The following is a 57,194-nucleotide window of genomic DNA, read 5'->3' on the forward strand; positions in this document are numbered from 1 at the left end:
TCTTCATCCAGCCAGCGCTGAATCGGCGCGGCCACGCCGCCCATCAGCGCCACCGGCCCGCTGCTCAGGGCGATCAGGCGTCGCACCATCAGGCCGATATCGGCGGCGGTCTGTTGCAGCAGCTCCTGAGCATGGCAGTCACCCGCGTCGGCGGCTGCAAAAATCTGTGGCACCACGCGGGCCCAGTCAGCAGGCACCGCCGTGCGCGTCCAGAGCAGCATGGTTTCCGGGCTGTCGCCGAACTGCGCCATCAGCTGGCGGGTCAGGGAGCCGTGCGGAATGATCGACTCATGCGCCAGCAGCGCCAGACGCAGCGCGCGACGGCCCAGCTCCGCCCCCGATCCCTGATCGGAGAGGGCAAAGCCCCAGCCGCCAAGCAGCGTAAAGCGTTCGCCATCCCAGGCGGCGCCCTGACTGCCGGTGCCGATGATAAAGACCGCCCCAGGCTCGCCACCGTGCGCGCCCGCGCAGGCGATCTCCACATCGCTGACCACCTGCAACGCCGCGCAGGCGGGCTGCCAGCTGGCGAGGCGCGCCTGCACTGAGGCGACGTTAGCGCCCGCCAGGCCCGCCACCAGCGCGGTCTGCGCCAGCGCCTCTGCGGTGAGTCCCGCCTGGGTAAATACCTGTTCAGTCAGCTGCCCGACGCAGGTCAGGGCCGCATCATAATCTGACCAGACGTTAGCAGGTCCCCCGGTGCTTTCTGCCAGCAGGCGGCCCTGCCGATCGGTTAAGCGCGCGCGACACTGCGTTCCGCCGCCATCGATGCCAAGAAGATAGTGTGGTTGCACGCGCTTCCTTCCCTGATTAAGGGTTATAGCCATAATGAGCGAACGATAGGATAAAAAAACTTAAATCGCAATAACAAATAAATATGGTAAAAACATCCTGACTATTTTTCCTTAATTTACATAAATATAACAAAAACCCACCCCGCAAAACGTGCAGCGCGATGTTGACATTACTTTTTCTGCCGTAATAAGTTGGTGGTCAGATTATCAGCAGCCGCGCCCGACCGCTGGCGGGCTTTGCATCATCCGATCTCAGGAGCAGGGGTTTACCATGAAAGTAGGCATTATCGGTCTCGGCTTTCGTCTGTCCCACGTCATGAAAGAGTTCAGCAAGGCTGACGACAGCTTTTCCGTCGTGGGCTATTACGATCCGGCCCCCGCCGGATTGCCGAATCTGCACAGCTTTGGTATTGCGCCCGGCCAGGCTTTTGCGTCTGTGGACGAACTGCTGGCTCACGGCGGAATGGATGTGGTGCTGGTGGGTTCACCCAACTTTCTGCATCTGGAGCATGTGGGTCAGGCGCTGGCGGCAGGCTATACCGTCTTTACCGAAAAGCCGGTGGTAATTAATGAAGAGCAGACCATGGCGATGGCAAAGCTGGTGCGTCAGTATGGCGAGGCGCGCATTCTGGTCGGGCTGGTGCTGCGCTATTCACCGCTTTATCACGATCTGCTGGCTGCGCGCGATGCGGGCCAGCTGGGCGAAATCACCTCGATTGAGGCAACCGAACACATCAAGCCTTATCACGGTGCCTTCTTCCAGCGCGACTGGCGACGGCTGGAGAAGTATGCCGGTCCCTATATTCTGGAGAAGTGCTGCCACGACATCGATCTCTATCAGGGCCTGCTGCAGCGGCGTCCGACTTACGTCGCCAGCTTTGGTGGCCGGAAATCCTTTACCCCGGCTCACGCCCCGCAGGGGGCGATCACCCCTGAGTCGGAGCTTTACCACGTCAAACCCAGCGGCTGGTCCAGCACAGATGCGGTATTCGACAGCGATGCCGACATTGTCGACTACCAGACCGCGCTGATTGAGTATGAGGGGGGAGCCACCCTCGCCTTCCACGCCAACCTGAACGTGCCGGATGAGTTCCGCCGTTTCTGCGTCATGGGCACTGACGGCATGGCGGAAGGCGACTTTGTGCGTAACTACTTCCGGGTGCACAACGCCCGCAGCGGTGAGAAAGAGGTCGATACCGCCTACAGCGGCAACGCTTATGATGGCCATTATGGCGCGGATGCGCTGATGGCTGAAGAGATCGTCAAACATATTAAACAGGGAACACCGCTGAAAGTCTCAGTGGTGGACGCGCTGGAAGCGGGCCTTACCGCCATCAAAATCGATGAGGCACGCAAAACCCGCAGCGTAGTGGACATGCGTGAAAGCTGGCTGACATTTGACGCCAACCTGGGAAAATCCGGGGCCTGACGGCCCCAGCCTCAGGGGCGGCCTCCCCCGCCGTCCCCGGCTTGTTACTGGCACTCTGACTGGTACTCTGCTGAACTGGCCTTCGGGCCAGTTACTTCTCAGGTGACAGGCATTATTCACCTTCAGGCCTGTCGCCTTATGTCAGCAACAGACGCAAGAAAACGCCTTTAAACGACCTCTTCCGGTATGAGAATAATCGACAGGGTGTTGCTCACGCAGTCTACAGAGCAACGATTTAATCCATGTTGACGCGCGGTAGTCGCTGCTGTCTGCTGGTCAGGCGTTTTGCGTGGCCTATTTCCGATCTTCTTTAGATGAAATCATCCAGGCTAACCCGTAAAGAACCAGTCCAGCGAGAAAAACGAGCAAGGGGGCGAGTACGCGCATAATCCCTTCATTCGCAAAGATGGCAATGAACATGCCCAGCACTACGGCGCTGATCACAACCGCCCCTGATAACTCAGAAATGACTTTTCTGATGACTCTAAAGATTCTCGATTGCACTCAGAAATTGCTCCGTTTTCAGAGGGTTTTTACGAAGAGTCTCACCAAGCTCAATGTAATTAGCTAAAGGTTCTTCAAAAAGGAAGTAAAGCATTTCAAAATCAAGTATGTAAAGCTTTGACCATAGCGCAGGATTTTTATGGCTCAATCGCCGGGAAGCTGCAGAAGCACGTGAAAGTACTCCCTGCAGAACTATGCCGCCCGCGAGGGTGCCCGTCCACAATCGTAGAGATAACCTCGTTATCACGCTGGCCATCATTCCTCCGATAACTTTTGAACCAAGATATCCTGTAATAGCCAGCTGCATTGACTGTCTTGAACCCAGGGAAGCCGCAGCTCCGATGAGTTTATCTGTGATTTTTTTGAGGGCTGGGTCTGGAAGATAGGACAGAGAATCTTTGATTATCATCTCCGCGATCTGCCCCAAAATGGCTCTGTTCCGAAAGAGCTTGTTTAAAGCCCGATACATCCTCTCATCATCACCGAAGTTACGGCGCTGAATGTTTCTTCCGCCATCTGTCAGGTTGAGGTCCTGAAAAGTTCTTTCTATACCCAGATAAAAATCCATCGGAAGAGAAGCAATACCATCAGCAACCGATACGGCAAGCGTTTTTGCGTCCATTCATTCTTCTACCGTCTGTGATATCAGCCTGAAAAATATCAGGCAAACCCACTTTTAGTAAACGAAAACTTATCTTTTAAGCACATGAAGCATTGTTTTTAGTGGACCTGATTTGTATTCATACCTATGGCAGCATAATGAATTTACGTTTGAAAAGGACAACTTTTTATGAACTCATTTTCACGGCACTACGACACTAAAAGATGTTCAAAATGGTGCCGTTCGTATCAGAAAGCAGCAAGAAAATCTCAGAGAGTACAGATAGGTTTAGGCACCTTATGCACTAAAAACGAAGGGATCAGATACCTGTAGCTAAGCATCGTAGGCCACGGACAAAAACGCCGGAAGCGTTTTAGCACAACGCAACGCCGTTGGCCCGTCTACGGGAGCACCTCATGGATGAGGTGCGTAATCGCCCGCGCTGAGCCTGCCAGGGAGGGCGTTTTTGCGTCTTTGCGGAGGACATATGCTCCCTGAAGCCTGCGCTCAATTTATCAGCGATAACCTTCCTGACATCACAAGCGCATACAGCTGCCCTGGGTCAGACCGCATCCCCCTCATTCTCCAGCTTCTGCCGCCGCCGCAGATGCGGAAACAACTTCATCCACAGGGCCACCACCACCAGCGTACCGATCCCGCCAATCGCCGCCGCCGGGGCTGCGCCCATCCATGCTGCCAGCATTCCCGACTCAAACTCACCCAGTTGATTCGACGTATTGATGAAAATGGCGTTCACTGCATTCACCCGCCCGCGCATCGCATCCGGCGTATCCAGCTGCACCAGCGCACCGCGAATCACCATACTGACCATATCGAAACCGCCCAGCGCACACAGCGCAAGCAGCGACAGCCACAGCTGCGTCGAGAGCGCGAACACCAGCGTGGCAACACCAAAGCCCGCCACCGAACCAAACATAATCATCCCGACGTGCTTATCCAGCTTATGCCGGCTCAGCCAGATGCCGACCAGCAGCGCCCCCACAGAGGGCGCGCCCCGCAGCATCCCCAATCCCCACGGCCCGGTATGCAGAATATCTTTGGCAAAAATGGGCAGCAGCGCGGTCGCGCCACCCAGCAGGACGGCAAAGAGGTCGAGCGAAATCACGCCCAGCACATCTTTGCGTTCGCGGATAAAGTGAATCCCGGCAAACAGATTCTTCATGTTCATCGGCAGGCGCGGCTGCAACGGGCGCTCATAGCGCAGCAGACTCACCAGCGTCAGCGAAATCAGATAAAACAGCGCAGACACGCCATACACCACATGCGGTCCCGCGACATAAAGCAGCCCGCCCAGCGTCGGTCCGACGATAACCGCCGCCTCGCCGCCCACCGAGTTCATCGCCATCGCCCGCGCCAGAATCGCGGGCGGCACCAGCGACGGCAGCATTGAGGACATCGAAGGCCACTCCAGCGCTTTCGCCACCGCAATCATAAATACCAGACCCCAGAGCGTAACCCGATCGGCGGTAGAGAATAAGGTAAGCACCACTAATGCCAGCAGCGCAGCAAATTCCACCAGCTGACCGAACAGCACGATACGCCGCCGGTCATACTGATCTGCCAGATGCCCTGCAGGCAGCGCCAGCAACACTGACGGCAGAAACTGCATTAAGCCGATCATCCCTAACGCCATCGCGCTGTCGGTCAGCGCATAGATCTGCCAGCTGATCGCCACCGAAAACATCTGAAAACCAAACGATGAACAGGTTCGTGCCAGCCAGAAGGCGACGAATGCCCGATGTCGCCACAGCGGCTCTTCCGCTGCCGATGCCATAAATCCCATGTCTTATCCCAAATTTGATGAGCCGTCCCGCGTCGTTGCGCGGTGTTATTTGTGCGGTCGATGAGGAACGTCAGATAACAGAGCGGATGAAGTATAATCGCGATGGTTTCCCCTCTGCTGCTCCCGGCGATAAATCGCCTTCCTGTCCATGCCGGGCCTGAAAAATCTCTCCTGATTATTACCAGCCTATTGGTCCCGACTATTGAATATATTCCACGTCATCATCAGACGCCAAAGGAATTATTGCTTCTGTGCCGAAGCGTTTATTTACGCTCCGCGACAATAAAAGGATGATTTGGATTAAGCAGATGATCTATATTTATTCACGCGTTTGGAAAATGCGACCGTTTATATGATTGATTATCAATAAATCCTTTTTTATTGCACGCCAAAGAGATAATGAAAAACAGTTTATATAACCCTTATGTTACTGAACCTATCCATCACGTTACGCGTAATGTCACGGGCATTTGCTATAGCGTGCCATATCTTCAGCAAAATCAGGACAGCCGCAATATACTTAATACGAACAACATTATTTCATTACACAATCAAATCGCTACTGAAGCAGCATTAATGATTGTTCCGGTAGAAGACTTTCGGCTGCAGGGAATGATTGCGGTTCCGGATGCTTATTCTCATTTACAGAATGGGCGAATCAGAATTGGTATTAATTATACCAGTTTAGCCGCACACCACGCCTCACTGCTTGAATTAACAGAGAAATTTGATTTCTGGCTTTATGATTTTGCTCCGCCCGGCGCAGACTGGCGACTGCTGGAATCCTTTCCTTTTTCCGGGATTGTTTTAACCGAAGCGTTCTTTAATGACAATTATGAAAAGTTTACCTTTCCTTTTTTCATGGCGACATTCCGTGAGAAAGGGGCCGAGGTGATCGTGCGAAGTCATACGCCGCCTTTAAGCGCTGAACAGTTTGCTGAGATAAATATTAGCGGCTGGCAACAGCAACGCTCGGACGGCGACCTGATTAGCTGCTGAACCACAAATCCTGCCCTCCGGCGTTAAGGGCACACGGCGGTGCGCTTAACGTCCATTAATCCCCCATAAAATGTCGCGTTACTTCATTTGTTAAGCGCTTTGAGCTAAAAAAATCAAACCTTGATCTAATTTTGCTATAACATTTAACACAAAGGGAGCGTCTGTCTTAGCGGAAGAGATTCTCAAGAACACCCTTAATCATTTGTACTTGATAACTGGAAACAGCCTATCTGGTTGTTTTCGTATGTTTTATGGCAACAAAACGAGGTCGATATCATGGGGAAAAACTCCTCATCGTTTAGCGTAATTCGTTTCCTGACGATACTGTTCGCAGTACTGACGGGCGCGTTTATGCTGATTGGCGGTGGCTGGTTAGCCGCTATTGGTGGTTCCTGGTATTACGTTTTCGGCGGTGTGGTTATGCTCATCACCGCTTATCTGCTTTCCCGCCGTAAAAGCACCGCGCTGGTTCTCTATGCGCTGCTGCTGATCGGCACCCTGATCTGGGGCGTGTGGGAAGTCGGGACGGACTTCTGGGCGCTGGCGCCACGCACCGATGTGCTGGTGATTTTTGGTGTCTGGCTGATCCTGCCGTTTGTCTATCGCAGTGTTAACGCCGGTAGTAAAGCAGCACTGGGTACCATGGCTGTGGCGCTGATTGCCAGTGCGGCCGTGCTGGCCTACGCGGTATTCAACGATCCGCAGGTCATTAACGGTTCTGTGCCGGAAACCGCTGACAATGCGCAGCAGGCTGCACCGCTGAGCAACATTCCGGATGCTGACTGGCCCGCTTATGCGCGCGATCAGCAGGGAACCCGTTTCTCGCCGCTGAAGCAGATTAACCACGAGAACGTGAAAGAGTTACAGGTTGCCTGGCAGTTCCAGACCGGCGACATGAAAACCCCTAACGATCCGGGCGAAATCACCGACGAAGTGACCCCGATTAAAATCCGCGACACCCTTTACCTCTGTTCGCCACACCAGATCCTGTTTGCGCTGGATGCGGCTACAGGTAAACAGAAGTGGAAGTTTGATCCGGCCATGAAGGTGAATCCGACCTTCCAGCACGTGACCTGCCGCGGCGTCTCCTACCACGAAGTGCCGGCAGCCGCTGATGCAGCAAACAGCCAGCCTGCGCTCTGCTCACGTCGTATCTATTTACCGGTTAACGATGGTCGTCTGTTTGCACTGGACGCCGAAACCGGCGAACGCTGCCCGACATTTGGCGTTAACGGCGAGCTGGATCTGCAGCACAAACAGCCCGTCACCACGCCGGGTCAGTATGAGCCGACCTCACCGCCGATCATTACCAACACCACCATCATCATGGCGGGTGCAGTCACCGATAACTACTCAACCCGCGAGCCTTCCGGCGTGATTCGTGGCTTTGATGTGAATACCGGTAAACTGCTGTGGGTATTTGATCCGGGTGCTAAAGATCCGAATGCCATTCCGGCTGATGAACACACCTTTACCCTGAATTCACCGAACTCATGGGCACCGGCGGTTTACGATCCGAAACTGGATACCGTTTACCTGCCAATGGGCGTGAGCACACCGGATATCTGGGGCGGTAACCGCACACCAGAGCAGGAGCGTTACGCGAGCAGCGTGCTGGCGCTGAACGCCACCACCGGTAAGCTGGTCTGGTCTTATCAGACGGTGCATCACGACCTGTGGGATATGGATCTGCCGTCGCAGCCGACCCTGGCTGACATCACCGATAAAGATGGCAACACCGTCCCGGTGATCTACGCACCGGCTAAAACCGGTAACATCTTCGTTCTGGATCGCCGCACCGGCAAGCCAGTGGTTCCGGCGCCAGAAACGCCAGTGCCACAGGGTGCCGCGAAAGGCGACCACGTTGCCGCCACGCAGCCCTACTCTGAGCTGACCTTCCGTCCGAAACAGAACCTCACGGACAAGGATATGTGGGGCGCGACGATGTTTGACCAGCTGGTATGCCGCGTTATCTTCAAGCGTCTGCGCTATGAAGGTCCGTTCACGCCGCCATCTGAACAGGGTACGCTGGTGTTCCCGGGCAACCTGGGTATGTTCGAATGGGGCGGTATCGCGGTCGATCCACATCGTCAGATTGCGATTGCTAACCCGATGGCGCTGCCGTTTGTCTCGAAACTGGTTCCACGCGGTCCGGGCAACCCGATTGAGCCGCCGAAAGGCGCAGAGGGTGGTTCAGGGACTGAAACCGGTATTCAGCCGCAGTATGGCGTGCCGTTTGGCGTCGAACTGAATCCGTTCCTCTCTCCGTTTGGTCTGCCATGCAAACAGCCAGCCTGGGGTTACATCTCCGCGGTGGATCTGAAGACCAACGACGTCGTGTGGAAACAGCGTATCGGTACCGTTCGTGACAGCTCACCGGTTCCGCTGCCGTTCAAAATGGGTATGCCGATGCTGGGTGGTCCAATCACCACCGCAGGTAAGGTATTCTTCATTGGTGCGACCGCCGATAACTACCTGCGCGCTTTCAGCACCGACACCGGCGAGCTGCTGTGGCAGGCACGTCTGCCTGCAGGCGGCCAGGCCACCCCGATGACCTATGAAGTGAATGGCAAGCAGTACGTTGTCATCGCAGCAGGCGGTCACGGTTCGTTTGGTACCAAGCTGGGCGACTATGTGATTGCCTACGCACTGCCAGACCAGAAGTAATTCCAGCTTCGGTCAGTAACAAAAGGCGGACTCCGGTCCGCCTTTTTTGATCGCGTTACTTTTTCATTCCGCGCCAGTTAAGCCATGCGCAGAAGAGCATCACCGCGCAGGTCGCCAGAAATACCGGCCGCATCCCGAACGTCCCGCCGACCACTCCACCGAACAGCGGGCCGCTGACCTGACCCACATATTGTGCCGAAGTGGAATAACCGAGCATCCGTCCGACCTGCGAGCCCGGTACGTTATGACGGATAATCGCCGTGATGCATGGCATCAGGCCGCCCAGCGCCATCCCCATCAGAAAGCGCAGCAGCACCAGCTGCCAGGCCGCCGTGATAAACGCCTGCGGGATCAGCAGCACGCCGCTCAGCAGTAATCCCCCTGTCAGAACCCGCCAGTGTCCGACGCGATCGGCCAGGCGACCGAGCCGCGGTGCTGCCAGCACCGTGCCCAGCGCGGCGGCGGACATCACGATCCCGGCCATCAGGGTGATCTGATGTTCACCCTGAACAAAGTCGCCGACGTAGAGCGTAATAATCGGTTCAATCGACATGCTGGCAAAAATCAGCAACATGCCGGAAAGCCACATCAGCCGCACCAGGCGGTGATTGACCGGCAGCTCTGCCGGCATCGGTGAAGGACGATCGCGGGCGGTGCCGCTGGCACGCGGCTGCTCTCTGAGTAAAAAGGTGGTGGCGAGGAAGGCGAGAAAAATCACCGCGCCGGTCAGCCAGAAGGTCTGCCGGATGCCAATCAGCGGCGGCAGCAGGCCACCCAGCAGCGGCCCAACCACGTTGCCAGCCATAATGCCGGAGGAGAGGACGCCCAGCGCCCAGCCTGTCTGCGCTTTGGGCGTCTGCGCCGCCACCAGAATGGTCGACCCCGACGCGTAGCCACCCAGCAGCCCCGCCAGCAGACGCAGCGCCACCAGCTGCCACGGCGCCGTCGCCATACCAATCAGCGACATCGCAATCGCCATGCCGAGGCTGGCCCGAATCAGCATCAGCTTGCGACCGTAACGATCAGCCAGCCGGCCCCACAGTGGTGCCGTCAGCGCGGCACTGAAAAAGGTCGCCCCATAGGCCAGGCCGGACCAGCGCGCAATGGCGGCGGGCTGCTCAACGCCAAGCTGCTGAACATAGAGCGGCAGAAAAGGCAGCAGCAGCGTCATCGCCACGATAGTGGTAAAAGATCCGACGACGCAGACCGCTAAATTACGTTTCCAGTGGTGAAACACTGCCGTTTCGGGTGAGTGTTGCATAGCCATATCCCTTTATTGATCAGGGATACAGGCTAACCAGGGCGGCGGGTTAACAACAGTAACGCCGCGATAGTTACTCTGTGGCGATGAGTGTTGTCAGCAGGCAACAATCAGCCTTTGCTCAGCGCCGCAACCAGCGCATCGCTCAGCAGCGTGACGGGCGACGCCGTTTCCGGGGTGTCGTGCAGCAGCAGATAGCTTTGCAGACGGTCCATCTGCCACTCCGGCAACAGCAGCTGAATATCACCCCGCCCGACCGCCTCCTGCGCCATGTAGGCGGGCAGATAGGCGATACCGCTGCCGGCCAGGGCCGCATTCAGCAGTGCCATGCTGTTATTGGCGCGAAAGCGACTGCGTACATCCAGCGCCAGCCGCTGCTTATCGCGGCGGAACGGCAGCGCAGCGGTGTGGGCCGGACCATGAAACAGCAGAAGGTCGTGACGCGGCAGCATCCCGGGGTGAGTGATGGCCGGTCGCTGTGCCAGATAAGCAGGCGCGGCATAGAGCCCCCAGTCGATATCACTCAGCAGCCGGAAATTGCCCTGACGCGGTGCCCGGGATCGGATCACAATCGCCAGATCATCCTGATCGTCCAGCTGATCCTGGCTGCGATCGGTGAGATCGAGATCGACGTTGATATGCAGATGGCGGCGCAGAAAGCGATTAACGACAGGCACTACGCACTGACAGCCGAACGTGACGGGCGCCTGCAGCCTGACATGACCGGCGGCCTGCTGATGCAGCTGCTGAACGAACGCCTCGGCGCGCTGTGCTTCCGCCAGCATCCGGACACAATAGGGGTAGTACGCCTGCCCCAGCTCGGTCAGCGCCAGCCGCCGGGTGGTGCGCTGCAGCAGCCGGATACCGAGCCTGAGTTCCAGCCGGGCGATCTCCCGGCTGACATGCGATTTGGACCAGCCCAGTGCGCGGGCGGCCTCGCTGAAACTCTGTAACTCCACCACCCGTGCGAATACCAGCATGGCGGTTAAATTCGCGCCATTTTCCATGTTTCCCGACTCCGACAGTAAGGGGATGCAGGCAACAAACTAGCACGTTCAGGCGGGGGGACTGTGGGGAGGAGGCAAAAAAAACAGGGCGATAGCAGGCGAAGCGAGGGTGGTGCGCGGAGTGACCTTTCCGTCTGCCTGCCGTGACGGAAAGGCCTTGTCAGGCATCAGCTGGCCATCGCCAGCGGGAACAGCAGTCGATCCGGCTCGACGCGACGCTGGCGGCGCAACTGGCCCGGCGTCACCATAAAATAATTTTTGAAGGTCCGGGTGTAGGCCTGCTGGGTATCAAAGCCGTAGTTCATCGCCACCTGCAGAATCGCTTCGTTGCTGCTCAGCAGCGTGAGCGCCGACTCCGTCAGGCGACGCTGACGGATATATTCTGCCAGGGAAAAGCCGGTGTGCTGGCGAAACAGGCGTTGCAGATGCCAGCGCGAATAGCCTGAGCGGCGCGCCACCTCATCCAGATGCAGATCGTGTCCTAAGTTGTTCTCTATCCAGTCCAGCAGACTCCGAATAAACTCGCGCTGATTCATGGTTCCTCCTGTTCAAGCTGATGTGCAGTGGAACCACTCTACCCGCTAAAATTTATCCCTTAATTAGCAGAAAATTAGCGCAGAATTAGCAAGGGTTGAAATGGAGGTGAGAGGGTGCGGCCAGCGGGGGCTGGCTTGCAAGGGACAGCAGACCCGGCGCAGAAAATGACGGTGAAGAGAAGCGCTATTTTCTCAGGCAGTCACTAATGAGGGGCCAGTAGTCTTATCCGGCTTCAATGCGTCTGAGGTATCGCTGATACTCCTTAGCCAGAAAATCCACTTTTCGAGGTAACTCCTCCCGATAAAATCCGGATGGCATGTCGTCGCCAGGCTCCTGTTGCAGTTCTGCCGCCAGTTGCTCAACAATCCGATATAAGGGGATTTTGTGCTGTGCCTGAAAACGTCTGAATGCTCTCTGCCAGATAAACGAGACAAAGTAGTCAACGTAATGCCTTCCCTGTCGGAAAGGAAGGGTTTGTAATTTCTCCAGCAAAAAGTTGAAAGCAGGCAGAGCCAGCACGCGTATTCGGTCAGCTTCAGTCAGCCTGTTTTTTCCGCCGGGAACGGTGGCATTTGAAAGGCGAGAACGGATACAGGCAATCGGATTCAGAACCCGAACATATTCATGGCTCATATCTGCACCATGTCGATCCGGCATAACCAGAAAGGGTTCTGTATTTAACATCAGTTTATCACCGTCAAAATCTCCAGCATCAAAGCCTGTGGGCCGATCGATAATATCCACAATATTCGCCTCATTTAGTTGCTCATTGAGGAACTGACCCTGGACATCCTCCTTGACCCTGCCTGTATCTTTATCAATAAGGGTGAGGAGTGCGATCGATGGCGGATTAAAAATGTCCTGAACCTGTGCTGAAACGTTGAAAATTTTTGCAATTACATCAACGCCTTCCTTTCGGGTCACATAGTCGACATCAATTGAAGTTATGGACGTGATGTCAGGCTGCTCAGGATAGAGATGCAGATACGTCAGATACCAGTACATAACAGCCTGACCACCAACGGTAATAACCGGGGATGGGAGCTGTTCCGCATTATCGATCAGATATCGATTGAGTTTAAGAAGTTGCTCTTCGGGAGGAATTGCCTGTGATGTCATAAAAAAACCCACCGGTATGATGGGCTTATTTTATCGCATGGCTGCGTTTAGCAGGGCATAACGTCAGAAAAATGCGAGGCTGCGTCCACCTTTTGCAGGCACAATACCCTGAGGTCGTTTTTCAAGTATGCGTCCCGGAGCCTGACCTTTTCGGACAGCTTCAACACGCTCCTGATACTCGCGCTGATGTCTGATTTTTACTTCCAGAGCTGACATACTGTCCACCGATGAAATGTCTGACATTGATCTGTTGCTCAAATATACGTCACCCTCTTTACGCATGCAATCACGGGTATCTCGATGAGTATAGTGAGGTACCCTGCCACCTCGATAACATATCAGTGACGGCGGTCTGCCAGAATCGTTCGTGCTGCAGGCAGGCGGTAAGTCGCAGCCAGCGCGGCGACAGCGGGAAGTGTGAAGGCGGATAATTCTGGCCTAACAATTGATGAGTAAACTCTCTCCCATCTTTGCAGAGGAGATCAGCCATGCGCGTGTTACTGGTTGAAGATGATGAAATGATCGGTGCAAACCTGCAGCAGGCACTGGAGGGCGCGGGCTGGTCGGTGGACTGGGTGCGCGATGGCGTCTTTGCCCACAATGCCTGGAGCGAAGGCGGCTACAGCTGCGTGCTGCTCGATCTCGGCTTACCCCGCGATGACGGGTTACAGGTGCTGCGCCGGGCGCGCGGGCGCGGCGACTCCACGCCCGTGCTGATTCTGACTGCCCGCGACACGGTGGCGCAGCGCATTCAGGGGCTCGACAGCGGCGCTGACGACTACCTGCTTAAACCGTTCGACCTCCAGGAAGTGATGGCCCGGATGCGCGCCATTACCCGACGCCGCCACGGCGCGGCAGATTCGGTGCTGGGCAGCGGGGATGTTCAGCTGGATATGATGACCCGCGAAGTGCTCTATAAGGGTCAGCGCGAGCAGCTGACCGCGCGCGAGTATGCCCTGCTCTACGCCCTGCTGGAGCGGCCCGGTGCCATTCTGTCGCGCGAGCAGCTGGAAAACCGCATCTATGGCTGGGGCGATGAAGTCAGCAGCAACGCGGTGGATGTCCTGATTCACGGCATGCGCCGCAAGCTGGATAATGACGTGATCCGCAACGTGCGTGGCCTGGGCTGGCGGGTTCCGGCCATATGAAACCCTTCACCTTTATGCGCTCGCTGCGTAATAAACTGCTCTCTACGCTGCTGATTATTCATCTGCTGATGATCGGTGGCGTCACCTGGTATTTCTTCAGCTGCTACGGCGATATGGTCGGCACGATGAAGGACGATCAGCTGGCAAAAATCGCGGACGCCTGGTCCACCAATAAGCAGATGCCCGCCCTGATGCCGATGCTGATTGCGCCGGATAAAGCGAAAAGCGCGTTTGTGGTTCAGCTGTGGGACGACCGCGGACAGCTGCGTGCCAGCTCCTGGCCGGAGCTGGCGGCCCCGTTACAGAACCAGCGGGGTTACCGCGACGTGCATGTCGGCCAGTGCGGCGACTGTGAATGGCGGATCTATACCCGGCCCGGTTTGCCCGGCAGCGCGATCAAAACCATTCAGGTCATGCACAACCTCAGCTACATGAAGTCCACGATGGTCAAGCGGGCGCTGGCGGCGATTATCCCGATGATCCTGATGATGCCGCTGTCGCTGCTGGTGATCTGGCTGGTGGTTCGCAAGATCACCCGCGATCTGCAGGTGGCTTCGCGTCAGATCGCGGCGCAGGAGACCCATCATCCGCACAACGTCTCGCCGGAGGGGCTGCCGGATGAGATTCTGCCGCTGGTGGCTGCCTATAATTCATTGCTGAGTAAACTGCGCGAGGCCTGGTCCTCTCAGCGTCAGTTCCTGGAGGACGCCGCCCATGAACTGCGCACCCCGGTAACGGCGGTGACCTTACAGCTGGAGAATCTGCGGCAGTATATCCAGCCGGGCGAAGCGAGCCGGCAGTTCAGCCAGCTGGAAGCGGGCGTCACGCGCACCCGTCATCTGGTCACACAGCTACTCAATGTGTCGCGCCAGGATGACCAGAGTGTGGTCGCCAGCGTCGAGCATATTGACCTGGAAGATCTGCTCAAGGAGAGCATTGAGCAGCTGATGGTGGTGGCAGACAAGCGCGGCATCGATATCGGCTTTAACGGCTCTGCCCAGTATCGTCTGCAGGCCAGTCGTTCTGAGCTGCGCAGCCTGTTTGACAACCTGATTGGTAACGCCATGTTGCACACGCCGGAAGGGAGTCTGGTCGATGTGCTGCTGCATCGGGTCGCGGGCAAAACGGTGGTCGATATTGTCGATAACGGGCCAGGCATGCCGGAATCCTTTATCGAGCGCGCGTTTGATCGTTTTACCCGCTCGCCTGACGTGAAAGCCCAGGGCAGCGGGCTGGGATTATCCATCGTGCGTAACGTCGCTCAGAAACATCAGATTCACGTCGCCCTTTCCAACTGTCTGACCCCACAGGGTGCGATCTGTGGTTTGCAGGTTCGCGTCACTTTTCCCTGATCCCGCCTTTTTGATCACGAACCAGACAACGTAAACGGTTGCCTGGTTCCGTTCGATCATGGTCTTAATTGTGAAGTGCATCACATTTTAGCTGAATTGTAATGCAACACTTTTTGACAAACGTGAGCAAAATCTATTTTCTATCGATCTGTTACAGGCACGCTACGCGGGCTGAACAACCGGCTGTTTTTTGCTGACATCCTCATTCCCTCCAGGGACCGATTTCTCTCTGACTGCGTCTGCTGTGCGGCGGTCAAAAGCATGTGGCTGATGATAATGAAATATAAAACGTTGATAGCAGGTGCCGTGCTGGCATGTTCACTGAGTGGTGCTGCGCAGGCCGCAGAAAGCGATCCGCAGTATCTCTCTGACTGGTGGCATCAGAGCGTTAACGTGGTAGGCAGCTACCACACCCGTTTCGGACCGCAGTTCAACAACGACGTCTATCTGGAATATGAAGCGTTTGCGAAAAAAGAGTGGTTCGACTTTTACGGCTATCTCGACGTATCTAATTTCTTCGGCGTGGGCAACAGCAACGCCAACGGCGTATTCGACCACGGTTCCCCGATGTTCATGGAAATTGAGCCGCGCTTCTCGATCGACAAGCTGACCGGCACCAGCCTGGCGTTTGGTCCGTTCAAAGAGTGGTATTTTGCTAACAACTACATCTACGATATGGGCCGCAACAGCGACAGCCGCCAGAACACCTGGTATATGGGTCTCGGTACCGATATCGATACGCACAGCGATGTCGGCCTGTCGCTGAACGTCTATGCCAAATATCAGTGGGAAAACTACGGTGCGGCGAACGAGAACAGCTGGGATGGCTATCGCTTCAAAGTGAAATACTTCGTCCCGATCACGACGCTGTGGGGCGGTAATCTGGGCTATGTCGGCTTCACTAACTTCGACTGGGGTTCCGATCTGCGCGATAAAGGCGGCGCATCACGCACCAGCAACTCCATCGCCTCCAGCCACATTCTGTCACTGGGCTACGATCACTGGCACTTCTCTGCGGTGGCGCGTTATTTCCACAACGGCGGACAGTGGGCAGATGGTCAGGAAGTGAACTTCGGCAACGGGCCGTTTGAGCTGAAATCGACCGGCTGGGGTTACTACCTGGTGGCGGGTTACAACTTCTGATGTAAAGCGGCGGCGCTTCATCGCGTCGCCGCCCTGTGTTTCTGCTGGTATGGCGTCGCGTCCTGCGACGTCCGTCAGCCGCTTAATCCTGCGACTTCTCCACATTGATGCGCCACGGAATGTTGAACTTATCGATAAACATGGCGAAGCCGTTCGACCAGAAAGTCTCCTGCCACTCCGTTGTCACCTTGCCGCCTGCCGACAGTTTTTCAAACCACGCTTTACCCTCTTCGACATCGGTGGTGGAAAGGCTGACCGCATAACCGGCATGTTCCGACGCCGGTGGCTGATCGGTGTTACCGTCGCTGAGCATCAGCTCGCCGTCGCCAATACGCAGTTGCGCATGCATGATCTTCTCGGGTGGCTGCGGCGCTGCGGACTGATCGCCAACCTGCTCTCCCTGATCCGGCATATCGCCAAACTTCATTTTCGCGAGCAACTCGCCCCCGGTCGCCTGCAGGTAAAAGTCGATAGCCTCTTCACAACGGCCATAGAGAAACAGATAAGGACTGACTTGCATCTTCACCTCTATATTGTCGGTTGGATTTTTACAGTACCTTAAGAGTGTAGACGATCGACTTTACTCGCTGATTTTACTGGCAATAACGGCGAAACAGCTGCGCCATATAGCTGCTCATGGGCGTCAGCGCGGTCTCCTTGCGCTGAATCAGATAAAAAATCGCTTTCGGCAGGGGTTCGTCAAGCGTCAGCGCCACCAGCGACCGTCCCAGAACCGGATCGTCAATCACATCGGCTGACAGAATGCTGATGAAATCGCTTTGCGCCACCAGGCTGGTGCAGGCCATAAAGGTTTCACAGGTCACCACAATTTTGGGTGCCATGCCGCGCTCGCCAAAGAGGTCGTGCAACAGGCGGTAATAGCTGCCTTTCGGCGTCGGCATGGTCCAGTCCGCCTGCTGCAACGCCGCCAGTGAACGGGCTTTTTCCAGCGGATGGCCTTTGCGAACCACCACCTTATATTCCCGCTCCATCACCCGCTCATACATCAGCTCCTGATCGAGATGACTCTGGTCATAAGTATTGATGGTGAAATCGAGCGTTCCCTGACGCAGCTCATGCACCATTGACACCAGCTGGCCTTCGACGATGCGCACCTTGACCAGCGGATATTCCCGATGAAACTGGTTGATCACCTGCGGCATAACGGTACGCGCCACGCTGCTGCCGATGCCGATATTCACCTGCCCCCCGCCCCGCCCCAGCCGCTGCTGGATATCCTCTTCGGCGACCCGCAGCTCCGCCAGCACCAGGCTGGCATGACGGAAAAAGTTATCACCGATATCGGTTAACACGACGCCCTGCTGGCGGCGGATAAACAGCTTTGCCCCCAGCTCACGCTCCAGTTCCTGAATCGCTTTGGTCAGCGCCGGTTGCGACAGCCCCGAAACACGGCTTGCCGCACGGATACTGCCCTGCCGCGCCACGTCAACAAACGCACGCAGTTGATGAAGTTTGAGATTAGCGGACATAACTTTTGTGATAACCGTTGTTTATCAGTCACAAGATATTCGCATCTTATGCCCGGCAATTCCATTGTGTAGATTCGAAGCAGTGCATAAAAAACCAACAACGAGGACAGAGCCGATGAAAACCCTTTCCGACCACGTCAGTGCAAGGCTGCCGCAGCTTCAGCAGTGGCGTCGTGACTTCCATCACTACGCCGAATCGGGCTGGCTGGAGTTTCGCACCGCCACGCTGGTCGCTGAAGAGCTGCATCAGCTCGGTTATCAGCTAAAGCTGGGGCGTCAGGTGATCGACGCAGAGGCGCGGATGGGCCTCCCGGACGCCGCCGTGCTGAAACAGCAGGAGGCGCGGGCGTTACAACAGGGCGCGCTGCCGCAGTGGATCAGCCACTTTTCCGGCGGATTCTGCGGCATCGTGGCGACGCTGGAAACCGGCCGTCCCGGCCCGGTGATGGGCTTCCGCGTGGATATGGACGCACTGGATCTCAATGAGAGCCAGGCCAGCGATCATCTGCCGCAGCGGGAAGGGTTCGCCTCCTGCAATGCGGGCATGATGCACGCCTGCGGGCATGATGGCCATACCACCATCGGGCTGGGGCTTGCCTCGGTGCTGATGGCGATGAAAGAGCGGCTCAGCGGCACTATCAAACTGATTTTTCAGCCTGCTGAAGAGGGTGTACGCGGCGCGAAAGCGATGGTAGCGGCGGGCGTGGTCGATGATGTGGATCGCTTCACGGCGATTCACATTGGCACCGGCGTGCCGGCGGGCGAAGTGGTGTGCGGCAGCGACAGCTTTCTCGCCACCACCAAGCTGGATGTCCACTTCACCGGCGTCGGTGCCCATGCGGGTGGCCGCCCGGAGGAGGGACGCAATGCCCTGCTGGCGGCGGCTCAGGCGACGCTGGCCCTGCATGGCCTGCCCAGCACAGCGGCGGCGTGGCGCGGGTGAATGTCGGCGTGCTGCAGGCCGGAACCGGCCGCAACGTGGTCGCCGACTGCGCCCTGCTGAAGGTCGAAACCCGCGGCATCACCAATCAGGTTAACGACGATATTTATCAGCAGGCGCTGCGGGTGATTGCCGGTGCGGCGGCGATGTATGGCGTTGAGCAGCAGGTGACGCTGATGGGTGCGGCGCGCAGCTGCACCCCGACGCAGCCGTGGGTCGACTTCATTCACCAGCAGGCAGACGCGCTCGGTATCTTTGATTCCGTGGTCGATCGCAAAGCGCAGGCGGCAGGATCAGAAGATGCGACCTATATGATGGAGCGGGTCAGGCAGCGTGGCGGCCAGGCCTCATACGTCATTTTCGGCTGTGACCTGGCGGCGGGCCACCATAATGCCCGATTCGACTTTGATGAGCAGGTCATGCCGGACGCCATCACGCTGCTGGCGACGCTGGCGCTCAATCAGGCGCAGTATGGTGAAACACGATGATGGAAGCCTTTATTGCCGACTATATCGACCGCCATCAGCACCGTTTCAGCACGCTCAGCGACGCCATCTGGGATACGCCGGAAACCCGCTTTGCCGAAACCCGCTCCTCGGCCCTGCTGGCCGACGCGCTGGCCGAAACCGGGTTCATCGTGGAGCGCGGCGTGGGCGGCATTGACACCGCCTTTATCGCCAGCGCCGGCAGCGGCAAACCGGTGATCGCCATCCTCGGGGAGTTTGATGCGCTGGCCGGTCTCAGCCAGCAGGCCGGATGCGCCCGGCCAGAACCGCTGGAGGTGAACGGCAACGGACACGGCTGCGGCCACAACCTGCTCGGCACCGCCGGCGTGGCGGCGGCCTGTGCGGTTAAAGCCTGGATGGAGCAGCATCACGCTGGCGGAACCGTGCGTTTTTATGGCTGCCCTGGCGAAGAAGGGGGATCGGGTAAGACCTTTATGGTGCGTGAGGGCCTGTTTGACGATGTGGATGCCGCCGTGACCTGGCATCCGGAAGGTTTCAGCGGCATGTTCAATTTGCGCACGCTCGCCAATATTCAGGCCGCGTTCAGCTTCAAAGGGGTCGCGGCTCATGCCGCTAACTCTCCCCATCTGGGCCGCAGCGCACTGGATGCCGTCACGCTGATGAATACCGGGGCCAACTTTCTGCGCGAGCACATCGAACAGGAGGCACGTCTGCACTACGCCATCACCAACAGCGGCGGCGTCTCGCCAAATGTGGTGCAGGCCGATGCGGAGGTGCTCTACCTGATCCGCGCGCCATCGCTGCCACAGGCGCAGGCGATCTATCAGCGGGTGATCAATATTGCCCGGGGTGCCGCCCTGATGACGGACACGACCCTGACCGTGCGTTTTGACAAAGCCTGCTCTGACTATGTGCCTAATCGCGCCCTGGAAGCGGTCATGGAGCGCTATTTGCATCACTTTGGTTTGCCGGACTATAGCGACGAAGAGCGCGCGTTCGCGGCTGAACTGCGTGCCACTCTGACCGATGACGATCTGCGTAATGCCCGCCTGAACGCCGCCCGTATCGGTGGCGAAGCCGGTCACGCCTGGGCTGAGCAACTGGGGGAGAGGCTGTTTATGGATCAGGTCGCGCCCTATGCCGTCACCCGCGACCTGCTCTATGGCTCCACCGATGTCGGCGATGTCAGCTGGGTCACGCCGACAGCACAGTGTTTTGCGCCCTGCTTTACCTTCGGCACGCCGCTGCACACCTGGCAACTGGTGGCGCAGGGCCGCACCACGATCGCGCATAAGGGCATGTTGCTGGCGGGCAAAGTGATGGCGGCGACGGTGACCACGCTGCTGCAGGATGAGCAGGCGCTGGCGGAGTGCCAGGCCGAATTTCAGAAGGTACGCGCCGGGCAGCCCTATCACTGCCCGATCCCTGCGGGGATCACACCCACAAAACTGGCCGGATGAGCCAGCGGCCGCGTCGCTGACGCGGACCAGAATAAAAAGAGTGCAAACACTTCCCTGATTCTGCGGGGCCGGAACTGAACTCACCGCCTGTCGCCTGTCGCGACCGGCGTCAGTCCGCGCCGCCATCGATAAGGGGGTCACAAGACGACAAGAAGAGAACCCATACCATGGAAGCAACCTCCGAGAACCGTAGTCCTGGCCGGCTCTTCAGCTGGATCGAACGCGCAGGCAATAAAGTGCCTAACCCGTTTTTACTGTTTGTCTATCTGATTGTGGTACTGATGGTCGCAACCGCCATTATCAGTGCGCTGGATCTGGCGGTGAAGAACCCCGGTAATGGCGAAATCGTCCGGGTCAATAACCTGCTGAGCGTCGCGGGTCTGCAGTGGATCCTGCCCAACATCATCAAAAACTTCAGCAGCTTTACACCGCTGGGGTCGATTCTGGCGCTGGTCATTGGTGCCGGGCTGGCGGAAAAGGTCGGCCTGCTGCAGTCGCTGATGGTTAAGATGGCGTCACGCGTCAGCCGCCGTTACGCCAGCTACATGGTGCTGTTCATCGCCTTTTTCAGCCATATCTCCTCGGACGCGGCGCTGGTGGTGATGCCGCCGCTGGGTGCGCTGATCTTTCTGGCGGTGGGCCGTCATCCGGTTGCGGGCCTGCTGGCCGCCATCGCCGGTGTCGCCTCGGGTTTTACCGCCAACCTGCTGATCGTCACCACCGATGTACTGCTTTCAGGTATCAGCACCGAAGCCGCTAAAGCGGTCAGCGATACGGTGCATGTCAGCGTCATCGATAACTGGTTCTTTATGGCCACCTCGGTGATTGTGCTGACGATTGTGGGTGCATTGCTGACCGACAAATTTGTTGAGCCGCGCCTGCCGCAGTGGCAGGGCAACGGCGAAAAGCTGGCGGCGCTGACGCCGCTGGAGAACCGCGGCCTGCGGGCCGCCGGGATCGCCGCGCTACTGTTCATCGCCGTGATGGCGCTGCTGGTCATGCCGGAACATGCGCCGCTGCGCAATCCCGCCAGCGGTGCCATTATCCCCTCGCCATTTATTCAGGGCATTGTGCCGATCATTATTCTGTTCTTCTTTGTGGTGGCGATTGCCTACGGTGTCGCCACCCGGCAGATCCGCCGTCCGGATGATATCCCGCAGTTGCTGGTCGATCCGATGAAAGGCATGGCGGGTTTTATCGTGATGGTCTTTCCGCTGTCGCAGTTCGTGGCGTTCTTTAACTGGAGCAACATGGGCAAATTCATGGCGATTGGACTGACCGACGTGCTGGAGAGCGCAGGCGTCAGCGGCGCGCCCGCATTTCTCGGCCTGATGTTTCTGTCGGCATTTCTCTGCATGTTTATCGCCAGCGGCTCAGCCATCTGGTCGATTCTGGCGCCGGTGTTCGTGCCGATGTTTATGTTGCTCGGCTTCCATCCCGCCTTTGCCCAGATGATTTTCCGCATCGCTGACTCGGCGGTACTGCCGCTGGCACCGATGTCGCCCTTTCTGCCGCTGTTCCTCGCCTTTTTGCAGCGATACCAGAAGGATGCGCAGCTCGGCACCTACTATGTGCTGATCTTCCCCTATCCGCTGGTGTTCTTTATCAGCTGGATCGCGCTGCTGGTCGCCTGGTACTGGCTGGGACTACCAATTGGGCCGGGTGTCTGGCCGCAACTGCCTTAAGGCACCGTGCCAGCGATACAGCCAAAACGCTGGCACGTTTTCTGCGGCACTGCAGTTATGTCAGTGCGCAGCCAGTTCCTGAAAGAAGGCGGGATTCTTCTGGATAGTCGCCAGCACTTTAGCTGCCAGTCCGGTCGGATTGCGGCGTCCGCTTTCCCAGCTCTTTATCGTATCAAGGCTGGTTCCCAGTGCCGCCGCCATTTCACTCTGGGAGACGTTAAGCTGCGCCCGGATAGCCTTCACATCTGCCAGCGCGTAATGGGTAACACGGGCGGGTTCTCTGACACCGTTTTTTATCTCCACCGCCTCTTCCAGCGATGCTTTCAGCTCATCAAAAAAACTCATGTCATATCTCCTCTTTCAGTCTTTGTGTCAGCTTTTTCAGCACGGATTTTTCCGCATCCGTGAGGTTCTCTTTGAGATTCTTTGGATAAGCCATGATCAGGTAAATCACGTCAGCGGTAGCCAGAAAGTAAATTACCCTTGCGCTGCTGCTTTTACCCTGATTGCCCGTCGCCATCCTGATTTTTCGCAGTCCGCCGGTTTTCTGAATAAGATCGCCTTTCTCCGGTGACTCGATAAGCTCCCTCTGAAGCTCCCGAAGCTCTTCATCCGTGGCGATTTGCTTTATCTGTCGGGTAAACATCGGGGTTTCGATAAACTCAATTGCCTGACTCATCGCTCACTCCTGCCTCTTCCATGAGGAGTACATAGTACACCCAGCCTGCTTCATGAAAAAGCCCACGGATGGCAAAACCTGCAACGTATGTTGCTAAATCGTCAGCAACGCCCCTCTCGGCAACGGCAGATGAATTGATTATTCTGCTATTTCTTCGCCTGCTAACGGTTGACGTTCTGCATAACCGCCTGCGGGTGTTTCCCACACTGCCTGAGGTTGACGCTGATATGACCACTCACTCCACCCGCCTGCCGCCGATGCACGCGTCATCGGCGGCCCGCAACAGCGTAGCCGGGCGCATTGATGCGCTGCCCGCGTCCGCTGGCTTATGGCGCTTTATCACCCTGCTGGCGCTGGGCGGCTTTTTTGAACTTTACGACCTGTTTGAAACCGGCTATATCAGCACCGGCCTGCTGGCGGCGGGCGTCTTTCACACCGGTGAGGCGGGCGTGCTCGGCTTCTCCGATCAGGCTGCGTTTGCGTCAGCCACCTTTCTCGGCCTCTTTTTCGGTGCCAGCCTGCTGGCCCCCTACGCTGACCGATTTGGCCGCCGCCTGACCTTTATGTGTGCGCTGCTCTGGTATGGGCTCTTTTCCCTGCTGATGGCCTTTCAGCAGAGCGCGGAGATGATCATTCTGTTCCGCTTTCTGGTGGGGATCGGGCTGGGCGTCGAGCTGGTGACCATTGATACCTATCTGTCGGAATGGGTGCCGAGCCACCTGCGCAGCCGGGCCTTTGCTTACGCCTTTTTCGTGCAGTTTTTATCGGTGCCTGCCGTCGCGCTGATGTCGTGGTGGCTGGTGCCGCAGACCGTGTTCGGTCTGGAAGGCTGGCGCTGGGTCGTGATCGCAGGCGCGCTCTGTTCACTGGTGATCTGGCTGGTGCGCAGAAATCTGCCGGAATCGGCACGCTGGCTTGCGCAGCAGGGGCACTATCAGACAGCACATGAGGTGTTATCGTTGATGGAGCAGCGCTGCGGCATTCCGGCCGGGCCCGCTATCCTGCCCGATGACGCGGCTGCCCAGCTGCCCAAACGCGGGCGCTTTCGTGAGATCTGGGCTCCCGCTTATCGCCAGCGCACCCTGATGCTGGTGGTGATGAACTTTTTCCAGGCGATCGGCTTTTTTGGCTTTGGTAACTGGCTGCCTGCGCTGCTGTCAGGCCGCGGTGCCACGGTGACACACAGCCTGCTCTATGCCTTCTTTATCACGCTGGCCTATCCGCTGGGATCGCTGATCTGCAGCCGCTATGCCGACAAGCTGGAGAATAAGTGGCAGATTGTTCTGTCATCGCTGATGACGGTGGTATTCGGCACGCTGTTCGCCTTCCAGACGCAGCCGGTTCTGCTCATCCTCTGCGGCTTCCTGATTACCTGGTCCAACGCCTGGCTGACTTTCAGCTTCCACGCCTATCAGACCGAGATTTTCCCGACCCACATCCGGGCGCGGGCAGTCGGCTTCTGCTACTCCTTCAGCCGCCTCTCTACGGTATTCAGCAGTATTTTAATCGGGGTGATCCTGCAATACGCCGGCACGCCGGGTGTGATTACGTTCATCGTGCTGAGCATGCTGATGGTGATGCTGTCGGTAGGGATTTACGGGCCGAAAACCCGTGGGATCGATCTGGAGAATATTTAAAAGAAAAGGCCGTCACCTGATGATGACGGCCTTTTTTACGGGTTATTTGCCTTCCAGCACCCGGATGTCTGCACTGCCCAGACGATCCTTCTCATCTTTACGCAGCGACGCGACCTGTTTCGCGGTCACCGGTTCTGACGCCTTATTGCCCCAGCTGTTACGCACGAAGTTCACCACATCGGCAACCTGCTGGTCGTTCAGCCGCCAGCCAAATGCCGGCATGGTAATGGTCGATGGCGCACCGTTCACGCCAGGCAGTTGCCCACCCACCAGCACGATGTGAATCAGCGAGGTCGGATCGTCGGCCAGTACCACCGGGTTGCCGCGCAGCGCCGGATAAAAACGCTTATAGCCGCTGCCATCGGTTTTATGGCATGCCGCACAGCTGTCGACATAGGCCGCCGCGCCGGTCTGGCTGTCATCGCCGCGCCAGAGTGCTTTGGCGGTGGCATCATCCACGCTGAAGGCCGCCTGATGCGGATCTTTCGCGCCCAGTGACTTCAGATAGCGCGCAATCGCGGTGATATCGGCTTCACTCAGGTGCTGCAGGCTGTGCTCCACCACGTCGGTCATCCCACCGAACGCGGCAGTCTGATCGTTACGGCCATAACGCAGGAACTGACGCAGGTCATCTTCGCTCCAGCGCCCCAGCCCATCGCGGTTATCACCACGCAGGTTGCTGGCCGTCCAGCCGTCAATCGGCGCGCTGCTGCCCGCCAGATAGTCGTTGCCTTCGGCGTTGGTCAGCACCTTCTCCTGCATGGTGAAACTGCGCGGCGTGTGACAGGCACCGCAGTGGCCCAGCCCCTCAACCAGATAGCGACCGCGCGCCAGCACCGGATCTTCCTGAGCGGCAGGCTGGAACGCTTTCACATCGGGCGCAAAAATTCCGCGCCAGATCGCCAGCGGCCAGCGCATCGACAGCGGCCACGGAATGTCGCTGTCGCGATTTGGCTGCTTCACCGCCGTCACGCCATGCATGAAGTAGGCGTAAAGCGCCTTCATATCCTCATCGCTGACGACCGCGTAAGAGGGATAAGGCATGGCGGGATAGAGGGTATCGCCATTTTTCGCCACACCATGACGCACCGCTTTCTGGAAGTCGTCGTAGCTGTACTCACCGATACCGGTCGTGCGATCGGGGGTGATGTTGGTGGAGTAGATGGTGCCAATCGGGGTGGCCATCGGCAGACCACCGGCAAAGGTCGCGCCCCCTTTGCTGGTGTGGCAGGCCACACAGTCACCGGCGCGCGCCAGATACTCTCCCCGCTTAACCAGATTGTCCTGGCTCTCATCCGCCAGCGCGGCAAAGGTCAGGGTGCCCAGAATCAGGGCCAGAATGCCATTTTTCATCGCCATATTCCTTATGCCTGCACCAGTGGGCCGGGGTTCTTCAGGTAGTTTTCGCGAATCGCTTTAGCTGACCAGTAGGTCAGCGCCGCCACCATGCCGGTCGGGTTGTAGCCCAGTCCCTGCGGGAAGGCAGAGGCACCTGGCACAAACACATTCGGCACGTCCCAGCTTTGCAGATAGCGGTTAACCGCACTGGTTTTCGGATCGTCGCCCATGATCGCACCGCCACTGATGTGGGTAGTCTGATACACCGTGGAGTCAAAATGGGTGCCCGGCTTTTTCGCGCCACCCAGAATCATCTTCGGATTCATCGCTTCAGCGATGTTGCGCATTTTTCCGACCATAAACTGCGCCATTTTGATGTCGTTCTCCTGCCAGTCAAAGGTCATGCGCAGCAGTGGCTGCCCATAAACATCTTTGTAGTTGGGATCGAGATCGAGATAGTTAGCGCGGTAGGACTGATGCGCGCCGTGCGCATCCATCGACAGGTGATGGGTATAAGTATCCGCCACCGCCGCTTTCCATTTGCTGCCCCAGTCTGGCGTACCGGCAGGCACTGGCATGCCGGAGATCGGCTTGGTCCCCGCCTGGTTGACCCAGAATGGCGACCCGCCCACAAAGCCCAGCGGTCCGTGGTCGAAGTTATCGGCGTTGAAATCATCAACCGCAACGCCCGCGCCACCTGCGCCGATAAACGGGTTAGTGGTGGTGTTTTTATCAAACAGCGCCTTCAGGGTAGAGAGGTTCTGATAGGCGAAGTTACGGCCGACGGTACCTTCGTTGGTAATCGGGTTGTAAGGCTTGCCGATGCCTGACAGCAGCATCAGATGCACATTATGGAACTGGAAGGCGGAGAGGATCACCAGGTCAGCAGGCTGCACCTGCTCGCGCCCCTGCCCGTCCACATAGGTCACGCCGGTTGCGCGCGTTTTGTCATCGCTGAGATTGACCCGCAGGACATACGAGTTGTTACGCAGTTCAAACTTTGGCTCCTGGCGCAGTGCAGGCAGGATGTTCACGTTAGGTGACGCTTTGGAATACATGTAGCAGGCGTAGCCGCTGCAGTATCCGCAGAAGTTACACGGCCCCATCTGCGCGCCATAGGTGTTGGTATAAGGCCCGGAGGTGTTGGCGGAAGGCAGATCGTAAGGATGATAGCCGACCGACTCCGCCGCCTGCGCAAACAGCTGCGCCGAGTAGGTACGCTTCTGGGCGGGCAGCGGGAAGTTATCTGAGCGATCGGGCGCAAACGGGTTACCGCCTTTATCTTTGCCGACCACCTTGCCCTTGATACTCCAGGCGCTGCCTGAGGTGCCAAAGACTTTTTCTGCCTTGTCGAAGAACGGCTCCAGCTCATCGTAACTGACGCCAAAATCCTGAATCGTCATGCCTTCCGGGATGAAATTCTTGCCGTAACGCTCTTCGTAATGGCTGCGCATCCGCAGTTCAATCGGATCCACGCGGAAGTGGACGCCTGACCAGTGCAGGCCCGCGCCGCCGGTGCCGGTGCCGGGCAGGAATGCCGCCAGCTGACGATAAGGCACCGCCGTCTGCGAAGCATCATGACGGATAGTCACGGTGCTTTTAGAGAGATCCTGAAACAGCTTTTTGCGGATGTTATAGGTCAGCTCATCAATGGACTGCGGGTAAGAGCCGTCGGGATAGGTGTCGCGATGCGGCCCACGCTCCAGCGCCAGCACATTCAGGCCCGCTTCGGTCAGCTCTTTCGCCATGATGGCACCGGCCCAGCCGAAGCCAACAATCACCGCATCCACTTTTTTCATTTCGTTTGCCATGCTTAACTTCTCTCCCCGCGAATCGATACTGACGGGAACGGATAACGTTCACCGCGCTCTACCCAGTTCATAAAGTCGGCGCGTGCGCCAGGGAAGTTGATCAGCTTCCAGCCGACCATCCCCTGATTTCCGCCGTGGACAGGATCGCTGAAGAAGCCTTCGCGGGTATTCTGCAGCAGAAAGGCAAAGAAGGTTTTAGCGGGCAGCTGGCTGAATTCGGCGCTGCCACTCTCCATCGCCTGCAATAGCGCATCCTGCTGCTCCGCGCTGAGCTGAGCGAACACCTTACCGTGCTGCTGTTTGCTGTAGTGGTCGGCATCGGCCAGACCGAGACGGTAGATCTGCTGCGGCACCAGCGGCAGCTGATAGCCCAGCTCTTTCGGCAGATCGGGATTAAACGGCCCCTGCATATACCAGTTCGATCCGGTGGCATAGGGCGTATTCATCTGGCGGTCGATGAACTCCGGCACGCCCGCTTCCACTGCGCCAGGCCCGCGTTCATCGCTGGGGATCAGGCGCGCCACGGCGGCGGTGATAAAGGCATACTCTTCGGCGGTAAACCAGGAGGGCTGATAATCACGCGCCTTCTGCGGTGCAGCCGGCGTTTCCGCCGCCTGTGCGGTCAGCGGCAGGGAGAGAGCACCCATCGCTGTGGACCCTACCGCCATTGCAGGCGCCAGGGTGATTGTCTTCAGCAAAAAATCCCTGCGTGAATGACCCTTTTTTTGTTCTGACATGACATTGCCTCATTCCCGCGCTGGATGGCGGTATGAAAAAATAGGTGGTTGCGTTGTAGTGGTTTTTATCAGCAGATACCGGCCCTGATGCCGGTTTGTTACCGGTAACAAGCCGCCATATTGTAACACTGCTATTCACAAAGATTTAGTTCCGCGAAACAAAACCGCACAATTTCATTAACATTCATCCCTGTCCTGTCATGAGCAGAAACAACAGACTACAGACAGCAAGCAACCAAAACGTTATAAAAGACCACACACAACAGCGGAGTGCCTATGTTTAAGTCTTTTTTTCCGCGGCCAGCGCTGTTTTTCAGCTCAGCGGCCGTCTGGAGTTTAGTCGCTATTTTTGCCTGGTTTGGTTTTGCTGAGCAGTTGCCCGGCATGTGGCCCATGTTCGAAACCGCCATCAAAGCGCCCCTGCCGACGACCGCAGCGCGTTTTATCGCGGCGAGTCAGATCTGGTTCTATCTCTATTACTGGATAATGGTCGCCATTTTTGCCGTGGCGTGGCGGGTGATCGACTCTCATCCGTGGCAACGCTGGTCAGTCTGGGGATCGGCACTGATCATTTTTGTCACCTGGTTTGGTGTCCAGGTCGGGGTCGCCATCAACGCCTGGTATGGCCCGTTTTACGATCTGATCCAGAAAGCGCTGACAAAAGCGGGATCGGTGCAGATTGCTGAGTTTTACCACCAGGTTGTGGCTTTTCTCGGCATCGCATTAATCGCGGTGGTGATTGGCGTACTCAATTCGTTCTTTATCAGCCACTGGGTTTTCCGCTGGCGTACCGCCATGAATAACTACTACATGCACAACTGGCAGCGGCTGCGACATGTTGAAGGTGCCGCACAGCGTGTGCAGGAAGACACCATGCGCTTTGCGACCACGCTGGAAAACTGGGGCGTCAGTTTTATTCAGGCGATCATGACGCTGGTGGCATTTTTGCCGGTACTGGTGGCGCTCTCCCATCACGTTAAAGATATCCCGTTCCTCGGTAATATCCCTTACGCGCTGGTGATTGCCGCGGTGCTCTGGTCGGTGTTTGGTACAGGTTTACTGGCGCTGGTCGGGATTAAACTGCCAGGGCTGGAGTTCCGCAACCAGCGGGTCGAAGCCGCCTACCGTAAAGAGCTGGTCTACGGCGAAGACAATGCCGATCGCGCCGGGCCACAAACGGTGCAGGAGCTGTTCAGTCGGGTGCGGGTTAACTACTTCCGTCTCTACTTTCACTATCTCTACTTCAACATCACCCGCATTCTCTATCTGCAGGTCGATAACGTGTTTGGTCTGTTCCTGCTGTTTCCTTCGATTGTGGCGGGCACCATTACGCTGGGCTTACTCAATCAGATCACCAACGTGTTTGATCAGGTGCGCGGCTCGTTCCAGTATCTGATCGCCTCCTGGTCGACGCTGATTGAACTGATGTCCATCTACAAACGTCTGCGCAGCTTCGAGCAGATTCTGGATGATGTGCCGCACGACGAGATGATGCGCGAAGCGTCAGAGGATGTGTAGCGCACAGGCGCTTTATTGAGGCGAAAAAGCCACTCTGACAAGTGGCTTTTTTTATTCAAAGGTCAAAAGCAATTCTTTTTCCTGTCGGCAGTCTGACATCAATACTTATCTCGCCTCCCAGAGCTGTAACGTAACGCTTCAGCGTAGAAAGGCGTGGATCGTTGTCAGCCTGCTCCATTCTGGCAATGGTTGGCTGCTTCACCCCCATGGCTCGCGCCATCTCTGTCTGGGATAGGTTAAGTTCTTCCCGCAACATGTTCAGGGCAATAACCTGTCGCATTTCGTCCACTTTTTCGGCAATACGCTCACGACTTTCCGGGCTTTGCTTTGCCATCAGCTCTTTTAAATTAGCCATTTTCCCCTCTTTTCAAGTGTTTGCGGAATTCAGCATCTGCCAGTTTGATCATCTCTTTATAGAATCTTTTTTCTTTAACCCCGGTTTTATCGCCAGCACATAACACAATGCCACGGCGAGCAGGATCAAACGCGAAGAAGGCTCGAATCGGATTGCCCTGATGCTGCACTCTTAATTCTTTCATATTTGGAAAGTCAGAGTCGTCTACCGTATCAGCGCCTTCCTGACTGAGGACCATACTCGGAAAGGATAATCATCGCGGCGAGCATATCCTCCTTCAGCGCCTCAGTCTGGGTCTCAAACCACTCGTCAAAGAGATGGGTTGTATCGATATCCCACATCGCAACATCCTTATAGCGGATAAGCTATAAATCATACTATAGCTTATTCGCTATAAGGGCAACTGTTGCCCCATAACCGCGACATGTCCTGGCCAAAAGCGTGCTTTTCAATACAAAAAGCCACCCGTGAGAGTGGCTTTTCCGGTGACACAGCGCGGCGGTAAAACCGTTTACCTCCCCGCGCAGAGAGCGTTCCTTACAGAGTAATGCGCATCACGCTATCAGGATTCGCTGGCGGCGCCTTGCGCGAGCCTGGCTGCTTTACGCTGACATAAAGCACGTTGCCATCCGCTGAGAGCGCCAGACTGTTCGGCAGGGCCGGCGTTTTTACGGTACGTTTAACCTGATAGGTGCGGGCGTCGATGATGCTGACCTCGCCCGCTTTGCGATGGGTGACATAGAGCTCATCGCGATCCGGATTGAACAGTACCGCCAGCGATTCCGGAACGGCAATCCGCTGTATGACCTGCTGACTACGCAGATCAACCACCAGCACCTGAGCCTGCTTTGAATCACTCAGGAAGGCACGCTGACCGCGCGTATCCAGCGCAATGTTCAGGAAGAAGTGCGCTTTATCGCCATCAATCTTCTGTTTTTTCTCAACGGCATTGGTGCGTGCATCAATGGTCACCAGCTCGCCATCCGCATTGGTGACGTACACCTTCTGCGCGGCTGAATCCACTGCCAGGCCTGTGCCCATTTTGCCGGTGTTCGGGATCGTGCTGATCAGTTTCAGCGAACTGCCATCCACGACCCAGACCACGCTCTGCGGCCCCAGCCCGGTGATATAGACGCGGTTAGTTTTCACATCCACGGCCACCTGACGCGGCTGCAACGGACGCACGGTTTCGCTGCGCTTGCGGCCATCCAGCACGCGCGTGTTGAGGACGTTGCCACTGCTGGCATCAATCGCGGTTACTGAACCGTCAAGCGTATTACCGATATAGAGCACGTTGGTTTGCGGGTTAAGGGCCGCGCCAAACGATTTCAGCGGCGTGGCGATCGACTTCTGCACCGCCAGCGTCGCGGGATCGAGACGAAACACGGTACCGCCCTCGCCGCTGCTGTTTTGTGCTGTCGCCACGAACAGCGCCTTCTCCTTCGGGCTGACGGCCAGTTCATAGACCCCTTTGCCCACCGCCTGATTCAGATCTTCTGCCTGCACGGCCAGCCATCCTGACGCAGAAAACAGGGCCGTAGCCAGTAACAGCGGACGCAGCGTCCGGCGCGTATTGGTATTCGCTTTCATAACTTCTCCAGAGTGAATTCACCGCAGACGCAGTGAAATGAAAGCCCGACATTGCAACCAGAAACAGCTGACCAGCAGCCTGAGAGAATCTTGTTTTTGAGAATAATAATTATTTCGGAAGGAAAGGGACAGGATTATTCGCGCAGAAACGCCGCCAGGACGCCCGGAGGCGTCCTGTCAGCATGGGAGGGCAGAGAGATTATTTCAGCAGTTCAGCGGTCATGTGCACGCCGTTGTTGGTGTAAGCTTCAGTGATTTTATATGAAGCACCAGCTTCCTGAGCCTGCGCAGCAATTTTCGCTTCAGCACCGTCCAGTGTAGAGTCGATGGCGGTCACAGATTGCGCGAAGCTGGCGAATGGCAGAACAGAAAGCGCGATAACAGCTGCAAAAGTTTTGATAGATTTCATGGTCAATTCCTCGGTTGATTTTTATCAGGTAAGACGTGCTGCCTTGTTGATAGAAATAATAGTCCGGAAGTTGATCAGGAAAAAGCGGAGGGTTTTGCTTATCTCTTTCAGAAAAACTGAACATAAAAAGCACGCATCGTACAGTTATCGCTCAAAAGGTTAATCACCCGCTCATGAAAGAAAAGGCAGCATAATCCGCTGCCTGCAGAAGATTAACCGTGGTGCCGGACCCGGCTGAAGATGGTCAGTGCAGCCAGCAGCATCAGTACCCCGCTGGCAACAAATACGCCGCCAGCGCCGCGCAGATCGAACATCCAGCCGCCCGCCGCCGCGCCGACAGTTATCGCCAGCTGAATCGTGGCGACCAGCAGACCACCGCCCGATTCTGCATCATCCGGCACCGCGCGCGAAATCCAGGTTGACCAGCCGGTTGGCATCGAACCAAACGCCATGCCCCAGATCGCCACGCCCGCTCCCACTATCCAGCTGACCCCGCCAAAAGTCACCAGCAGCAGCGCGGTCAGGCTCATCAGCAGCGCCATCCCGCTCAGCGTCAGCGACACGCTGCGGGTCACCAGAAAACCGGCCAGCGAGTTGCCAAAGAAGTTCGCCACACCAAAGGCCAGCAGCGCCAGCGACAGCTGATTAAGGTTGAACTGCGCCACACCTTCCAGGAAAGGGCGCAGATAGGTAAAGAAGGCGAAGTGGCCGGTGAACATCATGATCACGGCCAGCATGCCCCAGCGCATCACGCCGATCCGCAGCAGGGTCAGTACGCCGCCGCTGCGGGCTTTGTTCTCTGCCGGCATGGCGGGCAGGGTAAAGAACTGCCACAGCAGCGCCACCGCGCCCAGCCCGGCGGTCAGCATAAAGATGTTGCGCCAGCCCACCAGGCCACCGAGGTAGCTGCCAAGCGGCGTGGCGATAATCGTCGCCAGCGAGATCCCACTGAAGACGATGGAGAGCGCCCGCGGCACCTGATCGACGGGCACCAGACGCATGGTGATGGCGGTTGAGAGCGTCCAGAAGCCACCTATCGCCATCCCCAGCAACACGCGCGCCAGCAATATCACCGTCAGATCGCCGGCAAACGCCACCATCAGCGCCGAGGCGATCAGCAGCAGTGAGAACACCAGCATCACGATGCGGCGGTCGATACGCCGCGTGACGCTGCCGGTCACCAGGCTGGTAAACAGCGCCACCAGGGCGGTAATGGTGACGGTCTGTCCCGCCTGCCCTTCTGAAACGCCGAGGCTGTGCGCCATGGGCGTCAGCAGACTCACGGGTAAAAATTCGGCGGTAATCAGGCTGAACACCCCAAACGCCATAGCAAAAACTGCGCCCCACGCGGGGTGGGTCGGCGAGGAAACCTCATCAGCCACTTCGGTTGTCAGACTCATGCTGCTTCTCCGGAAGATAAAAAAGTGTGAGAGAGCATAGAGTGAGGCGTCAGGACGATCTATGATGCTTACACCTTCATTTTTGATAATTCGTCTGGAATCGCATGAGCCACTATGGAGACCTGACCAGCGAGCTGTTGATGGGGATGCGCCTTTATGGCGTCAACTATCAGCGTATCGCCGTAAGCGCACCGTTCGGGCTGCGCTTCGATAACGCACCGGGCCGGGCGCAGTTTCACTTTGTCGGCCGCGGCTCACTGCTGGTGCGCAGCGCCTCCGGTGAGGTGTTTCCGCTTCACAGCGGCGATGCGCTGCTGGTGCCGCACGGTAAACCGCACAGCCTGATCTCCGGCGAGGAGGTGGCCTGTCTGTGTGTGAAAAATATGACGAGCAAGCCGATCTGCGACAGCGTCTGCGCCATCGCCGCCCCGGAGGATGCCGGTGAGGATGAGCACAGCGTGCTGCTGTTCAGCGCCTGTATGGCATTTGAACTGGGCGGCATGCAGCCGCTGATCAATACCATGCCGGATGTGATGCTGGTGAGTACCCTGCTGTCGCAGTATCCGGAGATTCAGCCGATCCTGGCGGCGATGGAACGGGAGTCGCGCACCCGGCAGGCGGGATTTGCCGGTATTCTGTCGCGTCTGGCCGACGTGGTTGCCGCGCTGATTGTGCGCGGCTGGGTGGAGAACGGCTGCGGCCAGCAGAGCGGGCTGGTGCAGGCGATGCGCGATCCGCGGCTGAGTCAGGCGATTGCCGCCATGCACCGGGAGCCGGGCGAAAACTGGACGGTCGCACGGCTGGCCAGCGTGGCGGGCTGTTCGCGTTCGGTGTTTGCCGGCCGTTTTCTCAACGCCACCGGCATGACGCCGTTACGTTATCTGACCGAACTGCGGATGCGGCTGGCGGTGCAGCGGATTGTGAACAATGGCGAAGCGGTGGAAGCCGTGGCTTACCATCTCGGCTACGGTTCGATTGCAGCGTTCAGCCGCGCCTTTAAACGCATCGTCGGTCAGTCGCCAGGCGCGCTGCGGGCCGGACGCGAAGGCACGCAGGCGCTGACCGCCTCATCTGCCGCTTAGCGGAATACGCTGATCGCCTCCACCAGACGGTTTGCCTGATGGGTCATGCGGCCCGACGCCTCGGCGCTTTCCGATACGCGCGCGGCGTTCTGATGGGTAATGTCATCAAGATCTTCCACCGCTGAACTCACCTCACTGAGTGCGGTGGCCTGCTCGGCGGTGGCGGCACTGATCTGGGCAATCAGTGCCGTGACATTCTGCACCTGCGACACGATATCCTGCATGGTCCGGCCTGCCGCGCTGGCGTGTTCATTGCCCGATTTGACCCGGCCAGCGCTGGTTTCGACCAGCATTTTAATCTCACTGGCCGCTTTGGCGCTGCGCTGCGCCAGACTGCGCACCTCACCCGCCACCACCGCAAAGCCTTTACCCTGTTCACCGGCCCGTGCCGCTTCCACGGCCGCGTTCAGCGCCAGGATGTTGGTCTGGAAGGCAATACCGTCGATCACGCTGGTAATATTGGCGATTCGCTTCGAGCTGTCGGCGATTTCGCCCATCATCTCCATCATCTCGCTCATCACCTCGCCGCCTTTGCTCGCCGCACTGCTGGTGTCGGCGGAAAGGGTATTCACCTCATGCGCGGTTTCCGTATTGCTTTTCACCGTCGCGGTCATTTCGTTCATGGTGGCCGCCGTCTGCTGCACGTTGGCAGCCGCCTGCTCGGTGCGACGACTCAGTTCGTTATTGCTGCGGGCGATAGCGTCGCTGGCGCTTAAGACGTTGATCGCCTGGCCGCTGACATCATCCACCAGCCAGCGGAACATCAGGCCGAGCTGGCCGATGGCGCGCAGCGTCACGCCCACCTCATCCACGCGATCCATCTGCTCAACCTGATGGCTGGCTCCGGTCGCCACGCGCAGGGCCTGCTGACACATCCGCTCGATCGGGCGGGAGATCTGCTGCTCCAGCCACAGGCTGCTGAGTGTCAGCAGAGCGGCCATACCGGCAGCAAAACCGGCCAGGGCCGCCGGTGTCATACCCAGCGCCCAGGTACCCGCCACCGACAGGGGCAGCAGTGCCAGCAGGGTGCTGCGGATCCGCCAGCGCAGGGGCAGCGTCTTCAGCAATGAGGCGGGACGCCTCCAGCCGCTGCGCACCAGCAGGCCTTTGTGGAAACGTCGCCCTCTGGCGCGGCCTTCACGAAAATCCTGATAGAGCGCTTCGCTCTGACGCACCTCTTCCGGGGTGGGTTTAGTGCGCACTGACATATAACCCTGCACTTTGCCGTCACGCACCACCGGAATGGCATTGGCCCGCACCCAGTAGTGATCGCCATTTTTACGTCGGTTCTTGACCAGCGCGGTCCAGGGCTCGCCCTGCTTCAGCGTCGCCCACATGTCAGCAAAGGCTTCCGGCGGCATGTCGGGATGGCGCACCATATTGTGCGGCTGGCCGTTGATCTCGTCGGCGGTGAATCCGCTCGCTTCGATGAAGGCGTCGTTGGCGTAGGTGATGTGGCTGTTGAGATCGGTGGTGGACATCAGTGTCGCATGATCGTCGAACAGATATTCACGCTGAGAGACAGGCTGGTTGTTACGCATCAAAAATCCTTGAAGACCCGACCTTCTGCCCGTGACAGCTTAACTGTCAGCGGGAAAACGGCAGGCTGAGAGATAACGATTACCTTTTTTTATGTTTTCGGCATGCGTCTGTACTCTCTTTAGCGATTCCATTAAATTTCTGCCGCGAAAAAAGCCACTTTGCAGCGGCTTTCACATTTTTGGGCGATTATTCATCCGTTAGCCGGATTTCAGAATTCCGGCAGTCCGTCAGCTGAGGTCAACATTTCGGGTGCCGAACCACCAGGTCAGCAGAAACCCGCCGGTCCAGGCGACCATCAGCCCGGCCAGATAGACCGCCATCCCGGCGAAGATCCCCTGTCCGGACGTCATCAGCGGCAGCGTGACCAGACCGGATGGCCCGAATACCGTATTCATCCCCACCGGTAATCCCAGCCACGCCACCAGTCCGATAAAGAAACCGCCCAGCGCTCCGCCCCCACAGGCGGTGATGAAGGGCTTGAGGCGCGGCAGGGTGACGCCGTAGATCAGAGGTTCACCGACACCCAGCAGGCCCGGCACAATGGCACCTTTGATCTGCGCCCGCAGCAGCGCCCCCTTCTCCGCTCTACACCACAGCGCCAGTGCTGCACCGACCTGCCCGGCCCCCGCCATTGCCAGAATCGGAAACAGGGAGTTAAAGCCCTGGCTTTCCATCAGCGCAAAGTAGACCGGAATAAAGCCCTGATGGATGCCGAACATCACCGCAATCAGGAACAGCCCGGCCAGCAGAGCACAGCCAAAGGGATTATTGTTGAGATGGATGAACAGCCATGACATCCCTCTGAACAGTTCACCGCCCAGCGGCATGATGAGCAGATAGGTGATGGCGCCGGTGATCACCAGCGTAAACAGCGAAGTGAGGATCATATCGAGGTTATCGGGAATGATGCGGCGCAGCTGTTTCTCAATCCATGCCCCGATAATCGTCGCCATCAGCACCCCGATAATGTTGCCGCGCGGATCGATGCTGAGGCCAAAGAAGCTCTCCATGCCGCTGTAGTAACCCGTGGTGGCAGTGGGCACATAGCCAAGCACAAACAGCGAGGCGATGATGGCACCGTTGACGCCGCTGCCGCCAAAGGCTTTCTGCGCGTTGTAGCCAATCAGGATGCTGAGAAAGGTGAACAGCCCTTTGCCGAACACTTTCATGTACGCCACGGTGTGCAGCAGCCAGGGTGCATGGTCGCCGGGCGCATTAAGGTGCAGGCTTTGCTCAATGAGCGTGGCGAAGCCGAGCAGCAGGCCCGCCCCGATAAAGCCCGGAATCAGCGGGGTAAAAATGGTGGCAAAACGCGACAGAAACTGGTGAACGCCGTGGGTCTGTTTCGCCCTGAGCTGCTGCTTCTGCTCCGCCGCCCGCTGCGCCAGATCCGCCGTCTGCTGGCGCGGAGGTGGCGAGATATCCTCCTGTGACAGCAGGCGCTGCATCCCTTCCGCGGCGGTCTGCGCTTTCCCCGGACCGAGGACAATCTGAAGCTGCGCCTCGCTGTCGATGACGCCCAGCACGCCCGGCAGGCTTTTCAGGCGTGGCAGATCGGCCTGCCCGGCCTGATTGAGCGTCAGCCGCAGCCGCGTCATGCAGTGGCCGCAGGCAGCGATATTGCGCGCCCCGCCGACCGCCTGCAGGATATCGCGCAGCAGTGCTACGGTGATGCTGGCCATCAGCGTGCTCCCGCTGCCTGCAGAGCCTGACGGATAAAGCCCTGATGCTGGCTGAGCAGCGCTTTTGCCTCATCGGCGTCCAGTCCGGCCAGCACCATCAGGATGGCCGTTTTGCAGTGTCCGCCGCAGGCGGTGATCGCGGCGCGGGCCGTGGCGTCATCGCAATCCGTGGCCTGCATGACGATGTTGACCTGGCGCTGCACCAGCTTCTGATTCGTGGCTTCCACATCCACCATGAGATTGCCGTAGACCTTTCCGCTGCGGATCATCGCGCCGGTGGTAAGCATGTTGAGCACCAGTTTCTGCGCCGTGCCCGCTTTCATGCGGGAAGAGCCGGTGACAATCTCCGGGCCGACCACCGGAGTGAGCGCAATCGCGGCAACCTGTGCCATGGCGCTGTCCGGATTACAGGTGAGCGCCACGGTGGTCGCGCCAAGTTCGTTCGCGTAAGCCAGCGCGCCCAGCACATAGGGTGTACGACCGCTGGCGGCGATACCGACCAGCACATCGTGGCGGCTGAAGTGGATATCTTTCAGATCCTGCGCGCCCTGCTCCCGGTTATCTTCGGCGTTTTCAACCGCCTGCAGGATGGCGGTATGGCCACCGGCGATCAGGCCGATAACCTGTTCGCGGGGGGTGCCAAAGGTGGGCGGACATTCGCTGGCGTCCAGAATACCGAGCCGTCCGGAGGTGCCTGCGCCGCAGTAGATCAGTCGTCCACCGGCCCGGAAGGCGGCGCAGATGGCGTCAACGGCGTCAGCGATCTGCGGCAGGATAGCCTCAACTGCCAGCGCGACCTTTTTATCTTCGTCATTAATAACGCGCAGCATCGCTTCGGTGGAGAGTTCGTCAATGTTCTGGCTGGCCGGGTTGCGGCCTTCGGTAATCATCTGGCTAAGGTCGAGTTTCATGGCGGGCTCCGCAAAAGGAATAAATTATTCAAACTGGAAAACATTATAAAGAATGATTAATTCGCTGGGGGAGATCTTTTTTCACTGGATGTGAGTGACGTCGTTGTCAAACCGGAGCCGGTCAGAAAAGGTTCACCTGATCGTAAAGACGCATTCGTCATCCATGACGCTCGCCCCACGCCGTCCCTGGCGTGGGACGCTTTACTCGTCAGGTGAACATTTTCTTCCCTCAGGCTGTTTTACTGCTGTTTGAAAAGAAGTTTTAGCCGGACATCTGCCCTATCGACCCGGTATGAACTAAGCCACATAAAAAAGGGCCCAACTTTCGTTGAGCCCTTTCTGCGTGAACGAGGAGGATCAGCCTGCGGTCTGCGTCCGCAGCTGCAGCTCGTACGCCTTCGCCTGTTCTGCATCGAACTGGTTTTCCCAGCGGGAAATCACCAGCACCGCCAGCGCGTTACCGACCACGTTCAGCGCGGTACGCGCCATGTCCATGATGCGGTCAACACCAGCAATAAATGCCAGGCCTTCCAGCGGAATGCCGACGCTGCCCAGGGTGGCCAGCAGCACCACGAACGACACGCCCGGCACGCCGGCGATCCCTTTCGAGGTCACCATCAGCGTCAGCACCAGCACAATCTCGTCGGTCAGTGACAGGTCAATGCCATAGAGCTGCGCGATAAAGATGGCCGCGATGCTCTGATAAAGCGTTGAACCATCGAGATTAAATGAGTAGCCGGTCGGCACCACAAAGCTGGTGATCGCTTTCGGCGCGCCGTAGGCTTCCATCTTCTCCATGATGCGTGGCAGCACGGTTTCCGAACTGGAGGTGGAGTAAGAGAGGATCAGCTCATCTTTCAGGATACGCATCAGGGTGGTGATCCGCAGCTTGCAGAGACGCGCCACGCCGCCCAGTACCACGAAGGCGAAGAAGAGAATCGCCACGTAAACCAGCAGCACCAGCTTGGCCAGCGGCCAGAGCGAGGCAAAGCCGAAGTTGGCAATCGTCACCGCAATCAGCGCAAACACCCCTACCGGCGCATAGCGCATGATCATGTTCGTGACTTTAAACATCGTTTCAGAGATGCCACGGAACAGGTTCACCAGCGGATCGCGCTGTTCTGACGGCAGAGACGAGAGGCCTAAGCCAAACAGCACCGAGAAAAAGATAATCGGCAGCATGTCGCCCTTCACCATTGAGGCGAAGATGTTCTGCGGGATCAGCGACAGAATGGTGGCAACCAGGCTGTGCGGACCGCCCTGCACCTCTGCCGTTGTCGCTTCATATTTAGAGATGTCCACCGTTGCCAGCGTTGACATATCGATGCCGGTGCCGGGTTGAAATACGTTGGCCAGCGTAATACCGACCACAATGGCAAGGGTGGTGATCACTTCAAAGTAGAGAATCGTTTTGACGCCGATGCGTCCCAGCTTCTTTGCATCACCGACGCCGGCAATGCCGACCACCAGGGATGAAATCACAATCGGTACCACAATCATCTTGATGAGATGAATGAAGATATCGCCTGCCGGACTGAGAATGTTGGTGACTAACCATTCACGATTGTCTGGCTGATTATGCAACACAGCGCCCACAATGATACCAAGCACAAGGGCTGTCAGAATCTGCCAGGCCAGGCTGATTTTAAAACCTTTCATAACGTGTCATTTCCTCAGTCAAAACCCGTTTTTTCTCTGCTGCGAAGGTGCAGAAGACGATACACACAGGGAGTGAGCAAAAAGCCCGGTAAATTAGAGGGTGTCTTGAAACAGCGCCTCGTATGAAAATCTGACGATTCCCATACCCATTTTCAGACGCGGTCTGAGTTGATACCTGCAGAACAGGGGCGAGATAAGTACCATTTTCACTGTGGTAAATGCAACCCCTGGCGGATCCGATTAAAAGTTCACCACCTGAGTAGCATAAAGTGCTGCTGACGCTGAAAAACCCTAACCTGCTGTTATGAAAAGTATTACTTCGATGAATTTACGCATAGCTATGCAGGAGCGGTTAAAAAGGCTCCCGGCGCGTTTGCTTGCTTTTTATTCAGGGTGAGTGTCAAAAGGTCATGCCTGTCGCCCTTATCCCCTTCGGCTTATCCAGCAGAAATATCGGGATAGCCTCCCGCTCAGGCGGCGAAGAAATATCCCGTGATCTGTGGCGCAAAAAAGAAACAAAGGCTCAGGGCAGGCTTCAATTAACTATTGATTGACATATCATTAACATCTTCAAGGAGATCCGCCATGAGCCAAAACCACAAACATCCTGTTCCAGAGAACATTGCAGCGAATGCCCTGATCACAGCAGAACAGTATCAGGCGATGTATCAGCACTCTGTCGACGACCCGGACAGTTTCTGGGGCGAACAGGGCAAAATCCTTGACTGGATTAAGCCCTACAGCACCGTGAAAAACTGCTCGTTTGCACCGGGTAACATCAGCATTCGCTGGTACGAAGATGGCACGCTGAACCTGGCGGCAAACTGCCTTGACCGTCATCTCGCCACGCGCGGCGACCACCCGGCCATTATCTGGGAAGGCGACGACGCCAGCGAGAGCAAAACCCTGACCTTCCGCCAGCTGCATGCTGAAGTCTGTCGCTTCGCCAACGTGCTGGAGCTGCTGGAGGTGAAAAAAGGCGATGTGGTGGCGATCTATATGCCGATGGTGCCGGAAGCGGCTGTGGCGATGCTGGCCTGTGCGCGTATCGGGGCCGTTCACTCGGTGATCTTTGGCGGCTTCTCACCGGAGGCGGTGGCGGGCCGTATCGTCGACTCCAGTGCCTCGCTGGTGATCACCGCGGATGAAGGGATCCGCGCCGGCCGCAGTATCCCGCTGAAGAAAAATGTCGATGACGCATTAAAAAATCCTGCCGTCACCAGCGTGAAGAACGTGGTGGTCTTCCGGCGCACCGGTAAAGAGGTAGGCTGGGTGGAAGGCCGCGATCGGTGGTGGCATGACCTGATGCAGAACGCCAGCACCAACCACTCCCCAGCCGAAGTGGGTGCAGAAGATCCGCTGTTTATCCTCTATACCTCCGGCTCCACCGGTAAACCTAAAGGGGTACTGCACACCACGGGTGGCTATCTGGTCTATGCGGCGACCACCTTTAAGTTTGTCTTTGATTACCATCAGGATGATATCTACTGGTGCACCGCTGATGTCGGCTGGGTCACCGGTCACAGCTATCTGGTCTATGGCCCGCTCGCCTGTGGCGCAACCACGCTGATGTTTGAAGGGGTGCCGAACTGGCCCACACCGAGCCGCATGGCGGAAGTGGTCGATAAACATAAAGTGACCCTGTTCTACACCGCGCCCACGGCTATCCGTGCGCTGATGGCGGAAGGCGATAAGGCGATAGCGAACACTGACCGCAGCACGCTGCGCATCATGGGTTCGGTCGGCGAGCCGATCAACCCGGAAGCCTGGGAGTGGTACTATCAGAAAATCGGCAACAGCCGCTGCCCGATAGTGGACACCTGGTGGCAGACCGAAACCGGCGGCTTCATGATCACCCCGCTGCCGGGTGCAACCGAGCTGAAAGCCGGTTCCGCCACCCGGCCGTTCTTCGGGGTGCAGCCCGCGCTGGTAGACAACGAAGGTCAGCCTCAGGAAGGTGCCTGCGAAGGCAACCTGGTGATCACGGAATCCTGGCCCGGACAGGCGCGAACGCTCTTTGGCGATCATGACCGTTTCGAGCAGACCTATTTCTCCACCTTTAAAAATGCCTACTTCAGTGGTGACGGTGCCCGTCGCGATGAGGATGGCTACTACTGGATCACCGGCCGCGTTGATGACGTACTCAATGTCTCCGGTCACCGGCTCGGCACCGCCGAAATTGAGTCGGCACTGGTGTCGCACCCGAAAATTGCCGAAGCCGCGGTGGTGGGCATTCCGCACAGCATCAAAGGCCAGGCGATTTATGCCTATATCACGCTGAATCACGGCGAGGAGCCGTCACCGGAGCTTTACACCGAAGTCCGCCAGTGGGTACGCAAAGAGATCGGCCCGATAGCCACGCCGGATGTGCTGCACTGGACGGACTCTCTGCCGAAAACCCGCTCCGGCAAAATCATGCGCCGTATTCTGCGCAAAATTGCCACCGGCGACACCAGCAATCTGGGTGACACCTCCACGCTCGCCGATCCTGGCGTCGTAGAAAAACTGCTTGAGGAGAAACAGTCCATCAACATGCCTTAAGCGCACGCTGTCCGGCGGGAAGATCGCTTCCCGCCACCCCCGCCCCACGCAGTCTGTTTCGGTAGTCACAAATATTATAACCAGCTGAATCCGCGTCCTGACGCGAGGTTCTCCCCTGCAAGACCTCTGGAGAAAATGTGATGAATGACGCCCTTTCGAGTCAGGATGCAATCAATCAACAGATTGAACGTAATCCCCGTTTTCATGAGCTAGTCCGTAAACGCCAGGCGTTCGCGACGCTGCTGTCGCTGATTATGCTGGTGCTCTATGTCGGTTTTATTCTGCTGATTGCGTTCGCGCCCGGCTGGCTCGGTACGCCGCTGCACGCCGGCACCAACGTGACCCGCGGTATCCCGATTGGTGTCGGACTGATTGTGGTCTCCTTTCTGCTGACCGGCGTCTATGTCTGGCGCGCCAACGGAGAGTTTGACCGTTTAACCAAAGCAATCCTCAGCGAGGTGAAATCATGACCCGACTCACCTTATGGCTGCTGGCCCTGATGCTGCCCTTCTCCGCGCTGGCCGCCGATGCGATAACCGGTGCCGTGCAGCGTCAGGCAACCAACTATCAGGCGATCATCATGTTTATGATTTTCGTTGGGGCCACGCTGGGGATTACTTACTGGGCCTCCAGACGAACCCGTTCACGCAATGATTACTACACCGCGGGCGGCAACATCACCGGCTTCCAGAACGGTCTGGCGATGGCGGGAGACTTTATGTCCGCGGCGTCGTTCCTGGGCATTTCGGCGCTGGTTTACACCTCCGGTTATGACGGGCTGATCTACTCGCTCGGCTTCCTGGTCGGCTGGCCGATGATTCTGTTTTTGATCGCCGAACGGCTGCGCAACCTGGGTCGCTATACCTTTGCGGATGTCGCCTCCTATCGTCTTAAGCAGATGCCGATCCGCATTCTCTCCGCCTGCGGTTCGCTAGTGGTGGTGGCGCTCTACCTGATTGCGCAGATGGTGGGGGCCGGGAAGCTGATCCAGCTGCTGTTTGGTCTTAACTACCATGTGGCGGTGATTCTGGTCGGCATTCTGATGGTGATGTATGTGCTGTTTGGCGGCATGCTCGCCACCACCTGGGTGCAGATCATCAAAGCGGTGCTGCTGCTGTTTGGCGCCACCTTTATGGCGGTAATGGTCATGAAGGCGACCGGTTTCAGCTTTAATACGCTGTTCACCGAAGCGATGGCGGTCCACCCTAAGGGCGCCGCGATTATGCAGCCTGGCGGACTGGTCAAAGATCCCATTTCGGCGCTGTCACTGGGCTTAGGGCTGATGTTTGGTACGGCTGGCCTGCCACACATTCTGATGCGCTTCTTCACCGTGGCCGATGCCAAAGAGGCGCGGAAAAGCGTCTTCTGGGCTACCGGCTTCATGGGTTACTTCTACTTCCTGACCTTCATTATCGGCTTTGGGGCCATTCTGCTGGTCGGCGCGAATCCGGCGTTTAAAGATGCGGCGGGTGCGCTGATAGGCGGTAACAACATGGCGGCGGTGCACCTGGCGAATGCGGTGGGCGGCAGCACCTTCCTCGGCTTTATCTCTGCGGTCGCTTTTGCCACGATTCTGGCGGTGGTGGCGGGCTTAACCCTGGCAGGCGCGTCGGCGGTGTCGCACGATCTCTATGCCAGCGTTTACCGTAAAGGTCAGGCCAGCGAAAAGGATGAACTGCGGGTCTCTAAAATCACCGTGCTGGCGCTGGGCGTGGTGGCGATTGCGCTGGGTATTCTGTTTGAGAAGCAGAATATCGCCTTTATGGTCGGGCTGGCCTTCTCTATTGCGGCCAGCTGTAATTTTCCGATCATCCTGCTGTCGATGTACTGGTCAAAACTCACTACGCGCGGCGCGATGGTGGGCGGCTGGCTCGGTCTGCTGACCGCGGTGATCCTGATGATCCTCGGCCCGACGGTGTGGGTGCAGGTGCTGGGCAACGCCACACCGATCTTCCCATATGAGTATCCGGCGCTGTTCTCGATGATCGTGGCCTTTGTAGGCATCTGGATCTTCTCGATTACCGACCATTCGCCGCAGGGTGCAGAAGAGCGTTCGCGCTTCCGGGCGCAGTTCATTCGCTCGCAGACCGGCACCGGTATTGAACAGGGTAAAGCGCACTGATCGCCCTCTGAAACGGGCAGAGACAGGCCATAAAAAAAGGGCGGCTCAATCAGCCGCCCTTTTCTTTCATGTCGCGCATCAGAAACGCAGTGAAGCCCCGACATAAGGACCATCGACCAGCACGTTATCTTTACGTCCATCTTTGTTGTTCAGCTCGATGTACTGATAACCCACGCGCAGGTTAAGCAGTGAGACCGGCGTGAAGCTCAGGCCGCCCGCCGCTTCCTGGTAGCTGTCCAGCTGATCGGTGAAGGACTCCGGCGCATAGTAGTATTCGCCATACAGGCCCCACATGCTGTTCAGGCTGTAGTGTGCGGCACCACCCAGCGCCACCGCAAATCCATCTTTTCCATCTTCAGGATGGGTGAAGATCGCTTTTGCGGTCGGCGCCAGACGCAGCGGCCCGAAATCGACGTTGTAACCCAGACCGGCACCGTAGGTGCTGCCGTCATGGTCGCTACGCAGCCAGTTACCCTTCAGAAACAGCCCCGGCGTGGTGGTGCCCAGACCCAGATTCAGGTTGGTGTTGTGTTCACTGACATCAACACTGCCTTCGATTGCCTGAGCGGCACCGCTCAGTAAAACCAGCCCGAGGGCGCTCCCGGTAACAAGTTGCTTAAACATGATTCCACTCCATGAAAGGACAATTAATTCGGCCGCAAGGTTAACAGCCTGAAAAACGGAGACAACATTATCCGGAAAACTTTACGTAAAAATACGTGTCGCGGTCAGGAGAGTCGCCTGCGCAGAGCAGTGTAGACTATATCGTCCACATCAGGTGTCCAATCAGCGGAGCCAGAACCACGGTCACCACGCCAGAAAGCATCATCACCAGGCTGGCGACAACGCCCTCCTGCTGCCCAAGCTGATAAGCACGTGCCGTTCCGGCGCCGTGCGATGCTGCGCCCAGTCCCGCGCCTTTCGCTACGCCCTGCTTAATGGCAATGCGCAGAAACAGGACGTCACCCACCGCCATGCCAAACACGCCGGTGATCACCACAAACAGCGCCACCAGATCGGGCTGTCCGCCAATCGGCCCCGCGGCGGCCAGCGCAAAGGGGGTGGTGATGGAGCGAACGGCGAGGCTGCGCTGAATAGACTCCGGTAACGTCAGCAGCCGCGCCAGCCAGACGGAACTGCAGACGGCCACCAGCGTGGCGGTCACGACGCCCGCGCTCAGCGACAGCCAGTGACGCTTAATAATCGCCACGTTCTCATACACCGGCACGGCGAAGGCCAGCGTGGCGGGCCCCAGCAGCCACAGCAGCCAGTGGTTTTCAGCGATGTAATCCTGCCAGCTGATGTGCGTCAGCAGCAGCAGCGCCACCAGCACCAGCGGCGTCATGACCAGTGGCATCAGCAGCAGCGTCCGCCAGCGCCGGTAGAGCCGTTTATTCAGCGCATAGACCAGCAGGGTCACCGCCACACAGAGCAGGCTGAGCAGAATATCACGCATGGGGGCCCTGCTTACGCGCGGCGCGCGCGACTTCATACTGATAAAGCCGATCCACGACCCAGGCGGTGGAAGCCAGCACCAGCAGGGTACTGACGCCGATCACCACGCAGATGCGCCAGCCGTCGACCCGCAGCAGATCGCCATAGTTGACCACCGCTACCACGGCCGGAATGAAGAACAGTAGCATCTCGGCCAGCAGCCAGCGTGATCCCGCTTTCACCCAGTTGAGCGGCACGACGCGCGTCACGATTAATGCCAGCAGCAGCAGCATGCCGACGATGTTGGCAGGCAACGGCAGATGCAGCCACGTTACCAGCCGGTCGCAGGCGATAAACAGACCGATATAGAACCCCAGCTGCAGCGGCAGACTCAGCCATTGCGCTGCGCGGTGACTGCGTGGTGTGAGTGCTAACGCCATACCCTTCTCTCCCGATTAAATTCACCGCACCAGTATAAATCGGCGACAGAAGGTGAAAAAAATGAATTAAAATTATCGCAATCATGCCTGAAAGGAATAGTTATGGATGTCCGCGCCCTGCGTTACTTTACTGAAGTGGTTCGTCAGCAGAGCTTTACCCGAGCGGCACAGAAGCTGTTTGTGACGCAGCCGACCATCAGCAAAATGCTGCGCCAGCTGGAGGAGGAGCTGGGCTGTACGCTGCTTCTGCGCGATGGCCGTCGCCTGCATCTTACCGACAGCGGACAGGCGGTCTATCAGCGCGGGCTGGCGATCCTGCAGGAGTTTCATCAGCTGGAAGCGGAGATCGGTGACATCAACGAGCTGAAAACCGGTGAGCTGCGGCTCGGCATTCCACCGATGGTCGGGATGCAGATAGCCGGATCGATCTCCGCGTTTCGCCGCCGCTATCCGGGTGTGGCGCTGAAAATTTCGGAGTTTGGCGGGCTGACCGTCCAGCAGGCGGTGCTGGCGGGCACTCTGGACATCGCCCTGACCGCCCTGCCGGTTGACGCCGGGCTGCCGCTGAACACCCTGCCCCTGATGCACCATCCGCTCTGCGTGCTGCTGCCCCGGCATCCGGTGTGGCTTGGCCGCCAGCAGATTGGACTGGCTGAACTGGCGCAGCATCCGCTGCTGATTTTCAACGAGGAGTTTTCGCTGAACCGTCAGCTGATGCAGGCATTTCAGCGGCTCAGTCTGACGCCGACCATAGCGGTGCGCAGCGGCCAGTGGGACTTTCTGGCGGCGATGGTGCAGGCGGAAATGGGGCTGGCGATTCTGCCGGAGCCGATCTGTCAGCGGCTGGATAAACACTCTTTATTGTGGCTGCCGCTGGAGTCGGAGCTGAAATGGAGTCTGGGTCTGATCTGGCGGGAAGGCAGTTATCTGTCGCGCAGTGCGCAGGCGTGGATAGCGTGCTGTCGCGAGCACTGGCCGGATCAGCCGCCGCGTCTGTCGGTGTAGCAGGCGGGCGCGCCGCGTTATCGCAGACGCGCCCGTTGCGGATTACTCCTCTTTTTCGATCAGCAGCGCTTCCAGCAGGTCCAGGTCGTGCAGTAATTTCTGCATCGTCTCATTGGAGATCTGCTGAGTGGCGCGCAGATGATAGACCTCGGCGCGTTCAGCGCGCAGCCCGGTCAGGCGGAAGCGACGCTCCAGGTTTTCAGCGAACAGCGCATGTTCGAGGTCGTTCTTCCCTTCGGCGCGACGACGTAAGTTGCCGATCACCCGCAGGCTCACCTCTTTCAGCAGCTCCGGATCGATATTCTCTTCCGACTCCTTCTCCAGCCGCTCTTCCATTTTGTGCAGGCTCTCAATCGCGGCTCCGGCCATGACGGCACGGGCGTTCTGCAGTTCGCGGCGATGCGCACCCTTGTCGATGGTATCGATGCCGCGCAGCAGAATCGGCAGGATCACTACACCCACCAGCAGCGAGAACAGAATCACCCCGGTCGCAATAAACACCAGCTCATAGCGCGCCGGGAAGGGTTCGCCATTGCTCAGGAACAGGGGAATAGAGAGCACACCCGCCAGGGTAATCGCACCGCGGACACCGGCAAAAGAGGCGATCAGCAGTTCGCGCAGCGAATAGTTAGAGAACTCCAGCGGCTTCTTCTTCAGCAGGCGTTTGCTGAAGCGCTGCATAATCCACAGCCAGCCGAAACGCACCAGCATCAGCGCCAGATAGACCAGCGCGATATCAGCGAACAGCATCCAGAGTTCGACGTTGGGATCGGCCTGCGCCTGGTCAACCGAGGTCTGCAGAATGTCCGGTAACTGCAGGCCAAGCATCAGGAAGACCATGCCGTTAAAGACAAACTCCAGCATCTGCCAGACGCTGTTGGCGCGCAGACGCATCGCCAGCGGAGCCTGACGGATAATGCCGGAGCGGGTGATGGTCATACCGGCCGCCACGGCTGCCAGGATGCCTGACACACCCAGATGTTCGGCAATCAGGTAAGAGGCGAACGGCAGCAGCAGCAGCAGAACGGTCTGGGTCGCCGGGTCGTCACCGCTCCAGCGGCTGAGCAGGCGCAGCGATTTCCCGTAGAGCCAGCAGACCGCTACACCCGCCACCAGACCACCGACGGCGACTTTCAGGAATTCGATGCTCGCGCCGCCCCAGGTAAAGACCATGGTGCCCATGGCGACAGCCACGGCAAACTTCAGCGACACCAGGCCCGACGCGTCGTTCATCAGTGCTTCACCCTGCACGATCGACATAATCTTTTTGGGAATGCGGCCTTCACCGACGATGCCGGAGAGCGCCACGGCGTCGGTGGGCGACAGCACCGCCGCCAGTGCAAAAGCGGGGATCAGCGGGATACCTGGCACCATCCAGTAGATGAGATAGCCGATACCAATTACGGTAATCAGCACCAGCGCCAGCGCTAAGCCGATAATTTCACGACCGTGATGCAGGAACTCACTGATCGGCGTCTTCCAGCCATCCGCGAACAGCAGCGGCGGGATGAACAGCACCAGAAACAGTTCCGGATCAAAGTCGACATGCAGACCAAACGTCGGCCAGGCCAGCAGCGCACCAGCGGCGATCTGGACAAGGGGTAACGGGATCTGAAAAGGGAGAATGCGGGCCGCGACGCCGGAGAGCGACACGACCAGCGTCATGATGAGAATAGTAAAAAAGATTTCCATGCTTTCCTTAGGCGTCGTTTCTTTCAGTCATTGGTTAAGCGATAAAGTGTAAAACAAACGGCGATGAAGGGTGTCAGCTACGCGTGCGACGAGGAGGAAAAAAGTGAAAAATTCCGGACGCGTTGTTACACGTCCGGTTCAGCAGTCAGATCGCCCAGCCTCCGGCATAAAACGCCACCAGCGCAACGGCAATCACGACGGTGCCGACGTTAAGCCTGCGCCATTCGCCCGCGAAGAGACGGCCCACTACCAGGCTGGCAAACCCAATCATGATGCCGGTCACGATGTTGCAGGTGAGCACGATGATCACCGCCGTTAACAGACCCGACATCGCATCGACAAAATCAGCGAAGTCGATTTTTGCCACGTTGCTCAGCATCAGCAGACCCACATACATCAGGGCAGGTGCCGTGGCGTATGCCGGTACCAGGTAAGCCAGCGGCGACATAAACAGAATGGCCAGGAACAGCAGGCCGACCACAATGGCGGTCAGACCCGTTTTGCCACCCGCCGCCGTTCCCGCCGCCGACTCGATATAGACCGCCGCCGGCGACGCGCCGACCAGACCGGCGAACAGGCTGCTGACAGAGTCCGAGGTCAGGGCACGGCCGCCATTGATGATCTGCCCCTGCTTATCCAGCAGATTGGCTTGCCCCGCCACGGCGCGAATGGTGCCGGTGGCATCAAAGACCGCCGTCATGACCAGTGCCAGCACGCTCGGCAGCACCACCGGCTGCAGGGCACCCATGATATCGAGGCTGAACAGCAGCGACTGTCCCTGCGCATCACGCAGGTCAGGCAGCGCAAACAGCCCGTGATACGTCACCGCCGGGTCAAAGATCAGTCCCAGCAGTGAAATAGCGATAATCGTCAGCAGGATGCCGCCCGGCACCCGGCGCTTCTCCAGCCCGATAATCGCCGCCAGACCCAGCAGCGTCATCATCACCGGAAAGGTGGTGAAGTGGCCCAGGGCGACCGGCAGGCCGGGAGCCGGATTTTTAACGACCAGGCCCACGCCATCCGCCGCAATCAGCAGCAGAAACAGACCAATTCCGACGCCGGTGCCGTGCGCCACCCCCATCGGCAGATTGCGCAGGATCCACGCACGGATACCGGTGACAGAGATCAGCGTAAAGAGCAGGCCCATCAGGAACACCGCGCCCAGCGCGACCGGCACGCTGATGTGCTGACCCAGCACCAGGCTGAATGCGGTAAAGGCGGTTAAGGAGATCGCGCAGCCAATCGCCATCGGCAGATTGGCCCATAAGCCCATCAGGATAGAACCAAAGCTGGCGACCAGACAGGTGGCGACAAAGACGGCCGTCGGGGAGAAACCGGCTTTGCCCAGCATCCCCGGTACGACGATTACGGAGTAAACCATCGCCAGAAAGGTGGTGAGTCCGGCCAGAATTTCCTGACGCACGCTGCTGCCTCGCGCCGAGATCGAGAACCAGGCGTCCAGTTTTCCACTGGCCGGGCGTGATTCAGTTGACATAATTGAGCCTCAAAAATTTTTGTTGTGTGGATCGCTCTGCGGCCATCGCTGTCCCTGGAATAAGCGGGTAGACGGTAACTCTGACCGGGCGGACCCGGCAGGCAAACGTTTACCTTGCCGCAGAGTATGGGTCGCTAAAGGCGGCCGGATAAAAAGGCAGGCGATTATCCGGCGTTTGGCGGCACAGTTTCAACTGTCAGAGGGAGATTGTTCAGCATAAAGATCCGCGATTCGCGGCGGAAAAGCGTGCAGCCGGGACCAGTGCAACGCGCTGACGCATTGAAGTTAAAGCGGTTTCTGACGGACGTGGCACCGGCATAGCCGTGAAGAGAGACGGCTCGCCGGGCGAAAAAGAGGATCAGCCTGGCAGCGAAAGCTCGCCGCCCTGAGCGATCGCGCGCTGCCAGGCGGCGCGCTGCTGTACGGTCTCTAACCATTTCCGGGTGGCGGGCATCTGATCCAGCCCGGCGCGCTGCGCCAGTGCCAGCAGCGGAAAGCTCATCTGGACATCGGCTATGGAGAAGCGCTCACCGGCAAACCAGGGGTTAGCTGCCAGATGCTGTTCAATCATCTTCATGTGCGGCTTTAGCTGTTTATCCAGAAACGCCTTCTGCACCCCTTTCCCGAATGCCGCCCCGACCGGACGCAGCAGCCACGGCACCGGGGCTTTGCCCATCTGCCCGAAGATCAGCTTCATCACCAGCAGCGGCATCAGCGATCCCTCGGCGTAGTGCAGCCAGTAGCGGCACTGCAGACGTGACGACTCATCACTGATTTTCAGCCGGAAGGTGTGATCGTAGTTCTCTTCCAGGTATTCCAGGATGGCTCCCGACTCGGCCACAACCCGGTTGCCGTCGGTAATCACCGGCGATTTCCCCAGCGGATGCACCTTTTTCAGCGCCTCCGGGGCCAGCATCGTTGGTTCGCGTTGATAGCGTTTGATCTGGTATGGCACTTCCAGCTCTTCCAGCAGCCACAATACGCGTTGCGAGCGCGATTGCTCAAGATGGTGAACGGTGATCATCATGATTCCCTGTGTTTTGACCTCTCCTCAGTATAGACGTCACTCCACATCCGGATGTTTATCATCCTGTTCCGGGTCCAGCAGCACCGCTCCCGATCCCTGCTCGCCCAGCCGGTCGCCGGGATTACGCAGCGGGCAGTCGCGCATCGACAGGCAGCCGCAGCCGATACATCCATCCAGATCGTTGCGCAGGCGGGTCAGGGTTTCGATGCGCTTATCCAGCTCTTCGCGCCAGTGCCGGGTCAGCGCATCCCATTCCGGTGTCGACATCCGTTTGTCAGCCGGGATGTGATCGAGACTGTCGCTGACCGTCGCCAGCGGAATACCGATGCGCTGAGCAATCTTGATAATCGCCACGCGTCGCAGCACGTCACGACTGTATCGCCGCTGATTGCCGCTGTTACGCGTGCTGAAAATCAGCCCTTTGCTTTCATAAAAGTGCAGTGCCGACACCGCCACACCACTACGGCGCGCCACCTCACCCGGTGTTAACACCGGTTTTGGATAGTTGCGTTCTTTTTTCATCAGGCCCTTTACCTCAAGTTAACTTGAGGAATTATACTCCTTCTCTATCAAAACGACGAAACTCCCTATATCACTTATTAAGCACCAGAAGGATGAGGCCATGATGCAAGAAGAGATCATTCATTCCCTGACGCACTGGATTGACCAGAACCTCGACAAGAGTCTGTCGATCGATGAAGTTGCCGCTAAATCGGGTTATTCAAAATGGCACCTGCAGCGTATGTTCCGTACCGTGACGAAACAGACGCTGGGTGGCTATATTCGTGAGCGTCGCCTGACCCTGGCAGCAGAAGCGCTGTCGCAGACACAGCGCCCGGTTTTTGATATCGCAATGCAATATGGCTACGACTCGCAGCAGACCTTCTCACGCGTGTTTCGCCGTCAGTTTTCGCAGACGCCAACCGCCTACCGGCATACCATGCGACGTCAGGCGATTCAGCGCCCTCGCCTGCTGAGCTTTGGCTGCAACGACGGCATTGGCAGCTATACCCAGCGCACCACCGGTGAGTGCTGTCCGGTTCGCTGACCGGCAGATGCGCCTGCAACAGGCGCATCTGACTGAATTTCCCGCACTTCCTCCCCTGCCGTTCATTTTTCCCCCGCTCCAGCTGCCATACCAGAGTCAAATTTTGTTCAAAATTTAAAATCGGGTGATATAATGTGACCCAAGTCACACTTTGAACCTGGTTTGACGGCGAAAAAGCCCCTCCTGACACGCTTTTCTGCCGCCGGTGATGTCCGCGAATTGTCAGGAATCCTTACTGATATTGAGGTCCACCGATGGCCACGTTAACCGCCAGTTTTCTTGTTATGCGCTGGGAGTTGCTGAGCGCAGTTCTGATGTTTTTTGCCAGTACCCTGAAAACCCGACTGCGTCAGGATAGCCGTCATGTGATGGCATTTATGTGTGGCGGGATTGGTTTAGGTGTGACCTGCTGGTTTGTGACGGGGCTGATGGGCATTACCCTGAGCATGGAAAACGTGCATAACTTCCTGGAAATCTCAAAGCATGCGTTTATCGATGTGATGAGCCAGGCCCCTGCTGACTGGCCGATGCCCTGATCGATTGCGATAATCCCCAATCGACAGGCATAAAAAACCCCGCTGCGCGGGGTTTTTTATATTGCTGTGTGTTTAAATTTTCTTCAACATGGCAGGGATGTTCACATCCTGCACTGTAACGCCCGGGCTCTGCGTTCCGCGGCGGTCCTGAATCCACATATCTCCCATCATCTGATTTAAACCGCGATCCAGTCCGGTGACCAGTCCTGCACCTGGGGTGAAGGTCAGTTCGCCAAAGTAGATCCGCTCGTCATGGATATACCAGTCCACGCGCACATAGTCGAAATCACTGGCCAGCTTCTTGCTCAGTTCGAGCGCATGTTCCAGTGACGGCATGATCGGTGAGACATCCAGCCCGGTGTCACGAATCTTGTGATACGCCTCCTGGAGGTTGTTCACGTAGAAATTCATCGACAGCAGCGGCTGGCAGCGGTTGTAGATCACCTGCAGCACATATTCAAACCGGCCATCACGCTTGTTGAACATATGGAACTTGTAATCGATCGGCGCGCTTTTGCCATCACCAATGTACTTCTCCACCAGAATACGTGGCTTGATGTAGCGATAGTGAATCTCACGCGCTTCGTTGGCGAAGTCGGTCTTCAGCCAGCGATAGCAGTCATGAATGATCTGCTGCTTGCGCAGGGCATCCGGCTCTTCCAGCAGAATCTCCACCATGTTGGAGGCGTGGTTCGGTTTGATCACCGTCCCCTTCCAGCAGGGTAAGCTGTTCAGCGTGGTCGGGTCAGTGGTTTCGTGTACCAGCGGGATCAGGTACTCATCACCGATTTTCTCAGCAATGAATTCGCGCACCGAGTACTTATCTGACAGGCGACCGTAGTTCTGGTAATCGCCGAAGATAAACTTACGGTACAGCACCTTCTCGTTGAACACTTTTGGCTGACGCAGATTGGGCAGTTTTCTGAACTTGTGGAAGTAGTAGATGCGATCCTGATAAGCCCAGGGCATCTTCTTAATAAAATACTGCACACTTCTTCTGAGTTCTTCTTTCAACTTGAGCATATCTGACCTCATTTGTAGGTTTTGTAGTTGAGTGAGGAAACCTGAATCTTTTGAATGACGCCGTTTTTAAAGAAGTAATTCATTACGGTCAGGGACAAAAGTTCTGAAAGGAAAACGCTCCACGCGGCCCCCATGATGCCGTGACCCTGGATCAACCACCAGGAGAGCGGCAAACTGATGACCATCAGACAGACGATTTTCCTCAGCAGGTAATTGAATCCTCCCTCTTTAACCATGTAGCGATAGGCTACGGTCCCCATTGCCGAAAAGCTGGTGGCTATCGACAGCAACGTAATGAGACTTCCTGACTGTGTGTATTCCGGCCCGTACAACGCGATGATGATCCGCTCGCCGAAGAGCGAGATGATCAGCAGCATCAGCAGTGAAACCGCCATAACATAGCCATTGAGCCGGGCGGCAAGCTTAATGGCGACCTCGCCGCGCTCCCTGAAAATTTCAGTGAAGCAGGAGGTGATGAGCGCCACCGGGATAAAAATCCAGGAGGCGGAAATGGTATTCGCCGCCGCAAACAGGCCGAGGTCGCGCGCCGGCGCGGTGCCTGCCAGAAACATCTGCGCCGCTTTCACCTGCACAGAGATGAAGATGCTGGAGATGGCCAGTGGCAGACCGGCATACATCAGATAACGCACATAGGTGGTACGCTTTTCGCGCGGCGGCATCTGGTCCTGATGATCCTGATAGAAGTTGTGACGCTTAATCAGGTAAGGCACCAGGGTCACCGACACAATGGAGAGCGTCAGCCAGAGCGGATTGAGGCGCAGCCAGGCGATGGTAAAGCTGATGCCGAAACTCAGCAGCATGCCTGTCGCATTGGCAACGGTATTCAGGCGCGAGGCCAGCCGCGCATTGTTGTAGACGCTGAACGTGTCCTGGGTGACAAAAACGGACGCCACAAATGAGGCCAGTGCAAATGCCAGAAAATTTTCCTGCATGTTGTACCAGACCCAGATTAAGACTGGCACCGAAGTGACCAGTAACAACACCATCCGCAGCGTCCGGGCGATGCTCATCAGACGCAGGCCTTTTGAGGCATTTTTGCTGACACGCTTAAACAGAATGGTTTCGGTGCCAAAGATGGCAACGGTTTGCACCATTGCAAATAGTGAGGTTGAAAACGCCATCTGGCCAAACACCGTTGGGCCAAAGGATTTTGCCACGTAAGACGTCACAAAAATGACGCCAAATACGGAGATGATCTTTTCAGACATCATCCAGGCGGCATTAGACATTACGCTCAATTTCATCGACTCTTCCTTAGTATTACTCAACTACAACCGCTTCGGTACAACATCCCTGTAACGAATTAATAAGCGCGCAGTAGGCCTGGCGAAAATGTAAGACTTCAGACCAGGCTGGTCCGAAAATTGAGAAGTTGATCATAATCCGGAGAGTGAATTCAGGATAATTCTTATTATATCTGGCGCGAATCACTTCAAATGGAAACGATTTCAGGCTGAAAATAACCCAACCTTAAACGGCCACAACCCCCCTATTATTCGGGTCGGTCAGGCTAAATATCCGGTTTACGTTTAATTTTTCCGTATTCGGGATGCGATGAATTTATAACAAAAATCCGCCTCCAGGAAGGCGCGGCCTGCGGATAAGAATAAAATAAGATTTATCCCATGATGATATTTATTCTAAATATCTTAATTTAGGCTTCGCTATTCCATTGGCGCACTTTAATACTGCATTAATAGAATCTTACAGTGCCAGAAATTATTAAAGTCATTCTCATCCATTAATCGATAAGAAAGGTAAGAGCATTTATGAGAAAGTCACGATACAGCGAAGATCAAATCACAAATGCCATTAAAGCTTCTGAATCGGGCGTGAAAGTCAGAGAGATTTGTGAAGAGTTAGGCATCTCTGAAGCCACGTTCTACAGCTGGAAGAAGAAGTTTTCTGGGTTGTCTTCGGAAGAAGGCAGAAAAATCAAGGAGCTGGAAGAAAAACTGCAGAATGCGACGCGTGAGCTGCACACCCTCAACTCGGATAAAGAGATGCTGCAGAGCGTGCTTAAGCACTTCTTTACCACGAATGAAAAGCGTCAGGC

The 57,194-nt window shown here is 57.3% G+C and carries 49 protein-coding genes and 2 pseudogenes; 19 read left to right on the forward strand and 32 right to left on the reverse strand.

The genetic code is table 11. The annotated features are described in order from the left end of the window. Positions 1 to 791, reverse strand: a 791-nt coding sequence (locus tag CKF42_RS16375; RefSeq protein WP_111208658.1) for a BadF/BadG/BcrA/BcrD ATPase family protein, incomplete at its 3' end; no start/stop codon positions are given. Positions 792 to 1,062: 271 nt separating this feature from the next. Between CKF42_RS16375 and CKF42_RS16380 the strand changes: the two genes are divergently transcribed. Beyond that, on the forward strand, positions 1,063 to 2,220 hold the full coding sequence (locus tag CKF42_RS16380) for a Gfo/Idh/MocA family protein (RefSeq protein ID WP_111208659.1): 1,158 nt from the start codon (positions 1,063 to 1,065) through the stop codon (positions 2,218 to 2,220). Positions 2,221 to 2,704: 484 nt separating this feature from the next. Here CKF42_RS16380 and CKF42_RS16390 read toward each other — a convergent pair whose 3' ends face one another. Next, positions 2,705 to 3,346, reverse strand: a complete 642-nt coding sequence (locus CKF42_RS16390; protein WP_111208661.1) for a hypothetical protein — start codon at positions 3,344 to 3,346, stop codon at positions 2,705 to 2,707. 541 nt (positions 3,347 to 3,887) lie between these two features. Further along, positions 3,888 to 5,129, reverse strand: coding sequence for an MFS transporter (locus tag CKF42_RS16395; RefSeq protein WP_033736437.1), 1,242 nt, complete (start codon positions 5,127 to 5,129; stop codon positions 3,888 to 3,890). 399 nt (positions 5,130 to 5,528) lie between these two features. On the opposite strand from CKF42_RS16395, the gene CKF42_RS16400 reads away from it, so the two are divergent. Together CKF42_RS16400 and CKF42_RS16405 are read left to right on the forward strand one after the other, a co-directional pair. Next, positions 5,529 to 6,128 (forward strand): hypothetical protein, encoded by a 600-nt coding sequence (locus CKF42_RS16400; RefSeq protein WP_111208662.1) that lies wholly within the window; start codon positions 5,529 to 5,531, stop codon positions 6,126 to 6,128. Between the two features lie 276 nt (positions 6,129 to 6,404). After that, positions 6,405 to 8,795, forward strand: a complete 2,391-nt coding sequence (locus CKF42_RS16405; protein ID WP_009092543.1) for a glucose/quinate/shikimate family membrane-bound PQQ-dependent dehydrogenase — start codon at positions 6,405 to 6,407, stop codon at positions 8,793 to 8,795. A 55-nt stretch (positions 8,796 to 8,850) separates the two neighbouring features. On the opposite strand, the gene CKF42_RS16410 is transcribed toward CKF42_RS16405, so the two are convergent. The 4 genes from CKF42_RS16410 to CKF42_RS16425 form a co-directional block, all read right to left on the reverse strand. After that, positions 8,851 to 10,056, reverse strand: a complete 1,206-nt coding sequence (locus CKF42_RS16410; RefSeq protein ID WP_111208663.1) for an MFS transporter — start codon at positions 10,054 to 10,056, stop codon at positions 8,851 to 8,853. A 110-nt stretch (positions 10,057 to 10,166) separates the two neighbouring features. Further along, positions 10,167 to 11,063, reverse strand: a complete 897-nt coding sequence (locus CKF42_RS16415; RefSeq protein ID WP_111208664.1) for a LysR family transcriptional regulator — start codon at positions 11,061 to 11,063, stop codon at positions 10,167 to 10,169. A 167-nt stretch (positions 11,064 to 11,230) separates the two neighbouring features. Then, positions 11,231 to 11,599, reverse strand: a complete 369-nt coding sequence (locus CKF42_RS16420; protein ID WP_009092546.1) for a helix-turn-helix domain-containing protein — start codon at positions 11,597 to 11,599, stop codon at positions 11,231 to 11,233. Between the two features lie 223 nt (positions 11,600 to 11,822). Next, positions 11,823 to 12,719, reverse strand: coding sequence for a hypothetical protein (locus tag CKF42_RS16425; RefSeq protein WP_111208665.1), 897 nt, complete (start codon positions 12,717 to 12,719; stop codon positions 11,823 to 11,825). 488 nt (positions 12,720 to 13,207) lie between these two features. On the opposite strand from CKF42_RS16425, the gene CKF42_RS16430 reads away from it, so the two are divergent. The 3 genes from CKF42_RS16430 to CKF42_RS16440 all read left to right on the forward strand — a co-directional run bounded on the left by CKF42_RS16430 (position 13,208) and on the right by CKF42_RS16440 (position 16,362). Then, complete coding sequence (locus CKF42_RS16430) at positions 13,208 to 13,867, forward strand: response regulator (protein WP_009092548.1); 660 nt, start codon at positions 13,208 to 13,210, stop codon at positions 13,865 to 13,867. After that, positions 13,864 to 15,219: a HAMP domain-containing sensor histidine kinase gene (locus CKF42_RS16435; protein WP_111208666.1), complete on the forward strand. Its 1,356-nt coding sequence runs from the start codon at positions 13,864 to 13,866 to the stop codon at positions 15,217 to 15,219. Before CKF42_RS16430 ends, CKF42_RS16435 begins: the two co-directional genes overlap by 4 nt. 276 nt (positions 15,220 to 15,495) lie before the next feature. Further along, on the forward strand, positions 15,496 to 16,362 hold the full coding sequence (locus CKF42_RS16440; protein WP_111208681.1) for a nucleoside-specific channel-forming protein Tsx: 867 nt from the start codon (positions 15,496 to 15,498) through the stop codon (positions 16,360 to 16,362). An 82-nt stretch (positions 16,363 to 16,444) separates the two neighbouring features. On the opposite strand, the gene yjdN is transcribed toward CKF42_RS16440, so the two are convergent. Both yjdN and CKF42_RS16450 read right to left on the reverse strand, forming a co-directional pair. After that, positions 16,445 to 16,882: a VOC family metalloprotein YjdN gene (gene yjdN, locus CKF42_RS16445; RefSeq protein WP_009092553.1), complete on the reverse strand. Its 438-nt coding sequence runs from the start codon at positions 16,880 to 16,882 to the stop codon at positions 16,445 to 16,447. A gap of 73 nt (positions 16,883 to 16,955) precedes the next feature. Continuing rightward, complete coding sequence (locus CKF42_RS16450; protein WP_009092555.1) at positions 16,956 to 17,852, reverse strand: LysR family transcriptional regulator; 897 nt, start codon at positions 17,850 to 17,852, stop codon at positions 16,956 to 16,958. 115 nt (positions 17,853 to 17,967) lie between these two features. On the opposite strand from CKF42_RS16450, the pseudogene CKF42_RS16455 reads away from it, so the two are divergent. From CKF42_RS16455 to abgT, 3 genes and pseudogenes are all read left to right on the forward strand, one after another. After that, positions 17,968 to 19,280 (forward strand): annotated as a pseudogene (locus tag CKF42_RS16455) (amidohydrolase). Then, positions 19,277 to 20,719 (forward strand): M20 family metallopeptidase, encoded by a 1,443-nt coding sequence (locus CKF42_RS16460; protein ID WP_111208667.1) that lies wholly within the window; start codon positions 19,277 to 19,279, stop codon positions 20,717 to 20,719. The pseudogene CKF42_RS16455 and the gene CKF42_RS16460 overlap by 4 nt, the downstream one beginning before the upstream one ends. Positions 20,720 to 20,886: 167 nt before the next feature. Next, positions 20,887 to 22,404 carry a p-aminobenzoyl-glutamate transporter gene (gene abgT / locus CKF42_RS16465; RefSeq protein ID WP_111208668.1) on the forward strand — a complete coding sequence of 506 codons (1,518 nt, stop codon included), beginning with the start codon at positions 20,887 to 20,889 and terminating at the stop codon, positions 22,402 to 22,404. Positions 22,405 to 22,464: 60 nt separating this feature from the next. Here abgT and nadS read toward each other — a convergent pair whose 3' ends face one another. Both nadS and CKF42_RS16475 read right to left on the reverse strand, forming a co-directional pair. Next, positions 22,465 to 22,749: a NadS family protein gene (gene nadS, locus CKF42_RS16470; RefSeq protein WP_009092561.1), complete on the reverse strand. Its 285-nt coding sequence runs from the start codon at positions 22,747 to 22,749 to the stop codon at positions 22,465 to 22,467. Between the two features lies 1 nt (position 22,750). After that, complete coding sequence (locus CKF42_RS16475; RefSeq protein WP_111208669.1) at positions 22,751 to 23,083, reverse strand: type II toxin-antitoxin system RelE/ParE family toxin; 333 nt, start codon at positions 23,081 to 23,083, stop codon at positions 22,751 to 22,753. Between the two features lie 227 nt (positions 23,084 to 23,310). Between CKF42_RS16475 and CKF42_RS16480 the strand changes: the two genes are divergently transcribed. Next, positions 23,311 to 24,720 (forward strand): MFS transporter, encoded by a 1,410-nt coding sequence (locus CKF42_RS16480; protein ID WP_111208682.1) that lies wholly within the window; start codon positions 23,311 to 23,313, stop codon positions 24,718 to 24,720. Positions 24,721 to 24,762: 42 nt separating this feature from the next. Here CKF42_RS16480 and CKF42_RS16485 read toward each other — a convergent pair whose 3' ends face one another. The 3 genes from CKF42_RS16485 to CKF42_RS16495 are packed head-to-tail and all read right to left on the reverse strand — an operon-like array spanning position 24,763 to position 28,606. Next, entirely contained in the window at positions 24,763 to 26,073 is a 1,311-nt protein-coding gene (locus CKF42_RS16485; RefSeq protein ID WP_058957011.1) for a cytochrome c, read from the reverse strand. A gap of 11 nt (positions 26,074 to 26,084) precedes the next feature. Further along, the gene (locus tag CKF42_RS16490; RefSeq protein ID WP_111208670.1) at positions 26,085 to 27,869 is read right to left on the reverse strand and encodes a GMC family oxidoreductase; all 1,785 of its coding nucleotides are present in this window, start codon (positions 27,867 to 27,869) and stop codon (positions 26,085 to 26,087) included. Positions 27,870 to 27,871: 2 nt separating this feature from the next. Beyond that, the gene (locus CKF42_RS16495; RefSeq protein ID WP_111208671.1) at positions 27,872 to 28,606 is read right to left on the reverse strand and encodes a gluconate 2-dehydrogenase subunit 3 family protein; all 735 of its coding nucleotides are present in this window, start codon (positions 28,604 to 28,606) and stop codon (positions 27,872 to 27,874) included. 276 nt (positions 28,607 to 28,882) lie between these two features. Here CKF42_RS16495 and sbmA point away from each other — a divergent pair, with 276 nt between their 5' ends. Continuing rightward, positions 28,883 to 30,124, forward strand: a complete 1,242-nt coding sequence (gene sbmA, locus CKF42_RS16500) for a peptide antibiotic transporter SbmA (RefSeq protein WP_009092568.1) — start codon at positions 28,883 to 28,885, stop codon at positions 30,122 to 30,124. 55 nt (positions 30,125 to 30,179) lie between these two features. On the opposite strand, the gene CKF42_RS16505 is transcribed toward sbmA, so the two are convergent. From CKF42_RS16505 to CKF42_RS16525, 5 genes and pseudogenes are all read right to left on the reverse strand, one after another. Next, positions 30,180 to 30,479 carry a helix-turn-helix domain-containing protein gene (locus CKF42_RS16505; protein WP_009092569.1) on the reverse strand — a complete coding sequence of 100 codons (300 nt, stop codon included), beginning with the start codon at positions 30,477 to 30,479 and terminating at the stop codon, positions 30,180 to 30,182. Continuing rightward, positions 30,472 to 30,820 (reverse strand): annotated as a pseudogene (locus tag CKF42_RS16510) (type II toxin-antitoxin system RelE/ParE family toxin). Before CKF42_RS16510 ends, CKF42_RS16505 begins: the two are co-directional and overlap by 8 nt. A gap of 196 nt (positions 30,821 to 31,016) precedes the next feature. Further along, complete coding sequence (locus CKF42_RS16515) at positions 31,017 to 32,069, reverse strand: YncE family protein (protein ID WP_111208672.1); 1,053 nt, start codon at positions 32,067 to 32,069, stop codon at positions 31,017 to 31,019. A gap of 199 nt (positions 32,070 to 32,268) precedes the next feature. After that, the gene (locus tag CKF42_RS16520) at positions 32,269 to 32,478 is read right to left on the reverse strand and encodes a DUF1471 domain-containing protein (protein ID WP_009092571.1); all 210 of its coding nucleotides are present in this window, start codon (positions 32,476 to 32,478) and stop codon (positions 32,269 to 32,271) included. A gap of 212 nt (positions 32,479 to 32,690) precedes the next feature. Then, positions 32,691 to 33,878 carry an MFS transporter gene (locus CKF42_RS16525; protein WP_111208673.1) on the reverse strand — a complete coding sequence of 396 codons (1,188 nt, stop codon included), beginning with the start codon at positions 33,876 to 33,878 and terminating at the stop codon, positions 32,691 to 32,693. A 104-nt stretch (positions 33,879 to 33,982) separates the two neighbouring features. Between CKF42_RS16525 and CKF42_RS16530 the strand changes: the two genes are divergently transcribed. Further along, positions 33,983 to 34,960 (forward strand): AraC family transcriptional regulator, encoded by a 978-nt coding sequence (locus CKF42_RS16530; protein WP_111208674.1) that lies wholly within the window; start codon positions 33,983 to 33,985, stop codon positions 34,958 to 34,960. Here the strand turns inward: CKF42_RS16530 and CKF42_RS16535 are convergent. From CKF42_RS16535 to gltP, 4 genes are all read right to left on the reverse strand, one after another. Beyond that, on the reverse strand, positions 34,957 to 36,501 hold the full coding sequence (locus tag CKF42_RS16535; protein WP_111208675.1) for a PAS domain-containing methyl-accepting chemotaxis protein: 1,545 nt from the start codon (positions 36,499 to 36,501) through the stop codon (positions 34,957 to 34,959). The two genes, CKF42_RS16530 and CKF42_RS16535, sit on opposite strands and share 4 nt — an antisense overlap. Positions 36,502 to 36,729: 228 nt before the next feature. Next, on the reverse strand, positions 36,730 to 38,184 hold the full coding sequence (gene murP / locus CKF42_RS16540) for a PTS N-acetylmuramic acid transporter subunit IIBC (RefSeq protein WP_111208676.1): 1,455 nt from the start codon (positions 38,182 to 38,184) through the stop codon (positions 36,730 to 36,732). Beyond that, positions 38,184 to 39,095 carry an N-acetylmuramic acid 6-phosphate etherase gene (gene murQ / locus CKF42_RS16545; protein ID WP_111208677.1) on the reverse strand — a complete coding sequence of 304 codons (912 nt, stop codon included), beginning with the start codon at positions 39,093 to 39,095 and terminating at the stop codon, positions 38,184 to 38,186. The genes murP and murQ overlap by 1 nt, the downstream gene beginning before the upstream one ends. Positions 39,096 to 39,452: 357 nt before the next feature. Next, positions 39,453 to 40,754 (reverse strand): glutamate/aspartate:proton symporter GltP, encoded by a 1,302-nt coding sequence (gene gltP / locus CKF42_RS16550; protein ID WP_009092578.1) that lies wholly within the window; start codon positions 40,752 to 40,754, stop codon positions 39,453 to 39,455. A gap of 585 nt (positions 40,755 to 41,339) precedes the next feature. On the opposite strand from gltP, the gene acs reads away from it, so the two are divergent. The 3 genes from acs (at position 41,340) to CKF42_RS16565 (ending at position 45,417) form a co-directional block, all read left to right on the forward strand. Further along, on the forward strand, positions 41,340 to 43,295 hold the full coding sequence (gene acs / locus CKF42_RS16555) for an acetate--CoA ligase (RefSeq protein WP_111208678.1): 1,956 nt from the start codon (positions 41,340 to 41,342) through the stop codon (positions 43,293 to 43,295). Between the two features lie 140 nt (positions 43,296 to 43,435). Next, entirely contained in the window at positions 43,436 to 43,765 is a 330-nt protein-coding gene (locus CKF42_RS16560) for a DUF485 domain-containing protein (protein ID WP_009092580.1), read from the forward strand. Next, positions 43,762 to 45,417 carry a cation acetate symporter gene (locus CKF42_RS16565; protein ID WP_009092581.1) on the forward strand — a complete coding sequence of 552 codons (1,656 nt, stop codon included), beginning with the start codon at positions 43,762 to 43,764 and terminating at the stop codon, positions 45,415 to 45,417. The genes CKF42_RS16560 and CKF42_RS16565 overlap by 4 nt, the downstream gene beginning before the upstream one ends. Positions 45,418 to 45,495: 78 nt before the next feature. On the opposite strand, the gene CKF42_RS16570 is transcribed toward CKF42_RS16565, so the two are convergent. The 3 genes from CKF42_RS16570 to CKF42_RS16580 all read right to left on the reverse strand — a co-directional run bounded on the left by CKF42_RS16570 (position 45,496) and on the right by CKF42_RS16580 (position 47,291). Beyond that, complete coding sequence (locus CKF42_RS16570) at positions 45,496 to 46,041, reverse strand: YfaZ family outer membrane protein (protein ID WP_009092582.1); 546 nt, start codon at positions 46,039 to 46,041, stop codon at positions 45,496 to 45,498. Positions 46,042 to 46,177: 136 nt separating this feature from the next. Further along, positions 46,178 to 46,873, reverse strand: a complete 696-nt coding sequence (locus tag CKF42_RS16575) for an LrgB family protein (protein WP_046101024.1) — start codon at positions 46,871 to 46,873, stop codon at positions 46,178 to 46,180. Beyond that, positions 46,866 to 47,291 carry a CidA/LrgA family protein gene (locus tag CKF42_RS16580; protein WP_046101023.1) on the reverse strand — a complete coding sequence of 142 codons (426 nt, stop codon included), beginning with the start codon at positions 47,289 to 47,291 and terminating at the stop codon, positions 46,866 to 46,868. The genes CKF42_RS16575 and CKF42_RS16580 overlap by 8 nt, the downstream gene beginning before the upstream one ends. 102 nt (positions 47,292 to 47,393) lie before the next feature. Between CKF42_RS16580 and CKF42_RS16585 the strand changes: the two genes are divergently transcribed. Then, entirely contained in the window at positions 47,394 to 48,296 is a 903-nt protein-coding gene (locus CKF42_RS16585; protein WP_111208679.1) for a LysR family transcriptional regulator, read from the forward strand. 42 nt (positions 48,297 to 48,338) lie between these two features. On the opposite strand, the gene CKF42_RS16590 is transcribed toward CKF42_RS16585, so the two are convergent. From CKF42_RS16590 to soxR, 4 genes are all read right to left on the reverse strand, one after another. After that, positions 48,339 to 49,988 carry a Na+/H+ antiporter gene (locus CKF42_RS16590; protein WP_009092586.1) on the reverse strand — a complete coding sequence of 550 codons (1,650 nt, stop codon included), beginning with the start codon at positions 49,986 to 49,988 and terminating at the stop codon, positions 48,339 to 48,341. A gap of 145 nt (positions 49,989 to 50,133) precedes the next feature. Beyond that, the gene (locus tag CKF42_RS16595) at positions 50,134 to 51,483 is read right to left on the reverse strand and encodes an NCS2 family permease (RefSeq protein ID WP_058957003.1); all 1,350 of its coding nucleotides are present in this window, start codon (positions 51,481 to 51,483) and stop codon (positions 50,134 to 50,136) included. A gap of 358 nt (positions 51,484 to 51,841) precedes the next feature. Further along, positions 51,842 to 52,507, reverse strand: a complete 666-nt coding sequence (locus CKF42_RS16600) for a glutathione S-transferase family protein (RefSeq protein ID WP_111208680.1) — start codon at positions 52,505 to 52,507, stop codon at positions 51,842 to 51,844. Between the two features lie 39 nt (positions 52,508 to 52,546). Continuing rightward, positions 52,547 to 53,032 (reverse strand): redox-sensitive transcriptional activator SoxR, encoded by a 486-nt coding sequence (gene soxR, locus CKF42_RS16605; RefSeq protein WP_009092590.1) that lies wholly within the window; start codon positions 53,030 to 53,032, stop codon positions 52,547 to 52,549. Positions 53,033 to 53,132: 100 nt separating this feature from the next. On the opposite strand from soxR, the gene soxS reads away from it, so the two are divergent. Together soxS and CKF42_RS16615 are read left to right on the forward strand one after the other, a co-directional pair. Continuing rightward, positions 53,133 to 53,558: a superoxide response transcriptional regulator SoxS gene (soxS, locus tag CKF42_RS16610; RefSeq protein WP_009092591.1), complete on the forward strand. Its 426-nt coding sequence runs from the start codon at positions 53,133 to 53,135 to the stop codon at positions 53,556 to 53,558. Between the two features lie 254 nt (positions 53,559 to 53,812). Further along, positions 53,813 to 54,094, forward strand: coding sequence for a YjcB family protein (locus CKF42_RS16615; RefSeq protein ID WP_009092592.1), 282 nt, complete (start codon positions 53,813 to 53,815; stop codon positions 54,092 to 54,094). 72 nt (positions 54,095 to 54,166) lie between these two features. Here CKF42_RS16615 and CKF42_RS16620 read toward each other — a convergent pair whose 3' ends face one another. Beyond that, positions 54,167 to 55,117 carry an ATP-grasp fold amidoligase family protein gene (locus tag CKF42_RS16620; RefSeq protein WP_033736441.1) on the reverse strand — a complete coding sequence of 317 codons (951 nt, stop codon included), beginning with the start codon at positions 55,115 to 55,117 and terminating at the stop codon, positions 54,167 to 54,169. 8 nt (positions 55,118 to 55,125) lie between these two features. Next, positions 55,126 to 56,382, reverse strand: coding sequence for an oligosaccharide flippase family protein (locus tag CKF42_RS16625; RefSeq protein WP_033736443.1), 1,257 nt, complete (start codon positions 56,380 to 56,382; stop codon positions 55,126 to 55,128). Positions 56,383 to 56,907: 525 nt separating this feature from the next. Here CKF42_RS16625 and CKF42_RS16630 point away from each other — a divergent pair. Beyond that, positions 56,908 to 57,194 (forward strand): transposase (locus CKF42_RS16630; RefSeq protein WP_146239950.1); only part of this gene is annotated, 287 nt, incomplete at its 3' end.

This window comes from Pantoea sp. ARC270 (assembly GCF_003236725.1).
Lineage (GTDB): Bacteria > Pseudomonadota > Gammaproteobacteria > Enterobacterales > Enterobacteriaceae > Pantoea > Pantoea anthophila.

Bases quoted from the DNA above. Each gene is read 5' to 3' on its own strand.
- CKF42_RS16505 (WP_009092569.1), bottom strand. From the start codon at position 30,479: ATGGCTAATTTAAAAGAGCTGATGGCAAAGCAAAGCCCGGAAAGTCGT.
- CKF42_RS16515 (WP_111208672.1), bottom strand. From the start codon at position 32,069: ATGAAAGCGAATACCAATACGCGCCGGACGCTGCGTCCGCTGTTACTG.
- CKF42_RS16450 (WP_009092555.1), bottom strand. From the start codon at position 17,852: ATGTCCGCTAATCTCAAACTTCATCAACTGCGTGCGTTTGTTGACGTG.
- CKF42_RS16405 (WP_009092543.1), top strand. From the start codon at position 6,405: ATGGGGAAAAACTCCTCATCGTTTAGCGTAATTCGTTTCCTGACGATA.
- CKF42_RS16535 (WP_111208675.1), bottom strand. From the start codon at position 36,501: ATGCGTAACAACCAGCCTGTCTCTCAGCGTGAATATCTGTTCGACGAT.
- CKF42_RS16420 (WP_009092546.1), bottom strand. From the start codon at position 11,599: ATGAATCAGCGCGAGTTTATTCGGAGTCTGCTGGACTGGATAGAGAAC.
- CKF42_RS16480 (WP_111208682.1), top strand. From the start codon at position 23,311: ATGACCACTCACTCCACCCGCCTGCCGCCGATGCACGCGTCATCGGCG.
- CKF42_RS16580 (WP_046101023.1), bottom strand. From the start codon at position 47,291: ATGGCGTTAGCACTCACACCACGCAGTCACCGCGCAGCGCAATGGCTG.
- acs (WP_111208678.1), top strand. From the start codon at position 41,340: ATGAGCCAAAACCACAAACATCCTGTTCCAGAGAACATTGCAGCGAAT.
- gltP (WP_009092578.1), bottom strand. From the start codon at position 40,754: ATGAAAGGTTTTAAAATCAGCCTGGCCTGGCAGATTCTGACAGCCCTT.
- CKF42_RS16460 (WP_111208667.1), top strand. From the start codon at position 19,277: ATGATGGAAGCCTTTATTGCCGACTATATCGACCGCCATCAGCACCGT.
- CKF42_RS16565 (WP_009092581.1), top strand. From the start codon at position 43,762: ATGACCCGACTCACCTTATGGCTGCTGGCCCTGATGCTGCCCTTCTCC.
- CKF42_RS16525 (WP_111208673.1), bottom strand. From the start codon at position 33,878: ATGAGTCTGACAACCGAAGTGGCTGATGAGGTTTCCTCGCCGACCCAC.
- murP (WP_111208676.1), bottom strand. From the start codon at position 38,184: ATGGCCAGCATCACCGTAGCACTGCTGCGCGATATCCTGCAGGCGGTC.
- CKF42_RS16400 (WP_111208662.1), top strand. From the start codon at position 5,529: ATGAAAAACAGTTTATATAACCCTTATGTTACTGAACCTATCCATCAC.
- CKF42_RS16595 (WP_058957003.1), bottom strand. From the start codon at position 51,483: ATGTCAACTGAATCACGCCCGGCCAGTGGAAAACTGGACGCCTGGTTC.
- CKF42_RS16415 (WP_111208664.1), bottom strand. From the start codon at position 11,063: ATGGAAAATGGCGCGAATTTAACCGCCATGCTGGTATTCGCACGGGTG.
- CKF42_RS16495 (WP_111208671.1), bottom strand. From the start codon at position 28,606: ATGTCAGAACAAAAAAAGGGTCATTCACGCAGGGATTTTTTGCTGAAG.
- CKF42_RS16585 (WP_111208679.1), top strand. From the start codon at position 47,394: ATGGATGTCCGCGCCCTGCGTTACTTTACTGAAGTGGTTCGTCAGCAG.
- soxR (WP_009092590.1), bottom strand. From the start codon at position 53,032: ATGAAAAAAGAACGCAACTATCCAAAACCGGTGTTAACACCGGGTGAG.
- CKF42_RS16615 (WP_009092592.1), top strand. From the start codon at position 53,813: ATGGCCACGTTAACCGCCAGTTTTCTTGTTATGCGCTGGGAGTTGCTG.
- CKF42_RS16530 (WP_111208674.1), top strand. From the start codon at position 33,983: ATGAGCCACTATGGAGACCTGACCAGCGAGCTGTTGATGGGGATGCGC.
- CKF42_RS16490 (WP_111208670.1), bottom strand. From the start codon at position 27,869: ATGGCAAACGAAATGAAAAAAGTGGATGCGGTGATTGTTGGCTTCGGC.
- CKF42_RS16475 (WP_111208669.1), bottom strand. From the start codon at position 23,083: ATGAGTCAGGCAATTGAGTTTATCGAAACCCCGATGTTTACCCGACAG.
- CKF42_RS16485 (WP_058957011.1), bottom strand. From the start codon at position 26,073: ATGAAAAATGGCATTCTGGCCCTGATTCTGGGCACCCTGACCTTTGCC.
- CKF42_RS16440 (WP_111208681.1), top strand. From the start codon at position 15,496: ATGAAATATAAAACGTTGATAGCAGGTGCCGTGCTGGCATGTTCACTG.
- CKF42_RS16625 (WP_033736443.1), bottom strand. From the start codon at position 56,382: ATGAAATTGAGCGTAATGTCTAATGCCGCCTGGATGATGTCTGAAAAG.
- CKF42_RS16390 (WP_111208661.1), bottom strand. From the start codon at position 3,346: ATGGACGCAAAAACGCTTGCCGTATCGGTTGCTGATGGTATTGCTTCT.
- CKF42_RS16410 (WP_111208663.1), bottom strand. From the start codon at position 10,056: ATGCAACACTCACCCGAAACGGCAGTGTTTCACCACTGGAAACGTAAT.
- CKF42_RS16380 (WP_111208659.1), top strand. From the start codon at position 1,063: ATGAAAGTAGGCATTATCGGTCTCGGCTTTCGTCTGTCCCACGTCATG.
- CKF42_RS16570 (WP_009092582.1), bottom strand. From the start codon at position 46,041: ATGTTTAAGCAACTTGTTACCGGGAGCGCCCTCGGGCTGGTTTTACTG.
- CKF42_RS16620 (WP_033736441.1), bottom strand. From the start codon at position 55,117: ATGCTCAAGTTGAAAGAAGAACTCAGAAGAAGTGTGCAGTATTTTATT.
- CKF42_RS16590 (WP_009092586.1), bottom strand. From the start codon at position 49,988: ATGGAAATCTTTTTTACTATTCTCATCATGACGCTGGTCGTGTCGCTC.
- soxS (WP_009092591.1), top strand. From the start codon at position 53,133: ATGATGCAAGAAGAGATCATTCATTCCCTGACGCACTGGATTGACCAG.
- CKF42_RS16520 (WP_009092571.1), bottom strand. From the start codon at position 32,478: ATGAAATCTATCAAAACTTTTGCAGCTGTTATCGCGCTTTCTGTTCTG.
- yjdN (WP_009092553.1), bottom strand. From the start codon at position 16,882: ATGCAAGTCAGTCCTTATCTGTTTCTCTATGGCCGTTGTGAAGAGGCT.
- CKF42_RS16600 (WP_111208680.1), bottom strand. From the start codon at position 52,507: ATGATCACCGTTCACCATCTTGAGCAATCGCGCTCGCAACGCGTATTG.
- CKF42_RS16560 (WP_009092580.1), top strand. From the start codon at position 43,436: ATGAATGACGCCCTTTCGAGTCAGGATGCAATCAATCAACAGATTGAA.
- murQ (WP_111208677.1), bottom strand. From the start codon at position 39,095: ATGAAACTCGACCTTAGCCAGATGATTACCGAAGGCCGCAACCCGGCC.
- CKF42_RS16430 (WP_009092548.1), top strand. From the start codon at position 13,208: ATGCGCGTGTTACTGGTTGAAGATGATGAAATGATCGGTGCAAACCTG.
- CKF42_RS16425 (WP_111208665.1), bottom strand. From the start codon at position 12,719: ATGACATCACAGGCAATTCCTCCCGAAGAGCAACTTCTTAAACTCAAT.
- CKF42_RS16575 (WP_046101024.1), bottom strand. From the start codon at position 46,873: ATGCGTGATATTCTGCTCAGCCTGCTCTGTGTGGCGGTGACCCTGCTG.
- CKF42_RS16435 (WP_111208666.1), top strand. From the start codon at position 13,864: ATGAAACCCTTCACCTTTATGCGCTCGCTGCGTAATAAACTGCTCTCT.
- abgT (WP_111208668.1), top strand. From the start codon at position 20,887: ATGGAAGCAACCTCCGAGAACCGTAGTCCTGGCCGGCTCTTCAGCTGG.
- sbmA (WP_009092568.1), top strand. From the start codon at position 28,883: ATGTTTAAGTCTTTTTTTCCGCGGCCAGCGCTGTTTTTCAGCTCAGCG.
- CKF42_RS16395 (WP_033736437.1), bottom strand. From the start codon at position 5,129: ATGGGATTTATGGCATCGGCAGCGGAAGAGCCGCTGTGGCGACATCGG.
- nadS (WP_009092561.1), bottom strand. From the start codon at position 22,749: ATGAGTTTTTTTGATGAGCTGAAAGCATCGCTGGAAGAGGCGGTGGAG.